This window comes from Pseudomonas chaetocerotis (genome assembly GCF_015712105.2).
Classification (GTDB): Bacteria; Pseudomonadota; Gammaproteobacteria; order Pseudomonadales; family Pseudomonadaceae; genus Aquipseudomonas; species Aquipseudomonas chaetocerotis.
In genome coordinates this window covers 164,034-220,603 of record NZ_JACFYX020000007.1, presented here as the reverse complement: position 1 = coordinate 220,603, position 56,570 = coordinate 164,034, and the positions used below count along the sequence as shown (strand labels likewise).

The window sequence follows — 56,570 nt, the reverse complement described above, 5'->3', positions numbered from 1 at the left end:
ACCCGCGATGCCGATGGAGATGTGGCTGCCGCTGCTGCTGGCGGTGCTGGGATTCTATTGCTTCTTCGGCGCCGTGCTGCTCTATCGCATGCGCCTGGACGTGCTCAAGCGCGAAGCGCGCAGCAGTTGGGTCAAGGCCGAAGTGCAGACGCTGGTGGAGGGCAAGGCATGAGTTTCGCGTCGTTCTCCGAGTTTCTCGCCATGGGTACTCATGGCCCCTACGTCTGGAGCGCCTACGGCATCAGCCTGGCGATCCTGGCGTTGAATGTGGTGCTGCCAATCCTGGCGCGCCGCCGTTACCTGCAAGACGAGGCGCGCCGTTTGCGCCGGGAGAAGTCGAAGTGAATCCGGTTCGCAAGAAACGCCTGTACATCGTTCTGGCCATCCTCTGCGGCGTCAGTATCGCCGTGGCGCTGGCGCTGACCGCGCTGCAGGAGAACATCAACCTGTTCTACACCCCCAGTCAGATCGCCAATGGCGAAGCCCCGGTCGATACTCGCATTCGTGCTGGTGGCCTGGTGGAAGAGGGCTCCGTCAAGCGTTCCGCTGATACCCTGGAAGTCGACTTCGTCGTCACTGATGGCGCCCACGGCGTGACCATTCGCTATCACGGCATTCTCCCGGACCTGTTCCGTGAAGGTCAGGGCATCGTTGCGCTCGGTCGGGTCAATGAAGAGGGCGTGCTGGTGGCGGACGAGGTGCTGGCCAAGCACGACGAGAATTACATGCCGCCTGAAGTCATGCAGGCGCTGGAAAAGAGCGGAATGATGCAGCAGCACAATGATGCCAAAGCCGCTAAGCAGGGCTATCAGCAGGAGAGCGCACAATGATCCCCGAGCTCGGCCATCTGGCGATGATCCTGGCGCTGTGCCTGTGTCTGGTGCAGGCGACACTGCCGCTGATCGGTGCCTGGCGTGGTGACCACCAGTGGATGAGCCTGGCTCAGCCGGCCGCCTGGGGTCAGTTCGCCTTCCTGCTGTTTTCCTTCATCTGCCTGACCTATGCCTTCATGGTCGACGACTTCTCCGTCGCCTACGTGGCGAACAACTCCAACAGCGCGCTGCCCTGGTACTACAAGTTCAGCGCGGTATGGGGCGCGCACGAAGGCTCCTTGCTGCTGTGGGCGCTGATCCTGGCGGGCTGGACCTTCGCCGTAGCGATCTTCTCGCGCCACCTGCCGGAAGAGATGCTCGCCCGTGTGCTTGCGGTGATGGGCATGATCAGCGTCGGGTTTTTGCTGTTTCTGATCGTCACCTCAAACCCCTTCGAGCGCCTGCTGCCGAACGCGCCGGCCGATGGCCGCGACCTCAACCCCTTGCTGCAGGACTTCGGCCTGATTGTGCACCCGCCGATGCTGTACATGGGCTATGTCGGTTTCTCGGTGGCCTTCGCCTTCGCCATTGCCGCCTTGCTCGGCGGCAAGCTGGATGCCGCCTGGGCGCGCTGGTCGCGTCCGTGGACCATCGTCGCCTGGGCCTTCCTCGGCATCGGTATCGCCTTGGGCTCCTGGTGGGCCTACTACGAGCTTGGCTGGGGTGGCTGGTGGTTCTGGGACCCGGTAGAGAACGCGTCTTTCATGCCCTGGTTGGTAGGCACCGCCTTGATTCACTCGTTGGCTGTGACGGAAAAACGTGGGGTGTTCAAGAGCTGGACCGTGCTGCTGGCCATCGCGGCCTTCTCCCTGAGCCTGCTGGGTACCTTCCTGGTGCGTTCCGGCGTACTGACCTCGGTACACGCCTTCGCCACTGATCCGGAGCGCGGCGTGTTCATCCTCGCCTTCCTGCTGGTGGTGGTGGGCGGTTCGCTGGCGCTGTTCGCCGTGCGCGCGCCGGTGGTCAAGAGCCAGGTCGGCTTTGGCCTGTGGTCGCGTGAGACGCTGCTGCTGATCAATAACATCGTGCTGGTGGTCTCGGCTGCGATGATTCTGCTCGGCACGCTCTACCCGCTGGTGCTCGACGCGCTGACCGGGGCCAAGCTGTCGGTCGGCCCGCCTTACTTCAACGCGTTGTTCCTGCCGCTGATGGCACTGCTGATGGCCGTGATCAGTGTCGGCGTGCTGGTGCGCTGGAAGGACACCCCGCTGAAATGGCTGGGTAGCATGCTGACGCCGGTGCTGGTGGCCAGCGTGGTGCTGGCTGTAGTTGCCACCTTCCTGCACGGCGATTTCAACTGGGCCGTTCTGGCCGTTTGCCTGCTGGCCTTCTGGGTGATCCTCGCTGGCGTGCGCGACATTCTCGACAAGACGCGCCACAAGGGCCTGCTAAAAGGCCTGCCGAGCCTGGGCCGCAGCTACTGGGGCATGCAGATGGCGCACTTCGGTTTCGCCGTGTGCGCCCTGGGTGTGGTGCTCACCAGCCTGGGCAGTTACGAGCGCGATCTGCGCATGGCGCCGGGTGACTCCGTGGAACTGGGCGGCTACCGCTTCCAGTTCGACGGCGCCGTGCATCATGAAGGCCCCAACTTCATCTCCGACAAGGGCACGGTGCGCGTATTCGACGGCGAGCGGCAGATCAGTGTGTTGTACCCGGAGAAGCGCCTGTACACCGTGCAGCAGGCGACCATGACCGAGGCGGGCATCGATGCCGGCTTCACCCGCGACCTGTTCGTTGCCCTTGGCGAGCCGCTGGAGCAGGGCGCCTGGGCAGTGCGTGTGCACATCAAGCCCTTCGTCCGCTGGATCTGGCTGGGCGCGTTGCTGATGGGCTTCGGCGGCTTGCTCGCTGCGGCCGACAAGCGCTACCGCATCAAGGTCAGAACCCGCGTGCGCGAAGCCCTGGGCATGCAGGAGGCCAGCGCATGAGACGTCTGCTCCTGCTGTTGCCGCTGCTGGCCTTTCTGGCGATTGCCGTATTCCTCTATCGCGGCCTGTTCCTCGATCCGTCCGAACTGCCTTCGGCGCTGATCGGCAAGCCGTTCCCGGCCTTCAGCCTACCGTCGCTGGATGATCCCGAGCGCACTCTCAGCGAGGCCGACATCAAGGGCCGACCTGCGCTGGTCAACGTCTGGGCCACCTGGTGCCCGGCCTGCCGCCACGAGCATCCGGTGCTGAACAAGCTGGCTGAGGCCGGCGTGGTGATCCATGGGGTCAACTACAAGGACAAGCGTGAGCCGGCGCAGAAATGGCTGCGCGACCTGCACAACCCGTATCAGCTCAACATCGAGGACGCCAAGGGCAGCCTGGGGCTGGACCTGGGTGTGTACGGCGCGCCGGAGACCTTCTTCGTCGATGCCAAGGGCATCATCCGTCACAAGTTCGTCGGCACCATCGACGAGCGCGTCTGGCGCGAGAAGCTGGCGCCCATCTACCAGCAACTGGTCGACGAGGCCCAGCCATGAAGCGTCTGCTGATTTCTGCCGGTCTGGCGCTGGGCCTGCTGGCCAGCGCGCATGCCGCCATCGATACCTTCGAGTTCGCCAACGAGGCCGAGCGTCAGCGCTATCGCGATCTGATCGAAGAGCTGCGTTGCCCGAAGTGCCAGAACCAGAACATTGCCGACTCCGATGCGCCGATCGCCATGGATCTGCGCGGCGAGATCTACCGGATGCTCGAAGAGGGCAAGAGCAACGAGGAAATCATCGATTTCCTGGTCTCGCGCTATGGCGACTTCGTGCTCTACAAGCCGCCGCTGACCAGCCGCACACTGCTGCTCTGGTACGGCCCGGCCGGCCTGCTGGTAATAGGTTTCGCTGTGCTCGGGGTGATCGTCCTGCGCCGCCGTGGTCAGAACAAGGACCGCTCGGCTGCCGGCCTCTCCGTCGATGAGCAGGCGCGCCTCGCCGCGCTGCTCGAACAAGCCTCTCAGGACAAGAAAGACCGATGATCGATTTCTGGTTGCCCGCCGGGCTGCTGTTGCTGACTGCCCTGGCGTTTCTGCTGATTCCGGTACTGCGTATTCGCAAGCTGCAGGCCGAAGAAGACCGCACAGCACTCAACGTCACCCTCTATCAGGAGCGCCTGCAGGAGCTGGAAAACCAACTCCAGGCTGGCGTGCTCGATCAAGCGCAGATGGAGGCCGGTCGCGCCGAGGCAGCGCGCGAGCTGCTGGACGACACCGAAGGCGTGCAGCGCCGCAGCAGCGTGCTTGGCGGCAAGATTCCGCTGATTTCGGCGCTGCTGGTTCCGGTGCTGGGTGTGGCCCTTTATCTGCACTGGGGCGCTGTCGATGAGGTCGTACAGACTCGCCAAATGACCGCTGCGCAGCCGCAAAGCATCGAGGAGATGACCGCGCGTCTGGAGCAGACCGTGCAGCAACAGCCGGAGTCTGCCGAGGCCTGGTACTTCCTCGGTCGTACCTACATGGCGCAGGAGCGTGCCGGCGATGCCGCCAAGGCGTTCGAGCGTGCCGTGGAAATCGCCGGGCGTGCCCCGGAACTACTCGGCCAATGGGCGCAGGCGCTGTACTTCGCCGAAGGTAAGCAGTGGAGCGAGCAGATGCAGGCGCTCACCGACGAAGCGTTGAAGGCCGATCCGCAAGAGGTCACCAGCCTCGGCCTGCTCGGTATCGCCGCCTATGAAAGCCAGCGCTATGCCGATGCTGTGAGTTACTGGGAGCGCCTGGTCGCCGTGCTGCCGGAACAGGACCCTTCGCGTGCGGCGATCGCCGGCGGTATCGAACGCGCTCGTCAGCAGATGGGCGAGGGCGAGCAGCCCAACGCGGCTGCCGAGCCGAGCACCAAGGTGCATGCGCTGGAGGTCAGTGTATCGCTGTCACCTGAAGTGCAGCAGAATGTTCAGCCGGACGATGCCGTATTCGTATTTGCCCGCGCACTCAGTGGCCCGCCGATGCCGCTGGCGGTCAAGCGCCTGAAGGTCTCCGACCTGCCGGTGCAGATCAGCCTTTCCGATGTGGATGCGATGATGCCTGAACTGAAGATTTCCCGATTCGACCAGGTGCAACTGGTGGCGCGTGTATCCCGAGCGGGTAACGCCACCCAGGGCGAATGGACCGGCCAGACCGGCCCGGTGGCCAACACCTCCCGTGACGTTCAGGCGCTGCTGATCGACAGCCGCGACAGGCAGGCCCAGTGAAGCGTTTGGTGCTGGCCTGCGCACTCGGGCTTGGCCTGAGTGGCTGCGTATTGCAGCAACCGAGTGCACCGGTCGGCGAACTGCCGCCGGTGCAGCAGCCCTCGCACCCGCGCTACGCGCCACCGCCTGGGGTGAAGAGCCACTGGAATCCGGGACTGGGCGTCTATGTGGTCGAAGGCGCACGTGATCTGTACTACCGCGAGCGCATCTTCTACCGCTGGGACGGCGCTTGGAGCTGGTCGTCGCAAGCCGGCGGGCCGTGGAAGGCTACCGACAGCTCGGGCATCCCGCCGGGACTGTTTCGCCAGTACCAGAACCGCTGATCGCGTATGGCGGGTGAAACCCGTCAATCGGCCTGGCGGGTTGCACCCGCCCCACAACCGCATATGAAAACGGCGCCCGAACAGGCTGTGTGAAAACTACTGCGCTTGGTCATGCTGCGTTAAAAACAGGCTCAGAATGCTCATTTACAACTCGTAAACTGCGCTTCTTCGCCTGTTTTTGCCTTGCCTGACCTTCGCTCGCTACGTTTTCACTCGGCCTGCGAAGGCGCCGTTCTTGTTGGTGCGAGCCAGGCTCAGTGCGCCCAGATCATGCCTACCAGGAGGTAGCAGATCAGCGTTACCAGCACCACACCGAACAGGTTGAGGACGAAGCCTGCCTTGATCATCGACTGTATCTTCATGTGCCCGGTGCCGAACACGATGGCATTGGGCGGCGTCGCCACCGGCATCATGAAGGCGCAGCTGGCAGCGATGGCAGCTGGAATCGCCAGCAGCTCGGCCGGCATGCCCTGCGCCACGGCCAGCGCCCCCAGCAGCGGCAGGAAGGCAGCAGCGGTGGCCGTGTTGGAGGTGACTTCGGTGAGGAAGATGATCACCAGCACCACCACGCCGATCATCGCGATCACCGGCAGCGCACTCAGTGCGCCAAGGCTCTGTGCGATCCATTCGGCCAGGCCAGTGCTGCGAATCACGCCGGCCAGCGACAGGCCGCCGCCGAACAGCAACAGCACGCCCCAGGGCAGTTTGCTGGCGCTTTCCCAGTTCATCAGAAACACGCGATGTTTGATGTCCACCGGGATCATGAACAGTGCCATCGCCGCTGCGATGGCGATGCTGGTGTCATTGACGCCGGGCACCCAGCCGGAGATCAACGGCTGGAATACCCAGGCCAGTGCGGTGACCACGAAAACCAGCGCCACCAGCTTCTCGCCGCGGCTCAGCGGGCCGAGTTCGGCCAGCTCGCTGCGAATCAGCTGCGTGCTGTCATGCCCGGCCAGGTTGAAGCCGCCACGGGTCAGCCACCACCAGATGAACGCCAGCATGATCACCGCCACCGGCACGCCCAGCAGCATCCACTGGCCGAAGCCGATCTGCACGTCGTAGTTGTCGGCGAGGAAGGCGGCCAGCAAGGCATTCGGCGGTGTGCCGATCAGCGTGGCGATACCGCCGACACTGGCGGCATAGGCAATTGCCAGCAGCAGTGCGGTGGCGAAGCGCTCACGATCGGCTTCGCCGGTGCTCTGCTCGCTGGTGAGCATGCCGATCACCGAAAGGCCGATGGGCAGCATCATGATGGTGGTGGCGGTGTTGCTCACCCACATGCTGAGAAATGCCGTGGCCATCATGAACCCGGCGATCTGCCTGCTCGGCTTGCTGCCCATGGCCAGCAGCGTCATCAGCGCGATGCGCTTGTGCAGGTTCCAGCGCTCCATGGCCAGGCCCAGGACGAAACCACCGAGGAACAGGTAGATGGTCGGGTTGGCGTAGGGCGCGGTCGCGGCGTTGAGGCTGTCGATGCCCAGTGCCGGAATCAGCAGGATCGGCAGCAGCGAAGTGGCCGGGATCGGAATGGCTTCGGTCGACCACCAGGTGGCCATCAGCAGGGTCAGGCCGATGGTGGCCCAGGCGGTGCTGGAGAGGCCGGCTGGCGGCTCGGTGATCAGGCAGACGAGCAGGAGCAAGGGGCCCAGAATCAGGCCAATCCAGGCAGCCTTGGCAGGTGCCGTGGATTCATTGGTGGTAACGGCCATGGCGCGCTTCCTTCAGCTAAAAAGTCGGGCTTTATAGCCCACAGGGCGACTTTATGACCACGGGGTGGTCGATCGGTTTTGCTTCAGTCTGTTTCAGGTGTGCTGTGCGCCTTTGAAGACGGCTCGGCCTGTCTGCTGAACAGCGGTCCACCGCAACGGCTACAGAACGCCGCGCTGTATTCGTGGCGGTTCTTTCGGCAATGCGGGCAGTCATGCTCCATCAGCCCGTCCTGGCGCATGGCGTTGGCCAGCTCGGCGGTGAAGATGCCCGTCGGTACGGCAATGATCGAGTAGCCGGTGATCATCACCATCGTGGCCAGCATCTGGCCGATGGGCGTCTTCGGCGTGATATCGCCAAAGCCAACGGTGGTCAGCGTCACCACCGCCCAGTAGATGCCGGTGGGAATGCTGGTGAAGCCATTGGCCGGGCCTTCGATGACGTACATCAAGGCACCGAACACCGTGACCAGGGTCGAGACGCTGACCAGAAACACCACGATCTTCTGCTTGCTGCCGCGCAGTGCCACCAGCAGGAAGTTGGCCTGGGTCAGGTACTGGCGCAGTTTGAGCACCCGGAAAATACGAATCATGCGGATGACGCGGACGATCATCAGGTACTGCGCATCGGCGAACATCAACGCCAGGACGGCCGGCAGCACCGCCAACAGGTCCACCAGGCCGAAGAAACTGAAGGCATAGCGCATCGGCTTGGGCGAGCTGTAAAGGCGCAGGCCGTACTCGATGGCGAACAGCGCGGTGAAGAACCACTCCAGCGCGCCGAACACATCGGCGTACTGGTTGTGGAAGCGCTCGATGCTGTCGAGCATCACCACCACCAGGCTGGCGAGAATCGCCACCAGCAGCCAGTTGTCGAAACGCTGCGCGGCCGGCGTGCTGGTTTCGAAGATGATGATGTAAAGGCGCTGGCGCCAGCTCTGCCGGTTTTCCATGGCAAGGTCCAAATCAAGCGAAAGGGCACAGCCTAGGCAGGAAGGCGGAGTGAGGGCAAGGCCTTGGCTGTGCTTGCTGCTCTGTTCTTAATTGCCTTCCAACGACGATTCCTCTCGTGGGTCACCGAGAACGAAGGTTTCGCCGGTGATCGCTGTAATCCTTGCGGTGCCCAGATTGAGTAGTTGCCAGTGCCATTCACCGTAACGGGTGCTAAAGGTGCCATGGGCTTGGCAGGGGCCGTAGAGATACCAGTCGTGTTCCTGACGATGGGTGATGAGGAGGGCGTGACGAAGGAAATCGGCGACCATTGCTTCGTTGACCTTGAAGCTCTGGCAGTTTTCTTGCTCCGGGCCGAGTCCATCTTCGATCACCACGATATCGCTGACCGGGCCGATCAGGCTGGGGATTGACTCTGCGCTGGTCGTAGCGGTTGCCAGTAGCAAGCTGAGGCCGAGAATTCGTCTGTCCATGTTCTGCGCGCTTCCTTTTCGAACCGTTGAGCGATTCTAGACCCTCGGGGTGCTGTCCCTGACGGCCTTTTGCCAAGTTTGTGCCCCGGCTCTGATCAGCCAGCAGGCGAGGATGAAGGGCATGGTCAGGGCGGGCAGATCAATGGCGTTGAAGCCCGGCTGCAGCAACAGCGCGAGCAGAATGCCGAGGGCCGGTACCAGTGGGCTGCGGTGTACCTGGGCCAGGGCGATGGCGGCGAGGGTGGCGTTGTAGCCGTAGAGGCCGGCGAGGGCACCATCGCTGGGCCAACCATGGAAAATCGCCAGGGCGAAGCCGCCGCTGGAACCCAGCAGCGCCCACAACGCTGTGCGGCCATCGGCCAGACGCAGGCCGATCAGCAGGCACAGGCCGGCCAATGGCGAGTCGAGGAAGATGACCTGGCCCAGGCCGCGCAGCACGGCGAGCATCAGTTGCAGGAAGTTCAGCTCCGGCGCTTCGGGCGCGCTGGCTGGCGGTGCAGCTGGCAGCTCCAACTGAGCGAGCAGAGCCAGCAACAGCCAACCCAGCAGCACGAAGGGAAAGGTGAAGGCAGGCAGCCAGCCCTGTTTGCGCATACGCCGCATCCAGGGGGCCAGCAGCAGGCTGGACAGGGCTGCACTGGCGGTGATCAGCACGGGCAGCAGCGGTGTCCATGGCAGTTTCAGGCTGAGCAGAAGACCGAGCAGGATGCCGTTGTAGCCGTACAGGCCGATGGTGATGTCGGCAGGCGGGTAGCCGCGGCGTTGCGCGATCAGCATCGAGGTCAGGCCGCCGAGCAGGGCGCCGCCCAGCAGGTCAGGTGCGCCGATGAGGATGGCCAGCAGCACCAGCAGGCCGCAGCCGGGGTGCTGTTGCAGGAAGATCTGGGCGAAGCCGTTGAGCAGGGCGCGCAGGCCTTGTAGGGCAGGGTGTGAGGTTGGTAGTGGAGGCATGATGGATGTGCCAAGAGAGCCCTCTCCCCCAGCCCCTCTCCCGCAAGCGGGAGAGGGGAGCCGTGCGTGTCGCTTGGAGGAGCTACGTAGGGTGCGCCGTGCGCACCGCCAACGGGACGCAAGGTACGCACGGGGACACCCTGCGAATCAATACAACGCGCAGCCCGGATGAAATCCGGGGCGCGGGGTCAGAGCATTCCCCGGATTTCATCCGGGCTACGGAGCTGTGCAGGGCGCGCCGTGCGCACCTTTTTATTCGTGCGTACGGCTTCCGGTGCGCATGGCGCACCCTACAGGAGAGCAGCGCGGCTCAATGCAGCGTTTCGATCCTCAGGCTGTTGGTGCTGCCCGGTTGGCCGAAGGGTTCGCCAGCGGTGATCACCACCGTCTCGCCGCGCTGGGCCATACCCTGGGCCTGGGCGATCTCCAGCGCGGTGCTGGTGACCTCCTCGACCTTGCGCAGGCGCTCGTTGACCACCGAGTAGATGCCCCAGGCCACGGTCAGGCGCCGTGCCGTGGTCAGGCTTGGCGTCAGGCTGAGGATCGGCGCCTTGGGCCGCTCGCGCGAGGCGCGCAGGCTGGAGCTGCCGGATTCCGTGTAGTTGACCAATGCCGCGACTGGCAGAATCGAGCTGATGCGGCGGATGGCGCAACTGATGGCGTCGCTGGCGGTGGCTTCTGCCTGCGGGCGACCGACATCGAGCTGGCTCTGGTAGTCCGGGCCGTTTTCCACCTGGCGGATGATCTTGCTCATCATCTGCACGGTTTCCAGCGGGTAGTCGCCGGAGGCGGTTTCCGCGGACAGCATCACCGCATCGGCGCCTTCGGCCACGGCGTTGGCCACGTCGGTGACCTCGGCGCGGGTCGGCGCCGGGGAGAAGCGCATGGATTCGAGCATCTGCGTGGCGACCACCACCGGGCGGCCCAGTTGGCGGCAGGTGCGCACGATGTCCTTCTGGATGCGCGGCACGTTCTCGGCCGGCACTTCCACGCCCAGGTCACCGCGCGCGACCATGATGGCGTCGCACAGCTTGGCGATTTCTTCCAGGTGGATCACCGCCGAGGGTTTCTCGATCTTGGCCATGAGGAAGGCTTTGCCGCCGATCAGTTCGCGGGCTTCGAGGATATCTTCCGGGCGCTGTACGAACGACAGCGCCACCCAGTCCACGCCCAGCTCCAGGCCGAAGGCCAGGTCGCGGCGATCCTTGTCGGTCAGCGGCGACAGTTGCAGCACCGCCTCGGGCACGTTGACGCCCTTGCGGTCGGACAGCTCACCGCCAGCGATGACGCAGGTGTCTACGGCATCATTCTGCTTGGCGGTCACTTTCAGGCGCAGGCGGCCGTCGTCCAGCAGCAGGCTCATGCCCGGCTGCAGGGCCTCGATGATTTCCGGGTGGGGCAGGTTGACCCGGCTGGCGTCGCCGGGCGTGGCGTCCAGATCCAGGCGCAGGCTCTGGCCGTTGACCAGCTGCACCTTGCCTTCAGCAAAACGGCCGACGCGCAGCTTCGGCCCCTGCAGGTCCATGAGGATGCCGATGGGCTGGTTCAGCTCGCGCTCCACCTCGCGCACCCACTGATAGCGCTGGGCGTGGTCGGCGTGCTCGCCATGGCTGAAGTTGAGGCGGAACAGGTTGACCCCGGCTTCCACCAGTTGGCGGATATGCGCGGCATCGCGGATCGCCGGCCCGAGGGTGGCGAGGATCTTCACTTTCTTGTCGGCGTTCATTGGGTTTTCTCGAGAATCAGAATGGCGCGGAAATCGTTGACGTTGGTACGGGTCGGGCCGGTGACGATCAGCTCGTCGAGGGCGGCGAAGTAGCCATAGCCGTTGTTGTTGTCCAGTTCGTCACGGGCAGACAGGCCCTTGATGCCGGCGCGGGCGTAGCTGTAGGGCGTCATGATGGCGCCGGCATTGTCTTCGGAGCCGTCGATGCCGTCGGTGTCGCCGGCCAGCGCGTAGACGCCGGGCAGGCCCTTGAGGCTCTCGGTAAGGCTCAGGAGGAATTCGGCGTTGCGTCCGCCGCGGCCATTGCCGCGCACGGTGACGGTGGTTTCGCCGCCAGAGAGAATCACGCACGGCGGCTTGATCGGCTGGCCATGCAGTTGCACCTGGCGGGCGATGCCGGCATGCACCTTGGCCACGTCGCGCGACTCACCTTCCAGGTCGCCGAGAATCAGCACCGGGAAACCGGCCGCTTCGGCCCTGGCTGCGGCGGCGTCAAGCGACTGCTGCGGCGTGGCGATGAGCTGGAAGTGGCTGCGGGCGAGCACCGGGTCGCCCGGCTTGACCGTTTCCGAGCGTGGGTCTTCCAGCCAGGCGCGCACGTTGGCCGGAATGTCGATGGCATAGCGGGCCAGAATCGCCAAGGCTTCGGCCGAGGTGGTCGGGTCGCCCACGGTGGGGCCGGAGGCGATCACTGTGGCTTCGTCGCCGGGCACGTCGGAGATGGCGTAGGTGTAGACGGTGGCCGGCCAGCAGGCCTTGGCCAGGCGGCCGCCCTTGATCGCCGAGAGGTGCTTGCGCACGCAGTTCATCTCACCGATGGTGGCGCCGGATTTCAGCAGCGCCTTGTTGATCGCCTGCTTGTCCTTGAGGCTGATGCCTTCTGCCGGCAACGCCAGCAGCGAGGAGCCGCCGCCGGAGAGCAGGAAGATCACCCGGTCGTCCTCGCTGAGGTTCGACACCAGTTCCAGCACGCGGCGGGCGACGCGTTCGCCGGCATCGTCCGGTACCGGGTGGGCGGCTTCCACCACTTCGATCTTCTGGCAGTCGGCGCCGTGCTCGTAGCGGGTCACCACCAGGCCGCTGACTTCGCCTTGCCACTCCTGCTCGATCACCTCGGCCATGGCCGCAGCAGCCTTGCCGGCGCCGATGACGATGACGCGGCCGCTGCGGTCCGCGGGCAGGTGGTCGGCCAGCACCTGGCGCGGATGCGCGGCAGCGATGGCGGTGGCGAACAGGTCGCGCAGCAGGCGTTGCGGGTCGAAGGTCATGGCGGTGTTCTCTTGTTCTGGGGTGACGCTGGATGATCGCTCCCACGCTCCGCGTGGTAACGCCCGGCGAGACGCTCAGGCGTCTGCTGTTGTGTGACGCCGAGCGTCACGGGATGCATGCCCACGCAAAGCGTGGGAACGATCAATGTTCTCTCGGTGGATCGATTCCAGTCCGCAGGCGCCGCGTGGCAGCAGCTGGGGAATGGAATCGACCGACCTGGCAATCGGGCCGTGACACCTCCTGCCAGGAAGGTCGAAAGGGTGGGCCAGAAGCAAAGCCCCTCTCCCTAACCCTCTCCCATAAATGGGAGGGGACTGGTTTGGCGTACGCTGAAAATCCGCATAACGCCGAGCGGCTTGTCTCCCCTCTCCCGCATGCGGGAGAGGGGCCGGGGGAGAGGGCGCTTTGTTACTCGCCGCGGATATTGAAGTTGGCCATGTGCTCCAGGCCCTTGATCAGGGCGGAGTGATCCCAAGCGCTGCCGCCGAGGGCCGCGCAGGTGCTGAACACTTGCTGGGCATTGGCGGTGTTGGGCAGGTTCAGGCCCAGCTCGCGAGCACCGGACAGCGCCAGGTTGAGGTCCTTCTGGTGCAGGCTGATGCGGAAGCCTGGATCGAAGGTGCCTTTGATCATGCGCTCGCCGTGCACTTCGAGAATCTTCGAGCCGGCGAAGCCGCCCATCAGCGCTTCACGCACCTTGGCCGGATCGGCGCCGTTCCTGGCGGCGAACAGCAGGGCTTCGGCCACTGCCTGGATGTTCAGCGCGACGATGATCTGGTTGGCTACCTTGGCAGTCTGGCCGTCGCCATTGCCGCCAACGCGGGTGATGTTCTTGCCCATGGCCTGGAACAGCGGCAGGGCGCGTTCGAAGGCGTTCGGGCAGCCACCGACCATGATCGACAGGGTCGCGGCCTTGGCGCCGACTTCACCGCCGGATACCGGGGCGTCCAGGTAGGCGGCGCCGGTGGCCTTGATCTTCTCGGCGAAGGTCTTGGTCGCGGTGGGGGAGATCGAGCTCATGTCGATCACCACCTTGCCGGCGCCAACGCCTGCAGCGATGCCGTTGTCGCGGAACAGTACGTCTTCGACCTGCGGGGTGTCCGGCACCATGACGATGATGAACTCGGCTTCCTGGGCCACTTCCTTCGGGTTGGCCAGGGCGATGCCGTTGTCGCCAACCAGGTCGGCCGGGGCCTTGTCGAAGTGCTCGGAGAAGAACAGGGTGTGGCCGGCCTTCTGCAGGTTCTGCGCCATGGGTTTGCCCATGATGCCGGTGCCGATGAATCCGATTTTAGCCATGAGAGATTGCTCCTGAAGAGTGGGGCTCAGATTGCGTTATGCGCTTTCATCCAGCCGAGGCCGGCAGCGGTGGTGGTTGCCGGCTTGTATTCACAGCCGATCCAGCCCTGGTAGCCGATGCGATCCAGGTGCTCGAAGAGGAAGCGATAGTTGATCTCGCCAGTGCCCGGTTCGTTGCGGCCCGGGTTGTCGGCCAACTGCACGTGGTTGATGGCGGCCAGGTTGCTTTCAACCGTACGGGCCAGGTCACCTTCCATGATCTGCATGTGGTAGATGTCGTACTGCAGGTACAGGTTGCTGCTGCCGACCTTGTCGCGGATGTCCAGGGCCTGTTTGGTGTTGTTCAGGTAGAAGCCGGGGATGTCGCGGGTGTTGATGGCTTCCATGACCAGGCGAATGCCAGCACCGGCCAGCTTGTCAGCGGCGTAGCGCAGGTTGTCGACGAAGGTCTTCTCGACGGCCGCGCAATCCAGGCCCTGCGGGCGGACGCCGGCCAGGCAGTTGATCTGCTTGTTGCCCAACACCTTGGCGTAGGCGATGGCCTGGTCGACGCCGGCGCGAAACTCCTCGACGCGGTCCGGGTGGCAGGCGATGCCGCGCTCGCCCTTGCCCCAGTCACCGGCGGGCAGGTTGAACAGCACCTGTTCCAGCTGGTTGGCGTCCAGGCGGGCCTTGATCTCTTCTACCGCGAAGTCATAGGGGAAGAGGTATTCCACGCCGCTGAAGCCGGCTTCGGCGGCAGCGGCGAAACGGTCCAGGAAGTCCACTTCGGTGAACAGCATGGACAGGTTGGCTGCAAAACGGGGCATGGTGTGCTCCTTCAATTTGGCTCCCTCTCCCCTCGGGAGAGGGTTGGGGTGAGGGAAACAGTGTCGGAATGAGCGAGGACCGCGTGCCTTGCACAGCCCTCACCCCCGGCCCCTCTCCCAAAGGGAGAGGGGAGTAGGTCGATCAATCCAGCAGCGAGATGGCGGTCGGCGCGTCGACGCCGCGCTCGGCCAGTTCCTCGAACTCGTTGATGGCGTTGATCTCGGTGCCCATGGAGATGTTGGTGACACGCTCCAGGATGATCTCTACCACCACCGGCACACGGTGCTCGGCCATCAGGCGCTTGGCTTCGGCGAAGGCGTTCTGCAGCTCGTTCGGGTCGAACACGCGGATCGCCTTGCAGCCCAGGCCCTCGACCACGGCGACGTGGTCGACGCCGTAACCGTTGAGCTCCGGTGCGTTGATGTTCTCGAACGCCAGCTGCACGCAGTAATCGATGTCGAAGCCGCGCTGCGCCTGACGGATCAGGCCCAGGTAGGAGTTATTCACCAGCACGTGGATGTACGGCAGGTTGAACTGCGCACCGACGGCCAACTCCTCGATCATGAACTGGAAGTCATAGTCACCGGACAGCGCCACGACCTGACGTTGCGGGTCGGCCTTGACCACGCCGAGGGCTGCTGGAATGGTCCAGCCGAGCGGGCCGGCCTGGCCGCAGTTGATCCAGTGACGCGGCTTGTACACGTGCAGGAACTGCGCGCCGGCGATCTGCGACAGGCCGATGGTGCTGACGTAGCAGGTGTCCTTGCCGAAGGCTTCGTTCATCTCTTCGTAGACGCGTTGCGGCTTGGCCGGCACGTTGTCGAAGTGGGTCTTGCGCTGCAGGGTACGCTTGCGCTCACGGCAGGACTCGACCCAGGCGCTGCGATCCTTCAGCTTGCCGGCGGCTTTCCACTCGCGGGCCACTTCCAGGAAGGCGTCCAGCGCGTTGCCGGCGTCGGAGGCGATACCCAGGTCCGGGTTGAACACGCGGCCAATCTGCGTCGGTTCGATGTCGACGTGAATGAACTTGCGGCCTTCGGTGTAGACGTCGACCGAACCGGTATGGCGGTTGGCCCAGCGGTTGCCGATGCCGAATACCAGGTCGGAAGCGAGCAGGGTGGCGTTGCCGTAACGGTGCGAGGTCTGCAGGCCGACCATGCCGACCATCAGCTTGTGATCGTCCGGAATCGCGCCCCAGCCCATCAGCGTCGGCACTACCGGCACACCGGTCAGCTCGGCGAACGCCACCAGCTTGTCCTGCGCATCGGCATTGAAGATGCCGCCACCGGCGACCAGCAGCGGGCGTTCGGCCTCGTTGAGCATGGCGATGGCCTTCTCGGCCTGGACACGGCTGGTGCTCGGCTTGGCCACCGGCAGCGGCTCGTAGGCGTCGATATCGAACTCGATCTCGGCCATCTGCACGTCGAACGGCAGGTCGATCAGCACCGGGCCGGGGCGGCCGCTGCGCATTTCATGGAAGGCACGCTGGAAGGCGCGCGGCACCTGGCCGGGTTCCATCACGGTGGTCGCCCACTTGGTCACCGGGCCGACGATGCTGGTGATGTCGACCGCCTGGAAGTCTTCCTTGTGCATACGCGCACGCGGCGCCTGGCCGGTGATGCACAGAATCGGGATGGAGTCGGCCGAGGCCGAGTACAGGCCGGTGACCATGTCGGTGCCGGCGGGGCCGGAAGTACCGATGCACACGCCGATGTTGCCGGCGTTGGTGCGGGTGTAACCCTCGGCCATGTGCGAAGCGCCTTCGACGTGACGGGCCAGGACGTGATCGATGCCACCGAGTTTCTTCAGTGCGGCATACAGGGGGTTGATGGCAGCGCCGGGGACGCCGAACGCGGTATCGACGCCTTCGCGGCGCATCACCAGTACGGCTGCCTCGATTGCTCTCATTCTGGCCATAATCTTGTGCCTCTTTTGTTATCAGATTGTATACAAAGCGTCTGGCTCGGATTCTATGCAGACCATGACTTCGCGGTCAACAATTTTTCCGGTGCAGTCTGTCGCCTGGGCCAATTTCTTTTGAAACGCCCGTTTGACAGGGTTGGCAGTGCTGGTGAAGATATGTGGTGCATCAACTGTATACAATAAAAAATAATATTGTATGTAGTAGTTGAGTTTTTTGTTTCTGGTGGGATAGTGGGGCGAGCTTTGGATTGTCTGGGGCTGTCGGCGTGCGCAGTGCCGGCTTCGCTTCGGATGTTTCGTTCCCTTCGTCACTTCAGGAGTCACCATCATGAGCAACTTGAACCTGCAAACCGCCAATGCCATCGGTAACCGCGCGCTGGCCGTAGGCCGCGAGATAAAGGCGGCGCCGCTGACCGTCGCGGTACTGGATGCTGGCGGGCATCTGATTTGCCTGCAGCGCGAGGACGGCGCCAGCCTGCTGCGCCCGCAGATCGCCATCGGCAAGGCCTGGGGCGCGCTGGCCCTGGGCAAGGGCTCGCGCCTGATAGCCGCCGACGCGCAGCAGCGTCCGGCGTTCATCGGTGCGGTGAACAATCTGGCGCAGGGCAGCCTGATTCCGGCGCCGGGCGGGGTATTGATTCGTGACGAGCGCGGCGAAGTGATCGGCGCCGTCGGCATCACCGGCGACACCTCGGATATCGACGAGCAGTGTGCGGTGAGCGCGCTGGAGTCGCTGGGGCTGAAGGCGGATGCCGGGGCTTGAGTTGTCGCGGGGCCGTCCAGGCTGCGCGCACCGGTTTGATCGCGGCTGCGCGATGCCCCGGATTGCATCCGGGCTACGGCTGTGGGAGGGCCCTGTAGGGTGGATGTCGCTGTTCACATCCACCAGAGCGGTGAATCGGTAAGGCGTGGCCTTTCCTGTGATCTGCGAAACGACCCTTGAGCTTGGTGCGCGCGGCGCAGGCGGCCCCGCGACACCCTACGGGATCGGCGTCTGCCGTTGATTCGCCGTGCGTAGGGTGGATGTCGCTTTTTACATCCACCAGTCCGTAGGGTGCGCTGTGCGCACCAAGGCTTCCCGAACGTCCGCGCCGTAAACTCGGTGCGCATGGCGCACCCTGCGGGTTCGGCATATGCCGCGGATTCGCGTTAGGCGCTGGTCACCAGCTCGGAAGCCATCGACGGCATCGGGCTGACGTCGCAGCCTTTGAGCACCAGGCGAATGATGGTCTGTGCGGCGGCTTCGTAGTCGGCATCGTCCAGGCTGGCCTTGCCGGTGACGGTGGAGATCTGCCAGTCGAAGTCGGCATAGGTCTGGGTCGCTGCCCAGATGCTGAACAGCAGGTGATGCGGGTCGACTTTCGCCATCAGGGCCTGATCGATCCAGCGCTGGATACAGGCGATGTTGTGCTTGGCCTGGGCATTGAGCTGTTCGGTCTGTTCAGGCGACAGGTGTGGCGCACCGTGCATGATCTCGCTGGCGAACACCTTGGAGGCATGCGGCAGTTCGCGGGAGATGCGGATCTTCGAGCGGATGTAGGCGGTCAGCACTTCGCTTGGATGGCCCGGCTGGTTGAAGGGGGCAGAGGCGGCCAGCAGCGGCTCGATGATGCTTTCCAGGACCTCGCGGTAGAGGTTTTCCTTGGACTTGAAGTAGTAGTAGACATTGGGCTTGGGCAGGCCTGCCTTGGCCGCAATGTCACTGGTCTTGGTGGCGGCGAAGCCTTTGTCAGCGAACTCTTCGCTGGCTGCGCGCAGGATGAGCTCTTTGTTACGCTCGCGGATGCTGGTCATAAGGCCCTGTGGTTTGCTCTGCCGCCGGGCGGCGGTCGGGCATGGTAGCACCGGCTTTGCGCGAGGCTCAAGGCAGTGGCCACGGGCTGCCTAGCGCTTAACTGACTCGGCAGTCAAATTTTTGTATACAGGAAATCGCTTTTCTGTTTTTATCGCGCACAGCGTTATCCATGACAAAAAGTCTCGGCGCGTGACGCTGCAGGAGACCCACCGTGAATACCCATCAGCTCGTCGATCCCTTCGGTCGGCGCATCACCTACCTGCGTTTGTCGGTGACCGATCGCTGCGATTTTCGCTGCACCTACTGCATGAGCGAAGACATGCAGTTCGCGCCGCGTGCGCAGATTCTCAGCCTGGAGGAGCTTTACGCCGTGGCCGATGCCTTCATCGGGCTGGGCGTGCGGCGTATTCGCATCACCGGCGGCGAGCCGCTGGTACGCAAGAACCTGCTGAGCCTGTTGCAGCGCCTGGGTGAGCGTGACGAGCTCGATGACCTGGCGATCACCACCAATGGCTCGCAATTGGCGGAGATGGCCGCGCCTTTGCGCGCGGCGGGCGTGCGGCGCCTGAACATCAGCCTGGATTCCCTGCAGCGCGAGCGCTTCGCAGCGTTCACCCGACGCGACAAGCTCGACCAGGTGCTGGCCGGCATCGAGGCGGCGCGTGCGGCCGGCTTCGAGCGGATCAAGCTCAACAGCGTGGTGCAGAGCGGGCGCAATGATGACGAGGTGCTGGATCTGGTCGGGTTCGCCATCGAGCGCGGCCTGGATATCAGTTTCATCGAGGAAATGCCGCTGGGCAGCGTGGTCAGCCACAGTCGTGAGCAGACCTTCTGCTCCAGCGATGAGGTGCGCCAGCGCATCGAACAGCGCCATGCGCTGGTGCGCAGCAGCAAGGTCACTGGCGGACCGTCGCGCTACTGGCAGGTGGTCGGCACGCAGACCCAGGTGGGGTTCATCTCGCCGCACAGCCACAATTTCTGCGGTGACTGCAACCGTGTCCGGGTCACCGCCGAAGGCAAGCTGGTGCTCTGTCTCGGCCACGACAACGCGCTGGACCTCAAGCGCCTGCTGCGCGCGCATCCGGGCGACGGCGAGCGCCTGCGTCAGGCGCTGATCGAGGCGCTGCGGCTCAAACCCGAGCGGCATCACTTCGCCACCGACGAGCAGGTGCAGGTGGTGCGCTTCATGAGTATGACCGGCGGCTGAGCCCGTCTGATCGGATTCCCAAAACAACAATAAGGAGGCTCTCAATGCAGCCCGTACGACTGTGCCTGTTTTCCACCATTGTGCTGACACCCGCGGTCCTGGCGCAGACCTACGTGGTCGGCGTCGAGGACCTGCCATTCGCTCCGCACTACAGCCTCGATGCCGAGGGGCATTACCGTGGCTTCGCCCGCGAGGTGCTGGACGCCTTCGCGGCCGATAGCGGTATCAGCCTGAGCTACGAGGCGCTGCCGGTGGATCAGTTGCTGCCTGCCCTGCAGCGTGGCGAGATCGATCTCAAGTATCCTGACAGCTCGCACTGGGCCGGCGCGCAGAAAGCAGGCATGACCTTGCACTACAGCCAGGCCGTGGTCGATTACGTCGACGGCGTGCTGGTGGCGCCGCAGCGCCAGGGGCAGGCGCTGGAGAGCATCCGTCGTCTGGCCATGGTGCAGGGCTGGACACCGCGCGGATACGAACAGCCTATCGCCAGTGGGCAGATTCAGCTGAGCTACAGCGATGATCTGCGCCAGATGATTCGCCAGGCGCTGAAGCAGGACACCGATGGTGCCTACTTCAACGTGGTGGTGGCCACCCATTATCTGGACAACATTCGCGCGCGTCCGGGTGCTTTGGTGTTTGATCCCAAGTTGCCGCATACCCGTGGCAGCTTTCACCTGTCGAGCCTGCATCACCCGCAGCTGATCGCTCGTTTCGATCGCTTTCTTGCCGAGCACTCGGCTCAGGTTGCCGCGCTCAAGGCGAGTTATCGCGTCGAGGCCAACCTGAATAGCGACTACATCGGCCTGGAGCAGTGGAAGGTGGACTTTCTCGAGCGGCAGAAAGAAAAAGCCGGCGCACGGGTGCCGGCTTCGTCCCGTCCGTGATCGCTCAGATGCTGGCGTCGGCGCGTTTCAGCGCCTGCGCCTGACCGCGCATCAGGCCGTAGTGCAGTAGCGCGCCGAGCAGGGCGCCGAGCAGCCAGGAATAGCCCGACAGCTGGCTCAGAACGGGCGCCCATACCGAAGCGACGGAAAACACCGAGGCGATGGCAAAGGCGACCAGCGCCTTGCGGTTCCAGCCGCCGTCGAAGTAGTAGGCCGAGCCGACCTCGGCGCTGAACAGCTGCTGCATATCGAGCTTGCGTCGGCGCACCAGGTAGTAGTCGACGACGATGATGCCGTACAGCGGCGCCAGCACGGCGCCCAGGGTATCGACGAAGGCGGCGATGCCGACGCTGCTGATGAAGGCTACCCACAGCGCGCCGATGAAGAAGGCGATGCCCGCAGTGATGAAACCACCGGTGCGAGCGCTGATGTGCGCCGGTGCAAGGTTGGCCAGGTCATACGCCGGTGGAATGAAGTTGGCCACCAGGTTGATACCCACGGTCGCGGCGAAGAAGGTCAGTGCGGCGATAATGGTCAGGGTCAGGTTATCTACGCGGGCGACGATATCGGTCGGGTTGGTCAGCGTTTCGCCGAACACCACCACGGTACCTGCAGTGATCACCAGAGCGATAAGCGAGAAGATCGCCAGGCTCACTGGCAGGCCGAGGAAGTTGCCGATGGTCATCTGCTTTTCGCTTTTGACGAAGCGGGCGAAGTCGCCATAGTTGATCACCACGGCCGCGAAGTAGGCGACCATGGTGCCGACCACGGCGAAGAACGCAGCCACCGGGCCGGCCTTGTACTCGCCCGTACCGCTGAAGATGTTGCCCAGTTCACTGAGCAGGCTTGGGCCGGCCTGATACCAGATCAGGCCCATCAGCGCGATCATCACCACATAGACCAGTGGCCCGGCCCAGTTCAGGAAGCGGGTGATCCAGCTCATGCCGCAGACGAACAGGCCGACCTGGAACAGGCAAACGATCACGTAGGACAACCAGCCGATGGCGGTCAGGCCCATGTATACGGCAGGGTCTTGCGGCTGCAGCAGCGAGTTGAGCAGCAGTGCCACGGCGGTGGAGGCGAAGTAGGTCTGCACGCCGTACCAGAAGATGGCGACGATGCCACGCACCAGCGCAGGGAAGTTGGCGCCGCGCACGCCCATGCTGGCGCGGGCGAATACCGGGAAGGGGATGCCGTATTTGACGCTGGGTTTGCCGGTCAGCTGCACCAGGCCCATGACGATACAGCCGGCGAGGACGATACCGGCCAGCACCGCCCAGCCATTGAGCCCGTAGGAGATGAACAGCGTGGCTGCCAGGGTATAGCCGAACAGGCTTTGAATGTCGTTCGACCAGACGTTGAAGATCTCGAACCAGCCCCAGGTGCGCTTCTCGGGAGCCAGTGGAGCGAGGTCCTCGTTGTATAACGACGGATCGATGTTCTTGATGCGAAAGTCTTCGGTGTTGGACATGGACAGCTCCCAGTATTGTTCTTGCGCCGCGGCGATCTGTGAGGAGATTTGTCTGCAGGTTTCGTTCCGATTTTGTATTCGCGTCATGACTGAATCGATGTATACAGCCATTTCGACAGTGCTTCGGTAGGAACCTGATTGTCTTGTACACAGAAAATGCATTGCTGAATATGGCTTTTGGATAAATTGCACACAAAAAATAGAAATATTGTGATCAAAAACTTGACCTTGCGGTCAGTTGTGTGATTGCAGGGCGTTGATTGGAAGGCGTCTGGGGTGCGCCCGATTGTGCACCGACGTGGTGCCGGGTTTGTCTGCTGGCGACGGGTTGGTGCGGTAATTCAGGCTGCGTCGGCAAAGGCGGTGCGCGCGGCGCACCCTACGGGTGGTAGCCGCCTGCGTAGGGTGCGCCGTGCGCACCAGCCATTTTCCGCTCAAAGAAAAAGGGGGAAGGGCGCGAGCGCCCATCCCCCTTTTTACCCGGCCGCCGTCCCTACCCGACGTCGGCCAAGTGCGTTGCGGCAGTGATCAGAAGTGATACTTGACCAGTGCCTGCACGGCGGTCTGGTCGAAACGATCATCCGAACCATCCACCGGTTTCACGCCGTACTTGGCGCGCCACATGTTGATCTCGGTGCCCACGTAGAGCTGGCGCTCCTTGCTGAACAGAGCCTTGCCCGCATCCCACTTGACCTGGATCGAGGAGCCGACCGAGGTCTGGGTGCCGGCATCGCGCGACGGCGAGCGCCAGTCGAGGAAACCGTCGACTACGAAGTCCTGATCGCCCAGGCTGAACGGGTAAGCCGCGCTGACGGTCAGCTGGGTGGCGTAGCCGTTGCTGTCACTGTCGGCGAAGAAGGTGTGGTTGTTGATCTTCACCTGATACAGGTTGGTCTTGAAGTAGGTGAAGCCGGGCACTTCCCAGTCCAGGCCGATACCGTACAGGTAGTTCTCCGGACCTGGTCCGCCTTCGCCTTTCTCGTAGGTGAAGGCGGCGAACACGTCCTTGATCGGGCCGGCGGCCAGCTTCTGCCCGGTCAGCCAGCTCAGGCTCACGCGCGGGGAGAACTCCATGTAGTAGAAGGAATCCTTGTCATGCTGGCGGAAGCTGCCGTTGTCGAAACTGCCGCGCGATTGCACGTTGTCGGTGCGGATGTAGTCGAGGAAGTAGAAGACGTCGCCCCAGACCCAGCCACTGGCGTGCTCGAATGTGAAGGTGGTCTGGGTACGCTGTTCTTCGCCATTGAAGTTCATGCGCTGGAAGTTCTCGCCGTACAGGTACGACAGGCTGTTGTCCTGCCAGTAGAGCAAGTCGCTGGCGAGTACCTGCTGGCCGGAGAACAGTCCGGCCGACAGAGCGAGGCAGTGGGGCAGATGCTTGAGTTTCATGGGTTTTCCTTATTGTTGGAGTGCAAGCGTGCGTCTCCCGGCGGCGTGCCGTCGGGAGTTGGGTCTAAGCCAGGGGTCAGCTTGGTCGGGCGGCCGGGTCGAGGTCGCGGCTGAGAGTCTTGAGGCTGCTGTCGTCGATGGCTGCATCATCCGGGCGGTTCTGCAGCACGGTGTGCAGGTGCGCCTCGGGGTCGTAGTCGTCTTCCTCGACTTCGTGATTCTCGTCGGGCAGGAAGATGTTCAGCACGATGGCGCTGAAGGCGCCGATGGTGATGGGCGAGCCGAAGATGTTCTTCAAGACGTCCGGCATGTGCGAGAGCACGTCCGGTACGCCGGCTACACCCAGGCCAAGGCCCAGGGAAATGGCCACGATCAGCACGTTGCGGCGGTGCAGGCCGGCTTCGCTGAGAATCTTGATACCGGCCACCGCGACGGTGCCGAACATGATCAGCGTGGCGCCACCGAGCACCGGCTTGGGCATCAACTGCAATACCGCGCCCACCACCGGGAACAGGCCCAGCAGTACCAGGATGCTGGCGATGTAGAAACCCACATGGCGGCTGGCCACGCCGGTGAGCTGGATCACCCCGTTGTTCTGGCTGAAGGTGGTCATCGGCAAGCTGTTGAACATGGCGGCGACCGCCGAGTTGCAGCCGTCGGCCAGTACCCCGGATTTGATCCGGCGCATGTACAGCGGCCCTTTGACCGGCTGCTTGGAGATGATCGAGTTGGCGGTCAGGTCGCCTGCCGTTTCCAGCGGGGTGATCAGGAAGATCACGGCGATCGGTACGAAGGCGATCCAGTCGAAGCCGAAGCCGTACTTGAACGGTTGCGGCACGCTGATCAGCGGCACCTCGGCCATGTTGGCGAAGTCCACCCGACCGGTGAACCAGGCGACCGCGAAGCCCAGGGTCAGGCCGATGATCACTGCAGAAAGACGCAGCACCTGCGAGGATGCGCGGTTGAGCACGACGATGGTGCCCAGCACCAGACCGCCGAGGGCCAGGTGGTGCAAGGCGCCGAGATCTGGCGCGCCATAGCCGCCGGCCAGATCGGTCATGCCCACCTTGATCAACGACAGCCCCATCAGGCAAATGATGGTGCCGGTGACCACTGGGGTGATCACCTTGCGCAGCTTGTTGATGAACTGACTGAAGGCAATCTCGACGAACGCGGCGCAAAAGCAGATGCCGAACAGCGTGGCGAGTATCTCCTCCTCGCTGGCGCCGCGCCCCTTGACGATGAAGCCGGCGCTGAGAATCACGCTGAGAAAACCGAAGCTGGTGCCCTGCAGGCACAACAGGCCGGAACCGATAGGGCCGATACGTTTGGCCTGGACGAAGGTGCCGAGGCCGGAGACGAACAGCGCCATGCTCACCAGATAAGGTACATGGGCGCCGAGGCCCAGAGCACTGCCGACGATCAGGGTAGGGGTGATGATGCCGACGAAGCTGGCCAGCACATGCTGTAGCGCCGCGAAGATGGCTGGGGCGAAAGCTGGCGTGTCGTCCAGCTGATAGATCAGGTCGCTGTTGCCGACGGGCGTAGCTGGAGCTTGGGTGTTGCTGTCTGTGGTCATGTCATAGCCTGCCAGTTGTTTTTATATGGTCATGGGCTTACACGAGGCTTCACGGCACCTCTGCTCTGCTCGAAAGAAAGCTGTCCAATCGGTCAGAATGGGCCGACTATAGCAACTTGTGGACATGGTTAAAAACAATTTATTTTAAGATTGTGCACAAAAAATGAACCGCCGGTCAGCTCGCGCTGCCGGCGGTTCATGGGTGTAAAAAGATGCCGCGCCCAGTGACGGGCGCGACATGTGTGGCAATCAGTTGATCTGAGCGCCTTTGGCGATCCAGCTGCCAATCAGGTCGCGTTCGTCCTGAGTCATCTGAGTGATGTTGCCTAGCGGCATGATCTGCGTGGCCACGGTCTGCGCGTGGATCTTCGCTGCCTGCGCCTTGATCTGCTCGGGTGTGTCGAGCATGAAGCCGGCTGGTGCGGTGCTGAACATCGGGCTGGTGGGGCTGGATGAATGGCACACGGTGCAACGCTCATGGATCACGCTTTCGACTTGGGCGAAATCGGTGCTGGCGGCAGGTGTCGCGCTGTCAGCGGCAGTGGGTGAGGCCTCGCTTGTATCGGCTTTGGCCTGGGTTTCCTCTACAGCAGGCGTGCTGGTTGTGGAGGGGTTACCGGGGCGGCCGGTAGCAGGAACGGGAGCGTACTTGATCGCCGGCGCTTGGGCCGTTGTCGGTGCGCTGACCAATTGCGTTTGCGGGCCGGTGACGTAAGCCAGGCAGATCATGCCCAGCGCTGCGGCCGGCAGGGTCCAGACGTACTTGCTGCTGTCATGGCGGGTGTTGAAGTAGTGGCGCACCAGCACGGCCAGAATCGCGATACCGGCCAGGATCAGCCAGTTGTACTGACTGCCGTAGGTGCTCGGGAAGTGGTTGCTGATCATGATGAACAGCACCGGCAGGGTGAAGTAGTTGTTGTGGCGCGAGCGCAGCAGGCCCTTGGCCGGCAGCAGCGGATCGGGCGTCGTGTTGTTTTCGATGGCCTTAACCAGCGCGCGCTGGGCCGGCATGATGGTGAAGAACACGTTGCCGACCATGATGGTGCCGATGATCGCACCAACGTGGATGTACGCCGCGCGTCCGCTGAAGATCTGGCTGAAGCCGTAGGCTGCAGCGATGATCAGCACGAACAGCACGGCGCCGAGCAGGGCCGGGCGTTTACCCAGCGGCGAATCGCATAGGAAGTGGTAAATCACATAGCTGAGCGCCATCGAGCCGAGGCCGACGGCGATGGCCGCCGCCGGTGCCAGATCAACGCCCGGCTTGACCAGGTAAAGGCTGGGGTTGAGGTAGTACACCACCAGCAGCAGGGCGACGCCCGACAGCCAGGTGAAGTAGGCCTCCCATTTGAACCAGTGCAGGTTCTCCGGCATTTTCGGCGGAGCCAGCTTGTACTTTTCCAGGTGGTAGATGCCGCCGCCGTGAATCGCCCAGAGGTCGCCCGACAGGCCCTCGCGAGGATTGCTACGGTTGAGGTTGTTCTCCAGCCAGACGAAATAGAACGATGCGCCGATCCAGGCGATACCGGTGATCATATGGATCCAGCGGATGCCCAGGTTTAGCCATTCGGTGAAATGTGCTTCCACGATCTGTACCTCTTTCCCGGGATAGGCACGCCAGCCCCGGGCTTCTCTTATTGGTGGGGGTTGAGGAGGAGAAGCTCGTCCTCATTGAAGAAATGCTCATCGCAGTTGTTGCCGGAACCACTGCGATCAACCACCAGGAAGTCATCCCGCTTTTCGATCGTCAGCACCGGGTGGTGCCAGACGCCGCGATGGTAATTGATGCCCTGCCTGCCATTGCTGAGGAAGGCACGGACGGACCCTGATACAGGTACATCGCCAATTGGCGCGACCACGATCAGAAAGGGGTTGCCGAGCAGCGGAATGAAAGCCTGGCTGCCCAGCGGATGGCGTTCCAGCATGCGGATGATCAACGGCATCTCCAGCGACTCGGCGCTGAAGATGCTGATGATGGCCTGATCCTCCGGCTGAGCGGTCTCCACGCTGGCCAGCTTGTGATAGCGGCGGGTGGAACCGTTGTTGATCATGAAGAAGTCGCTGCCGTCGGTTTCGATCACGTCACCGAAGGGGGCGAAGGCTTCTTTGCTCAGGGGCTCGATGGTCAGGCTACGCATGGCTGTTCTACTTGTTCTGTTCGTGTGGAGAGGCTGCAGCGCTTACAGCTGCTGCAGGCGGAAGAGGGCGATCTTGTTGATCTCGGCGAGGGCGGTCTGGAATTCCTGCTCCGGGGTGTTGTGAATGCGCTCCTCGAAGGCGGCCAGGATCTGGTGGCGGTTGCTGCCCTTGACGGCCTTGATGAAGGGGAAGCCGAACTTGGCCTTGTAGGCGTCGTTGAGCTCGGTGAAGCGGGCGAACTCCTCGGCGGTGCATTCGTGGATGCCGGCACCGGACTGTTCGGCTGTGCTGGAGGCGGTCAGTTCGCCGCGAACGGCGGCTTTACCGGCCAGGTCCGGGTGCGCGTTGATCAGTGCCAACTGCGCCTCATGGCTGGTAGACAGGAGAATGTCGGCCATGCGCTGCTGCAGGCTATCGATATCGTCGACGCTCTCGTCGAGACCAAGGTCGTAAGCTTTCTCGGCGACCCAGGGCGAGTGCTCGTAGATGTCGGCGAAGGCGGCAACGAATGCGTCGCGGCTCAGCTGGGAAGGGGTCAGGGTCTGGAAACGGCTCATGGGCAGCTCTCTCATTCGGTCGCACGGAAGGGATGGGTGACGTGCCAGTGCTTGGCGATGTCGACGCGGCGGGCGCACCAGACCTTGTCATGGCTCTTCACGTAGTCGATGAAGCGCGCCAGCGAGGCCATGCGCGCCGGGCGGCCGAGCAGACGGCAGTGCATGCCGATCGACAGCATCTTCGGTGCGCCGGCTTCCCCCTCGGCGTAGAGCACGTCGAAGGCATCCTTGAGGTATTCGAAGAAGTCGTCGCCCTTGTTGAAGCCCTGTACCTGGGTGAAGCGCATGTCGTTGGTGTCCAGGGTGTAGGGGATCACCAGGTGCGGCTTTTCTGGGGTGCTGGCCGGGTCCCAGTAGGGCAGGTCGTCGTCGTAGGTATCGGAGTCGTAGAGGAAGCCGCCTTCCTCGCGCACGATGCGCCGGGTGTTCGGGCCCAGGCGGCCGGTGTACCAGCCCAGCGGGCGTTCACCGGTCAGTTCGGTGAGGATACGGATGGCCTCGAACATGTGCTCCCGCTCGGTGGCTTCGTCCATATTCTGATAGTCGATCCAGCGATAGCCGTGGCTGCAGATCTCGTGACCGGCGGCGACCATCTCGCGGATCACCTCGGGGTGACGCTGGGCGGCCATGGCCACGGCGAAGATGGTCAGCGGAATGTCGTGCTTCTTGAACAGGTTGAGCAGGCGCCAGACACCGGTGCGGCTGCCATACTCGTAGAGCGACTCCATGCACAGGTTGCGCTGACCCTGCAACGGCTGGGCGGAGACCATCTCGGAGAGGAAGGCCTCGGACTCCTTGTCGCCGTGCAGGATATTGCGCTCGCCGCCTTCTTCATAATTGAGCACGAAAGACAGGGCGATGCGGGCGTCGCCCGGCCAGTGCGGGTGGGGTGGGGTTGCGCCGTAGCCGATCAAATCGCGTGGGTAATCAGCGTTCACTGCAATCTTCCTATCTGGAACGTTGCGGTCACTGCGTGCCGGGTAATCGACGGCTACGCGACCGGGATGGGTAATTGTATACAAAGTTAGTTGCCGTTTGTAAATCGACTTTTCATCATTTTCTTCTCTGCGCGCCAAGGCAAAAAAATTGCGTAAGCGGTCAGCAATGCGCGCTGGTTGTACCGTGGTTGCTGGCTGGCGATGTCGTGGGTAGTGAGCTGGTTTGGTGCGCGCATGGCATCTGTATGGGTTTTATTGTGTACAATTTATGCGTAAAGTGTTTTATATTCGATCTGCGTGCTATCCTGCCACTGCGTCGGAGCACTGCGACGAGCCGATTTCAACAGAGTAGAGGAGGTGTGGTGTTCGTAGGGCGCGAGTCGCTGCGGGCATCCGAGACCCATGGGACGTTTGACTACACATGTACTGGACGCCGCGCACGGCTGCCCAGGGAGTGACATCAAGGTCGAGCTGTACCGCGTCGAAGGCGCGCAGCTGGAACTGATCAACAGCGTTACCACCAACCACGACGGCCGTTGCGATGCGCCGGTGCTGCAGGGTGACGACTACCGCACGGGCGTTTACCAGTTGCATTTCCACGCCGGCGACTACTACCGCGCCCGTGGCGTGAAGCTGCCGGACACGGCATTTCTCGATGTCGTGGTCCTGCGTTTCGGCATCGATGCCGGCCAGGAGCACTACCACGTGCCGCTGCTGATTTCCCCTTACAGCTACTCCACCTATCGCGGTAGCTGATTGACTGGCGGGCCAGACGCCTGCCAGACGAATGCTTGTCACCCTCAGACTCGTTTGAGTCCTTACGCCCGCTCACACTGCGGGCTTTTTTTTTACTCGCGCGTAGGGTGCGCCGCGCGCATCGAATTCGAGGCGCTCCAGCAGGCCGAATATTGGCCCGGTGCGCGTGGTGTTCAGGCGGTATCCGTTGCGTAGCCCGGATGCTATCCGGGGCGGCCCATACACTGCACATCCGCTGGCATCGATGGACCAAACGCAAAACCCCGGCACAGGGCCGGGGCTTCGATCAGCGCGTGGTATTGGTCGTCAGAGGAAGGCGAACTTGGCGATGAAGATCACGCACAGCGCATACAGGCTCAGCGACACCTTGTCACTCTGACCTGTCAGCAGTTTCAGTGTGGCGTAGGTGAGAAAACCCAGGGCGATGCCGTTGGCGATGGAGAAGGTCAGCGGCATCATCACCACGGTCACGATGGCTGGGATGGTGTCGGTGTGGTCCTTCCAATCGATGTGCGCCATGCCGCTCATCATCAGCATCGCCACGTAGATCAGCGCGCCCGCGGTTGCGTAGGCCGGAATCATGCCTGCCAGCGGGGCGAAGAACATCGCCGCGAGGAACAGGAGGCCGACGGTGATGGCGGTCAGGCCGGTACGGCCACCAGCGGCTACGCCTGCAGCGCTTTCCACGTAGCTGGTCACCGGCGGGCAGCCGACCATGGCGCCCACAACGCTCGAGGTGGAGTCGGCTTTCAGGGCCTTGGACAGGTTCTGGATCTTGCCATCTTCATCCACCAGGTTGGCGCGATGGGCCACGCCCATCAGCGTGCCGGCGGTGTCGAACATGTTCACGAAGAGGAACGCCAGAATCACGCTGATCATCGCCACGTTGAACGCGCCGGCGATGTCCATGGCCAGGAAGGTCGGGGCCAGGCTCGGCGGCATCGACACCAGGCCGCCGTATTCCACCAGGCCCAGGGCCCAGCCGATTGCGGTCACGCCGAGCATGCTGAAGAGAATGGCGCCAAAGACGTTGCGGTGGCTGAGCACGGCGATCATCAGAAAGCACACGGCAGCCAGCAGCGCCGAAGGGTTACTGAACGAACCCATGGTCAGCAGGGTGGCCGGGCTGTCGACGACGATGCCAGCAGTCTTCAGGCCAATCAGACCGAGGAACAGGCCGACCCCGGCACCCATGGCGAAGCGCAGGCTCATCGGAATGCTGTTGAGCAGCCATTCGCGAATCTTCGACAGGCTCATGATCATGAACAGCACGCCGGAGATGAATACTGCGCCCAGTGCGATCTCCCAGCTGTAGCCCATTTCACCCACGACGGTGTAGGTAAAGAAGGCGTTCAGGCCCATGCCGGGTGCCAGGCCGACCGGCCAGTTGGCGTACAGCCCCATCAGGAAACAGCCCAGGGCCGCGCCGATGCAGGTGGCGACGAATGCTGCGCCGTGATCGATGCCAGCGGTTGCCATGATGTTGGGGTTGACGAAGATGATGTAGGCCATGGTGACGAAGGTCGTCAGGCCGGCCAGCAGTTCGGTCTTGAGGGTGGTGCGATGCTCGGTCAGTTTGAAGAAGCGGTCGAGCAGGCCACCTCTTGCCAGTTGATTCGCGTGTTGTTCTTGTTTGACGCTTTCCACAGCGGGTACTCCTCATCTCTCTTGTTGTGTACCGCCCAGAGCGTTGCGCAAGAACAATGCTCTCTGAGGCAGGCGGTGTTTCGGCGGTGCTTCCTGGCTAAGTTGTTGACCGAGCGGTCAAGAAGTCACTCAGGCGCGATTATGCTGTTGTATACAAAAAATGCAATTAATGTTTTTAGTGTTGCATTGATCGCACCAATTGGCCGTGCTGAGGTGGGTGCGTAGAGATTTGGCGACAATCTTCTCGATCTTTAGAGTGAAGTTCTTTTAAAACAAAGAGATATCTTTATGGCCGGCTGAAGGCCTTCTATCGCCTGAGCATCGATTCGTCAGCCGTTGAAGGTCCTTAGCCATTAATGGACTGAGGAGTCGGCTATATATAAGGAAAGAATTTGTCGTTCTGTGCTCAGCCTCAGGCGATGAGATACCGATGCTCAGCTATGACGTCATACAACGAAGGGTGTAGTGGCTGGTTGACTTGTGTACAATTGCCTGAATTTTTTTCTGATGTTTTTTCGCTCGGAGCTTGTCAGCTACCGGGTAGAACACAGTAGAGTCGCAGTGTCGCCGACTCTCATTGACGCGAGCCAGAATGAACGATCAATTGCAGCCTCTCAAGAAGCAGCCGCGCGTGGGCAAAAGCAGCCGCAGCGGGACTCAGGACGATGTCGTATATGCCCATATCTTCGATGCCATTCTCGAGCAGCGTCTGGCGCCCGGCACCAAGCTGAGCGAAGAGGCGCTGGGTGAGATCTTCGGCGTCAGTCGCACCATCATCCGTCGCGCTCTTTCGCGTCTGGCTCATGAGGGCGTGGTGCTGCTGCGCCCGAACCGTGGCGCGGTAGTGGCCAGCCCGAGCGTCGAAGAAGCGCGGCAGATCTTCTACGCGCGCCGCCTGGTCGAGCGCGCCATCACCGAGCTGGCCGTCGAGCACGCGACCGCCGAGCAACTGGCCGAGCTACGGCAGATGGTCAAGGACGAGCAGGACAGTTTCTCACGCGGCGATCGAGGTGCAGGTATTCGCCTGTCCGGCGAGTTTCACCTGAAGCTGGCCGAGGCCGCGCGTAATGCGCCGCTGGTGAGTTTCCAGCGCAGCCTGGTGTCGCAGACCTCGCTGATCATCGCCCAGTACGAAAGCGGCAGCCGTTCGCATTGCTCCTATGACGAGCACAATCAACTGATCGACGCCATCGAGGCGCGCGATGCCGAGCGTGCGGTGCACCTGATGATGCATCATATGGATCATATCGACAGCAAGCTGAACCTGGACGAGGAAAGCGCTTCGGACGATCTGCACGCGGTGTTCTCGCACTTGCTGCAGACCAAGAAGAAGCCCGGCCGCAGCGCTGCCAACCGCTGATTCGTTGCGTGTAACAAGAAAGCCCCGATGCTCGCGCATCGGGGCTTTTTCGTATTCAGCGCGGCAGGTTGCGCCGTGCGCACCATGGCCACGTGAAATTGGCCGGCGTGCTCGATCTGGCAACGATTGATGTTCAGGGTGGATTACGCGGCGTACCGCTCTTATCTGCGCCTGCAAGATTGGCGTTCAGCGCCGCGAACCCACCCGTCAATCCGTCGGGTGGATCACGCTTTATCGATCCATCGCTTTGGTAAATGTAAAAAAACGACATCCACCCTACGCCACCCTGTCAGCCGCAATTCCCATGCGGCCCTTGGTGCGCGCGGCGCACCCTACGTTAGCCCGTGGATCGAGCGGCACACCCTACGCTTAGCGCTGGTGCACCGATGCACCAGCGGCAAAGGTCTCTTTCACGGCGCGGTCATCACCGAGCATGGTCAGGGCGAACAGGCGTTCTTCCAGGCTCTTGGCTTGTTGCATGCGGTAGCTGATCAGCGGCGTGGCGTTGTAGTCCAGCACCACGAAGTCGGCGTCCTTGCCGGGTAGGAAGTTGCCCAGCTTGTCGTCCAGGTACAGCGCATTGGCGCCGCCCAGGGTGGCCAGGTACAGCGACTTGAACGGGTCGAGTTTCTTGCCCTGCAACTGCATCACCTTGTACGCCTCGTTCAGCGATTGCAGCTGGCTGAAGCTGGTGCCGGCGCCGACATCGGTACCCAGGCCGACGCGCACACCATGGGCTTCCAGCTTGTTCAGGTCGAACAGGCCGCTGCCCAGGAACAGGTTGGAAGTGGGACAGAAGGCGACCGCAGAGCCGGTCTCGGCCAGGCGTCTGCACTCGTCGTCGCACAGGTGCACGCCATGAGCGAACACCGCGCGCGGGCCGATCAGCTTGTGGTGGTCGTAGACATCGAGATAGCCCTTGCGCTCTGGGAACAGCGCCTTGACCCACTCGATCTCCTTGCGGTTCTCGGACAGGTGGGTGTGCATGTACAGGTCCGGATACTCACCCAGCAGCTTGCCGGCCAGCTCCAGTTGCTCCGGCGTACTGGTCGGCGCGAAGCGCGGGGTGACCGCGTAGTGCAAGCGGCCCTTGCCGTGCCAGCGCTCGATCAATGCCTTGCTCTCGGCGTAGCCGGATGCGGCGGTGTCGGTCAGGTAGTCCGGGGCGTTGCGATCCATCAGCACCTTGCCGGCGATCATGCGCAGGTTGAGCTTGCTGGCCTGCTCGAAAAAGGCATCCACCGACTGCGGATGCACGCTGCCAAATACCAGGGCGGTGGTGGTGCCATTGCGCAGCAGTTCCTTGAGGAAGATCGCTGCCACGTCGCTGGCGTGCGCCTTGTCTTCGAACTGCTGCTCTGTGGGGAAGGTGTAGGTGTTGAGCCAGTCCAGCAACTGTTCGCCGTAGGAGGCGATCATGCCGGTCTGCGGGTAGTGGATGTGGGTGTCGATGAATCCGGGGGTGATCAGCGCGTCACGGTACTCGGTGATTTCGACGCCGGCCAGCTTCGGCAACAGCTCGGCAGCAGCGCCGACCTGGGTGATCTTGCCACTTTCGATCAGCAGGATGCCGTCCTCGAAATATTCGTAGGATTGCTCGACACCGACCACGGCCGGGTCGGCGAGGCTGTGCAGGATGGCAGCGCGGTAGGCTTTGATATGGGTGGTCATCTATTACGTCTCGATTGGCGGCTGCACTGCGTAGGGTGCGCTGTGCGCACCACGGACAATGCGGTGTTGTTGGTGCGCACGGCGCACCCTACTGGGCGCGCCGCGAATTAGGCAGAGTCAGGACCGGCGCGAGGCCGGCAGCAGTTTGGCGACGCTGGATTCGCCTTTCTTCACGTCCTGGCCGAAGCTTGCGTTATAGGTGGCGATCACCTCGCCGGCGATGGACACGGCAATCTCCACCGGCAGCTTGCCTTTCACTTCGGCCAGGCCCATGGGGCAGCGCATACGTGCCATCAGCGTTTCCTCGAAGCCACGTTCGCGCAGGCGATGCTCGAACTTGACGCGTTTGGTCTTCGAGCCGATCAGGCCGTAGTAGGCGAAGTCGCCGCGCTTGAGGATCGCCGCGGTCAGCTCCAGGTCGAGCTGATGGTTGTGAGTCATGACGATGTAGTAGCTGCCGGGCGGCATGTTCTCCACCTCGTCGACCACTTCGTCATTGACGATCTTTTCCACGCCGGCGGTGATGTGCTCGGGAAATTCGTTCTCCCGCGAGTCGATCCAGCGCACCTTGCACGGCAGGCTGGCGAGCAGCGGCACCAGCGCTCGGCCGACATGACCGGCACCGAACACGGCGATCTGCGCCTGGGGCTGGCCCATGGGCTCGAACAGCAGCACGGTGGCGCCACCGCAGCACTGGCCGAGGCTGGCACCAAGGGAGAAGCGCTCCAGGCGCGTGTCCTGGCTGCGCGTTGCAAGCATCTCGCGCGCCATCTCCATGGCCTTGTATTCCAGATGACCGCCGCCGATGGTTTCGAAGATGCGCTCGGCGGTGACCACCATCTTCGAGCCGGCATTACGTGGCGTCGAGCCACGTTCCTCGATGATGGTCACCAGTACGCAGGCTTCACCTTGTTGTTGCAGGTCGGCGAGGGCGCTGATCCAGCTCATTTGCTCAGCCTCCAGGAAGGCGTGGTCTGGCCCGGGCGCGGCAGGCGCCAGTTGCTCGGCGACGGGTCGAGAATCGGTACCGGTGCCGGGCGAGCAGGGCGGTTATTCGGTTCGGTGTGTTTTGTCATTGTTGTACACCTGCTTTGTTCGTTGTTCACGCCTCTGGTGGACAACGCTTCGCGGTTGTCCACCCTACGACGGTGGATGTCGCGCAGCACATCCACCAGTTCGGTGGCGCGTGCTACGCCGGCTCGACCTCGGCAGCGCTGGCAACCTTGGCTGCAGCCTTCAACTTGCGCATCTGCTCCACGCCCCAGAGCACGCGCTCGGGGGTGGCCGGGGCGTCGATCTGCGGTTGCACCTTGTAGTCGCCCAGGCTGGCCACGGCGTCCTTCAGGGCGCACCAGGCAGCGATGCCGAGCATGAACGGCGGCTCGCCGACGGCCTTGGAGTGGAACACGGTGTCTTCCGGGTTCTTGCGGTTCTCCACCAGCTTCACGCGCAGGTCGATGGGCATGTCGGCGATGGCCGGGATCTTGTAGCTGGCCGGGCCGTTGGTCATCAGCTTGCCCTTGGCGTTCCACACCAGTTCTTCCATGGTCAGCCAGCCCATGCCCTGGACGAAGGCGCCCTCGACCTGGCCAATGTCGATGGCCGGGTTCAGCGAATCGCCGACATCATGCAGGATGTCGCCGCGCAGCATGCGGTATTCGCCGGTCAGGGTGTCGACCAGCACCTCCACGCAGGCCACGCCGTAGGCGTAGTAGTAGAAGGGGCGGCCGGCGGCCTTGTCGCGGTCGTAGTAGATTTTCGGCGTGCGGTAGAAGCCGGTCGAAGACAGCGAGACCTGACCGAAGTAGGCCTTCTGGATCATCTCCTCGAAGGACAGGAAGTGATCGCGCACGCGCACCTGGCCGTTGCGGAATTCGATGTCTTCCGGGGTGACCTTGTACTCGCGCACCAGGAAGTCGACCAGGCGTTGCTTGATGGTTTCGGCTGCGTTCTTCGCCGCCATGCCGTTGAGGTCGGCGCCGCTGGAGGCCGCGGTGGGTGAGGTGTTGGGCACCTTGTCGGTGTTGGTGGCGGTGATCTGGATGCGTTCGATATCGACCTGGAACACCTCGGCCACGACCTGTGCGACCTTGGTGTTGAGGCCCTGGCCCATCTCGGTGCCGCCGTGGTTCAGATGGATCGAACCGTCGGTGTAAATGTGGATCAGCGCGCCGGCCTGGTTGAGGAAGGTGGCGGTGAAGCTGATGCCGAATTTCACCGGGGTCATGGCCAGGCCTTTCTTCAATACCGGGCTCTTGGCGTTGAAGGCGCGAATTTCTTCACGACGCCTGGCGTACTCGCAGCTCTCCTCCAGCTCGGCGGTCATTTCGTGAATGACGTTGTGCTCGACGGTCTGGTGGTAGTGGGTGACGTTGCGCTCGGTCTTGCCGTAGTAGTTGAGCTTGCGCACTTCCAGCGGATCCTTGCCCAGGCTGCGGGCCACGGCGTCCATCACTTCCTCGATGGCGACCATGCCCTGCGGACCGCCGAAACCGCGGTAGGCGGTGTTCGAGGCAGTGTTGGTCTTGCAGCGATGGCCATTGATGGTGGCGTTGCCGAGGAAGTAGGCGTTGTCCGAGTGGAACATGGCGCGGTCGACGATGGAGCCGGACAGGTCTGGCGAGTAGCCGCAGTTACCGGCCAGGTCCATCTCGATGCCGTGCAGCAGGCCGTCGTCATCGAAGCCGACGTCGTACTCGACGTAGAAGGGGTGACGCTTGCCGGTCATGCTCATGTCTTCGACGCGCGGCAGGCGCATCTTGGTCGGCCGGCCGGTGAGGTGCGCAATCACTGCGCACAGGCACGCCGGGCCAGCAGCCTGGGTTTCCTTGCCGCCGAAACCGCCGCCCATGCGGCGCATGTCGATGACGATCTTGTTCATCGGCACGCCGAGCACTTCGGCTACCAGTTTCTGTACCTCGGTGGGGTTTTGCGTCGAGGTGTAGACCAGCATGCCGCCATCTTCGGTGGGCATGACCGAGGAAATCTGGGTTTCCAGGTAGAAGTGCTCCTGGCCGCCGATATGCAGGGTGCCCTGCAGGCGACGCGGGGCGCTCGCCAACTTGCTGGTCGAATCGCCGATGCGGTGGGTGTGGCTGGCCAGCACGAAATGCTTCTTGCGCAGGGCCTCGACCACGTCGAGCACCGGTTCCAGGTCCTCGTATTCGACGATCGCGGCCATGGCCGCCTTGCGTGCGGTTTCCAGGCTGTCGGCAGCGACTGCCAGCACCACCTGGCCAACGTACTCGACCTTGCCGTCAGCCAGCAATGGATCACCGGCGACCACCGGGCCGATGTCCAACTGGCCGGGTACATCGTCCTTGGTAATGGCGATGGCCACGCCCGGAAATTCGTAGCAGGGGCGGGTGTCGATACGCACGATACGCGCATGGGCGCGATCCGACTGGCGTACGTAGACGTGCAACTGGTTGGGGAATTCCAGGCGGTCGTCGACATAGACCGCTTCGCCGGACACATGCTTGTCCGCGCTCTCGTGCTTGACGCTCTTGCCGACGCCGCTGGTCATGCCGGCGCGGAACAGGGCGGCCAGCTCTTCCTGGGATTTGTGTTCGATATGATTGGACATCTTCGCCTCCAAAACTTCGCATGCCGCCGGGCGGGCCGGCGGCGTATCAATTCACTGCGCCCTCAGGCGTAAGCGGTAACCCGGGTTTCGACCTCGGGCGACTGCTGCTCCAGGAAGAACTTGCGCAGCAGGTTCTGGGCAGTGAGCAGGCGGTATTCCTTGCTGGCGCGGAAGTCCGACAGCGGGGTGAAGTCCTCACCCAGTGCGTCGCAGGCACGCTCGATCACTCCCGGATACCAGGCCGAGCCGACCAGGGCCGCTTCGCAGGCGCTGGCGCGTTTGGGGATGGCGGCCATACCGCCGAAGGCGATGCGTGCTGCGGTGACCACACCATCTTCGATGCTCAGGTTGAAGGCGGCGCAGACGGCGGAGATGTCGTCGTCCAGGCGCTTGGACACCTTGTAGGCGCGGAACGCCTGATTCGCCCGGGCACGCGGCACGATGATCTTCTCGATGAATTCGGCTTCCTGGCGCGCGGTCACCTTGTAGTCCAGGAAGTAGTCCTGCAGCGGCAGGATGCGCCGGGTATTGCCCTGGCGCAGGGCGATCTGCGCGCCAAGGGCGATCAGCAGCGGCGGGGCGTCGCCGATGGGCGAGGCGTTGCCGATGTTGCCGCCCAGGGTGCCCTGGTTGCGGATCTGCAGCGAGGCGAAGCGATGCAGCAGCTCGCCGAAGTCCGGGTATTCGCGCGACAGCGCTTCGTAGCAGTCGGACAGCGCCGCAGCAGCACCGATTTCGATGGCGCTGTCGGTCACTTCGATGCGCTTCATGTCTTCGATATGGCCGACGTAGATCATCACCGGCAGTTCACGGTGGAACTGGGTGACTTCCAGGGCCAGGTCGGTACCACCGGCGAGCAGGCGGGCTTCGGGGTTGGCAGCATAGAGGTCGGCCAGGTCGGCCACCGTCAGCGGCACCAGGCAGCGCTTGTCTCCACTGTTGAGCTCGGCGGTTTCACGCGGGGCGATGGCCTTGAGCTGGGCCACGGTGTTGCTTTCGAAGGCATCGAACTGATCCGGCTGCTTCTGGCAGCAGGCCTGCTCGGCGGCATCGATGATCGGGCGATAGCCGGTGCAGCGGCACAGGTTGCCGGCCAGGGCTTCGAGGGTCTGGCCCTTGTCGTAGCCCGTGGAGTTCTTCTGCAGGGCGAACAGCGACATGATGAAGCCGGGGGTGCAGAAGCCGCACTGCGAGCCATGGCAGTCGACCATCGCCTGCTGCACGCTGTGCAACTTGCCCTGGTGCTTGAGGTCTTCGACGGTGATCAGTTGCTTGCCGTGCAGGCTGGAAACGAAGGTCAGGCAGGAGTTGAGGGTGCGATAACGAACGCGGTCGCCATCGAGCTCGCCCACCACCACGGTGCAGGCACCGCAGTCGCCGGAGGCACAGCCTTCCTTGGTTCCGGTTTTGCCGACGTGTTCACGCAGGTAGTTGAGCACGGTGACGTTGGGGTCCAGGGCATGCTCGGTGCGCAGCTCCCGGTTGAGTAAAAACTGGATCAAGGACGACCTCCAGGCACTTTATTGTTATGAATCGGTGGCTCGCCGGGTAATGCGCACGCATTGCAGGGCCCGGGTGTGAGTGACCATGGGGGCAATCTAGAGTTTTCTGACTTTTGGGTCAACAAATATTTGACCTCGTGGTCAGCTGTTTGTCGTGCGTTTCAGTTATCAGCGCGGGGGCCGGATTCATGCTCTGAGCGTAGCGGTTTTCGTGCCAGCTAGGGCTCTGCTGCGGGGTTTCCGTAGGGTGTCCGGGGCCGTCTAGGCCGTGCGCACAAATGTTCGGCGGCGAATGGTTGGTGCGCCGCGCGCACCAATAACCACAGGCAAACATGGCACAGCACTGGTGCGCAGGGCCTGGGTGGGCCCGCACACCTACAAAAGCAAAACCCCGGGAGCTTGCACTGCCGGGGTTGCTGGAGCAGGAGGTTTACGTCAGCTGCGACTCACTCAGCTGGTGCTCTTCGCCGGCGTAGTAGGCACGCACCCTGGGGTCCATCACGGCCCGCCACAGCGGTGGGAGCACCGCGAGCACGATCATCCCGGCATAGCCATTGGGCAACTGCGGGCTGTCATCGAAATGGCGCAGCACCTGGTAGCGGCGCTTGGCGTAGGCGTGGTGGTCGGAGTGGCGCTGCAGGTGGAAGAGAAACAGGTTGGTCAGCAGGAAGTTGCTGTTCCAGGAATGGTGCGCATTGGTGCGCTCGTAGCGGCCGTTGTCCAGTTTGCGCCGGTGCAGGCCGTAGTGTTCGACGTAGTTGACGATCTCCAGCAGGGTGAAGGCGATGAACGCCTGGCCGAGAAAGAACAGGGCGCCCAGCCAGCCGAAGGCGAGGGTGAAGCCGAGCAGCATGAGTGCGCTGATGGCGTACCACCCGATCAGCTCGTTGCGCCAATGCAGTGCCTGCAGGCCGCGCCGCTTGAGACGCTCGGCCTCCAGCTTCCAGGCGTTGAGAAAGTTGTGCTTGTAGGCGTGGGGCAAAAAGGCATACAGGCTCTGGCCGAATCTTGAGGAGGAGGCATCCTCGGGCGTGGAGACGTGAACGTGGTGGCCGCGCACATGTTCCACCTTGAAGCCGGCGTAGCACACCGTTGCCAGTAGCAGACCTCCGGCATTCTGCTCCAGGAGTGCGTCCTTGTGGATCAGTTCGTGCGACACGGTGATGCCGATGGCGCCCATCACCGTGCCGACCGACAGCACCCAGCCGAGCTTGCCGACCCAGCTCCAGCCTTCGTAAGTGGCGAATATCCAGCCGCTCCACACCAGCATCGCCAGCAGCAGCGGCACCGTGGCCAGGCTCAGCAGGCGGTAGTAGCCCTGAGCTTCCAGTGCCGGCACTTCGTCGCGCTCATCCGGGTTGGCCGGATCGCGGCCGACGACGAAGTCCAGCAGGGGAATCACGCCGAACACCACGCTGATCACCAGCCATGGCCAGGCGTCTGCATGGGCGCTGCCCTGTGACCAGTGATAGCTAAGCGGGATGCCCAGTACCGGGATCAGCCAGATCCAGTAGCCGACCTTTTTCAGGGCGAGCATCCAGTGTGAAGGCAGGCGTTCGAACATCGAGTTCTCCGGGTCGTTGCTGTCGAGGGGCTTATCTAGGATTGTAGGACAATCCATTTTCATGGACAGACGCCCACGACCAACCTTTAGAACGGAAAGTGCCCTGCGGGGACGCTTGGCGGGGTAACACCCTGTGTTACACTCGTCGCCAGATTTTTTGCTCCCGCCCAGCCGTGACGGGGCTCCCAGACTCGACCGCCTGCCCCTGGATCGACGCAAATAAGGAATGTCATGACATTCAAGGCCCCGGACAGCCTCGCCGAGCAAATTGCCCATTACCTGGCCGAACGCATCATTCGCGGTGAGCTCAAGGAGCGTGAGCGCATCCAGGAGCAGAAAGTCACCCAGGCCCTCAACGTCAGTCGCGGTTCGGTGCGCGAAGCGCTGCTGATTCTCGAACGTCGCCACCTGATCGTGATCCTGCCGCGTCGTGGTGCACAGGTCAGCGAACTGACTCCGCATCACGTCACCAGCCTCTACGCGCTGACCATCGAGCTCTACATCATGCTGGCGCGTGCGGTGATCGAGCGCTGGAAGGTGGAAACCGACCTGGCGCCCTTCGTCGATATCCAGCAGCGTCTGCTGGCCAGTCTGGAGCGCGGCGATATCGGCGCCTTCGTCGAGAGCAGCTTCGATGTGATGCGCGCGGCCTTTCCCTTCGCCGACAATCCCTATCTGCAGGAAACCCTGGAGAATCTGCTGCCCGCCATCAGTCGCACCTATCACCTGGCGCTGGAACGGCGCAAAGGCGAGATGGGCCAGTTCATGGGCACCTTCGCCAGTCTGCTGCAGGCGATCATCGTTCGCGACAACGCGCGCGCCCGCGAGGTGCTGCAGGCGTATGGTCAGCACAATTGCCAGCTGGTGCTGGCGACCCTGGCCGAGCGCTAAGCCCCGATGCGCCTGAAAAGCATCAAGCTGGCCGGCTTCAAATCCTTCGTCGATCCGACGACGGTGAGTTTCCCCAGCAACATGGCGGCGGTGGTCGGGCCCAATGGTTGCGGCAAGTCCAACATCATCGACGCCGTGCGCTGGGTGATGGGCGAAAGCTCGGCGAAGAACCTGCGTGGCGAGTCGATGACCGACGTCATCTTCAACGGCTCCAACACGCGCAAGCCGGTGACCCAGGCTTCCATCGAGCTGATCTTCGACAACAGCGACAATTCGCTGGTAGGCGAATACGCTGCCTTCGCCGAGATTTCCATTCGCCGTCGGGTGACCCGAGACGGCCAGAACACCTATTTCCTCAACGGCACCAAATGCCGGCGCCGCGATATCACAGACATCTTCCTCGGCACCGGTCTTGGCCCGCGCAGCTACTCGATCATCGAGCAGGGCATGATCAGCAAGCTGATCGAGGCCAAGCCCGAGGAACTGCGCAACTTCATCGAGGAAGCCGCTGGCATCTCCAAATACAAGGAGCGCCGCCGCGAGACCGAAAACCGCATCCGTCGTACCCAGGAAAACCTGGAGCGCCTGAGCGACTTGCGTGAAGAACTGGAACGCCAGCTCGAGCGTCTGCATCGCCAGGCCCAGGCGGCGGAGAAATATCAGGAATACAAGGCCGAGGAGCGTCAGCTCAAGGCGCAATTGCTGGCCCTGCGTTGGCAGAGCCTGAACCAGCAGGTCGGCAGCCGCGAGCAGGTGATCGGCGACCAGGAAGTGGCCTTCGAGGCCCTGGTGGCCGAGCAGCGCAGCGCCGATGCCAGTATCGAACGCCTGCGCGATGGCCATCATGAACTGAGTGAGCGGTTCAACCTGGTGCAGGGCCGCTTCTATTCCGTGGGTGGCGATATCGCCCGCGTCGAGCAGAGCATCCAGCACGGCCAGCAGCGTCTGCGCCAGTTGCAGGATGACCTGCGCGACGCGGAAAAGGCGCGTCTGGAAACCGAGTCGCACCTCGGTCATGACCGCACTCTGCTGGCCACCCTGGGCGAAGAGTTGGAGATGCTCCTGCCCGAGCAGGAGATGACCGCCGCCGCCGCCGAGGAGTCCGCCGCCAGCCTGGAAGAGGCCGAGGCCGCCATGCACGGCTGGCAGGAGCAGTGGGACGGCTTCAACCAGCGCAGTGCCGAACCGCGTCGCCAGGCCGAGGTGCAGCAGTCGCGCATCGCCCAACTGGAACAGAGCCTGGAGCGCCTGGCTGAACGACAGCGCCGTCTGGGCGAAGAACTGCAGCAGTTGGCGGCCGACCCCGAAGACGCCGCCATTCTCGAACTGAACGAACAGCTGGCTGCTGGAGAGCTGGAGCACGAAGCCCTGCAGCTGGCCGAAGAGCAGCAGGCCGAGCGTCTGCAACAACTGCGCGAGGAACTGCAGCAGGCCGGCCAGGCCCAGCAGCAGGCCCAAGGCGAGCTGCAACGGCTGAACGGTCGCCTGGCTTCGCTGGAAGCGCTGCAACAGGCAGCGCTCGATCCAGGGCAGGGCGCGGGTGATTGGCTACGTGAACAGAACCTGCTGCAGCGCCCGCGCCTGGCCGAAGGGCTGCGCGTGGAGGCTGGCTGGGAGCTGGCGGTGGAAACCGTGCTCGGCGCCGACCTGCAGGCGGTGCTGCTGGATGATTTTGCCGGGCTGGATTTCTCGGCTCTGGAGCAGGGCGAGCTGCGCCTGGCCAGTCCCGCCAGGGGCGGCGCGCGCCGCGTCGGCAGCCTGCTGGACAAGGTCGAGTCGAGCCACGACCTGTCACCCTGGCTGGCCGGCGTGCGCCCGGTGGAATCCCTGGAGCAGGCGCTGGCGGCTCGCTCGCAATTGGCCGAGGGCGAAAGCCTGATCAGTCGCGAAGGCTACTGGGTCGGCCGGCATTTCCTGCGCGTGCGTCGCGCCGCCGAGGCCGACAGCGGCGTGCTGGCGCGCGGTCAGGAGCTGGAACGCCTGCAGCTGGAGCGCGACGAGCGTGAGGCGGCCCTGGCGCAACTGGATGAACGCCTGCTGGCGCTGCGCGAAGAGCAGCGTCGCCAGGAGGAACAGCGTGAGCAGCAGCGCCGCCAGGGGCAGGAGCTGGCGCGCCAGCTGAGTGAGCTGAAGGCGCGGCTGTCCGCCAGCCAGGCCAAGGCCGAGCAACTGGGCCTGCGCCGTCGCCGTCTGCACGACGAGCTGCAGGAAGCGGCTGAGCAGCGCGAGATCGAGCAGGAACAGCTGGGCGAGTCACGGCTGCAACTGCAGGATGCACTGGACGCCATGGCGCTGGATAACGAGCAGCGCGAAAGCCTGCTGGCCAGCCGCGACAGTCTGCGCGAGCGTCTCGATCGTGTGCGCCAGGATGCGCGTCAGCACAAGGATCACGCGCATCAACTGGCGGTGCGCGTCGGTTCGCTCAAGGCCCAGCACGACTCCACCCGCCAGGCGCTGGAACGCCTGGAAATGCAGGCCGAGCGCTTGCATGAGCGGCGCGAGCAACTGTCGCTGAACCTTGAGGAGGGCGAGGCGCCGCTGGAAGAACTGCGCATCAAGCTCGAAGAGCTGCTCGAGCGGCGCATGGCGGTGGACGACGAACTGCGTCAGGCGCGTTTGGCGCTGGAAGATGCCGATCGCGAACTGCGCGATGCCGAGAAGCGCCGCACCCAGGCCGAGCAGCAGGCACAACTGCTGCGCAGCCAGTTGGAGCAGCAGCGCATGGACTGGCAGTCGCTCAACGTGCGGCGCAAGGCGTTGGCCGATCAGCTCGCCGAGGACAACTACGACCTGCACGGGGTGATCGCCACGCTGCCGGCCGAGGCCACGGAAAGCGCCTGGGAAGAGGAGCTGGAGCGCATGGCCGCACGTATCGCGCGGCTCGGGCCTATCAACCTGGCGGCCATCGACGAGTATCAGCAGCAGTCCGAGCGCAAGCGCTATCTGGATGCGCAGGATGCGGATCTGGTCGAGGCACTGGAAACCCTGGAAAACGTCATTCGCAAGATCGACAAGGAAACGCGCAATCGTTTCAAGGACACCTTCGATCAGATCAATGGCGGTTTGCAGGCACTCTTTCCAAAAGTTTTCGGTGGCGGCAACGCTTATTTGGAACTCACCGGCGAAGATTTACTCGATACCGGTGTAACCATCATGGCGCGGCCCCCGGGCAAGAAGAACAGCACCATTCATTTGCTCTCCGGTGGAGAGAAAGCGCTGACCGCTCTGGCATTGGTGTTTTCCATCTTCCAGCTCAATCCGGCGCCGTTCTGCATGTTGGACGAAGTGGATGCCCCGCTGGACGACGCCAACGTCGGGCGCTATGCGCGGCTGGTCAAGGAGATGTCGGCAACGGTGCAGTTCATCTACATCACCCACAACAAGATCGCCATGGAAATGGCCGATCAGTTGATGGGGGTTACCATGCACGAGCCGGGTTGCTCGCGTCTGGTAGCGGTGGATGTCGAGGAGGCGCTGGCGATGGTGGAGGCGTAATGGCAGTGCGCCGCGAGATTAACTGAGTACGGGCAAAACCTTATGTGGCTGCCTGTGTAAAGTTGCCTTTCGTCGTGCTAGCTTATTGCCCACTTTTGTTACACGCGGAAAACGTCAGGTAGAACATGAAGTTGGCACCGCGTTTTATAGTCGAGTTGTGATCCGTTTGATTGGATCTTTTTTTCACCAGAATTTTTAAGGGTCAGGTATTTCATGGAATTCGGTCTGCGCGAGTGGCTGATCGTTATTGGCATCATCGTTATCGCTGGCATCCTGTTCGACGGCTGGCGCCGTATGCGCGGAGGCAAGGGCAAGCTCAAGTTCAGACTTGACCGCAGCTTCGCGAATATGTCGGACGACGACAGTGATCCGGATCTGCTCAGTACACCGCGTGTGGTGCAACGCGACCACGAGCCGCAACTGGATGAAGACGACCTGCCCTCGATGACTGCCAAGGACCTGCCGCGTCGTCCTCGCAACGAGCCTCAGCAGGGCGACCTCAATCTGGCCGTCGATGAGCCGGTACCGACCTTGCTCAACCCGGTCGATGACCAGCCCGTCGAACCCAAGAAAGCCACCAGGCCGGCTGTCGATGCTGCACCGGTGGAAGAGGTGCTGGTGATCAACGTGGTCGCCCGCGACGACTTTGGTTTCAAGGGCCCGGCGCTGCTGCAGAACATTCTCGAAAGCGGTCTGCGTTTCGGCGAGATGGACATCTTCCACCGTCACGAGAGCATGGCAGGCAACGGCGAGGTGCTGTTCTCCATGGCCAATGCGCTCAAGCCAGGCACTTTCGATCTGGACGACATCGAAGGCTTCAGCACCCGTGCGGTGAGCTTCTTCCTCAGTCTGCCCGGCCCGCGTCATCCGAAGCAGGCCTTCGACGTGATGGTCGCTGCGGCGCGCAAGCTGGCCCATGAACTGGGCGGTGAGCTGAAGGACGACCAGCGCAGCGTGATGACTGCGCAAACCATCGAACACTACCGCCAGCGCATCGTCGAATTCGAGCGCCGGCAACTGACCCAGAAACGCTGAAACACCAGTGCATTGCAAAAGAGCAGCCGAGGCTGCTCTTTTCGTTTGAGAGACCGAGCATGACCGACGCTGCCCAACGTATTTCCGAACTGCGCAATGAACTGGACGCGCACAACTACCGTTACTACGTGCTGGACGAGCCGAGCGTGCCGGACGCCGAGTACGACCGCCTGTTCCGCGAACTGCAGGCGCTGGAGGCGGAGCATCCGGAGCTGGTGACCCCGGAGTCGCCGACCCAGCGCGTCGGCGGTGAAGCGCTCAGCGCCTTTGGCGAGGTGCGCCATGAAGTGCCGATGCTCAGCCTCGGCAATGCCTTCGAAGAAGACGACTTGCGCGCCTTCGACCGCAGCGTGCAGAACGGCCTAGGTGTACAGGGCGGCGATCTGTTTGGCGGTGGTGCCGAGGTCGAGTACAGCTGCGAACCCAAGCTCGATGGTCTCGCCGTCAGCCTGCGTTACGAAAACGGCCAACTGGTGCGCGGCGCCACGCGCGGTGATGGCAGTACCGGCGAGGACATCACCAGCAACGTACGCACCATCCGCAACGTGCCGCTCAAGCTGCAGGGCGAGGGTTGGCCGCAGGTGCTGGAAGTACGTGGCGAAGTGTTCATGCCCAAGGCCGGCTTCGAGGAGTTGAATGCGCGCCAGGCCGAGAGCGGCGGCAAGACCTTCGCCAACCCGCGCAACGCCGCCGCCGGCAGTCTGCGTCAGCTCGACCCGAAGATCACTGCCAGCCGTCCGCTGGAGTTCTGCTGCTACGGCGTCGGCCAGGTCAGCGGCGAGCTGCCAGGCACTCAGGTGGCCATGCTGCAGCAGCTCAAGGCCTGGGGCGTGCCGATCAGTCGCGAGCTGAAACTGGCCAAAGGCGTGGAAGCCTGCCTGGACTACTACCGTGATATCGGCGAGCGGCGCATGAGCCTGGCCTATGACATCGATGGCGTGGTGTTCAAGGTCAACACTATCGAAGATCAGCAGCAGCTGGGTTTTCGTGCGCGCACCCCGCACTGGGCCATCGCCCACAAGTTCCCGGCGCAGGAAGAACTCACTGAGCTGCTCGACGTGGAATTTCAGGTCGGCCGTACCGGCGCGGTCACGCCCGTGGCGCGGCTGAATCCAGTCAAAGTGGCGGGCGTTATGGTGGCTAATGCCACCCTGCACAACATGGACGAAGTGGCGCGCCTGGGTGTGATGATCGGCGATACGGTGATCATCCGCCGCGCCGGTGACGTGATCCCGCAGGTAATGGCGGTGGTGCCCGAGCGTCGTCCGGATAATGCGCGCCCCGTGCACATCCCCGAGCAATGCCCGGTGTGCGGCTCGGCCGTGGAGCGCACGCAACTGGTCAAGCGCAGCAAGGGCAAGGAGTCGCTCAGTGATGGTTCGGTGTACCGCTGTGTCGGTCGCCTGAGCTGCCAGGCGCAGCTCAAGCAGGCGATCATTCACTTCGTCTCGCGCCGCGCCATGGACATCGAAGGCCTCGGCGACAAGACCATCGAGCAGTTGGTGGATGAGAAGCTGATCGCCTCACCGGCCGACCTGTACAAGCTGCAGTACGAACAGATCATCGGCCTTGAAGGCTTCGCCGAGGTGTCCAGCAACAAGCTGCTTGCGGCCATTGCCGATAGCCGCAAGCCTACGCTGGCGCGCTTTATCTACGCGCTCGGTATCCCCGATGTGGGCGAGGAAACCGCCAAGGTGCTGGCGCGCTCCCTGGCCTCGCTGGCGCGCGTACGTCAGGCGCTGCCCCAGGTGCTCACCTACTTGCCGGACATCGGTCTGGAGGTGGCGCATGAGATCCACAGCTTCTTCGAGGACGCGCATAACCAGCAGGTGATCAGCGCCTTGCTCGGCGAGTGCGGCCTCGAGTTGCAGGAAGAGGGCGAACTGAGCGCCGAGTTCTCGGCCGTTGCCACCCTCGGCGGCATGCTCGACAAGCTGAACATTCCGAGTGTCGGTCCCGGTGCCGCGCAGAAATTGGCTGAGCGTTTCGGCAGCCTCGAAGGCGTGCTCGGCGGCGATTGGCTAGACATGCGCCAGACGCTGCCGGAGAAGCAGGCCAAGGCTGTGCGGGAGTTCTTCGACAATGCTGAAAATGCCCAGCTGGCTCGCGCCATCGAGCAGCAGTTGCGTGATTTTGGCATGCACTGGGACAGCGAGAAAAAGGTCGCCGAAGGCCTGCCGCTGGCCGGCCAGACCTGGGTGCTGACCGGTACCCTGGAGGTGATGAGTCGCGACGTGGCCAAGGAGAAATTGGAAAGCCTGGGCGCCAAGGTGGCCGGCTCGGTATCAGCCAAAACCCATTGCGTCGTCGCAGGGCCGGGCGCTGGCTCGAAGCTGGCCAAGGCCAGTGAGCTCGGGGTGAAGGTATTGGACGAAGCGCAGTTCCTCGACCAGCTCAAGGCCTACGGTATCGAACCCTAGGGCGCTGTTCGCGGTCAGAGACTCGCTCCTGCACAGAGAGGCGAAGATACGCCGATCCTGTAGGAGCGGCTTCAGCCGTGAAATGACCGGTGCAGGGTAGCTCCGAGGCTCCCGGATTGCATCCGGCTACGAATTGAGCGACGTGGCCCGGTGCGCCATGCGCACCGCAGCCCCTCCGATCCTCAACCGGCGAAGCGCTGATCCAGATAGGCGATGATCGCCTTGGATTCATACAGCCAGGTGCTCTGACCGTTTTCTTCGATGCGCAGGCACGGCACCTTGATGCGGCCGCCGTGCTGTTCCAGCGCCTGCCGGTGTTCGGCATCGTTCTTGGCGTCGCGCAACTGCACCGGCAGGTTGAGGCGATGCAGGCTGCGCCGCACCTTGACGCAGAACGGGCAGGCGTGGAACTGGTACAGCGCCAGGTCGGCGGTGGCGCGCTCGACTTCGGCTTGCGCCTCGGGGCTGCGCTTGAGTTTGCGCGGGCGGCTGATCCAGTCGACGAATATGACGAGCTGGCCCAGGCCGATACGAAGGGCTTTGAGCAACATGTTTTTGACTCCTGAGCGGGCATGCCGCGGGCGGCAGCCCAGATGATGAGGGTCTTGGTGGTCTTGCTCGCCCTCATCCGGCGCTTCGCGCCACCTTCTCCCGGAGGGAGAAGGGCATCAAGGAGGGCGTCGCTGTGCGACTTTTACGCTAAAAGGGCGACGGCCGTTCAGCGAAGTGAGCGGCCGTCATCTTGGGGGTGGCTCAGCGAACCAGATTGAGAAATTCGCCGCGTGTCGCCGGGTTGCTGCGGAACTCGCCGAGCATCACCGAGGTGACCATGGAGGAATTCTGCTTCTCCACGCCGCGCATCATCATGCACATGTGCTGCGCTTCGATGACCACTGCCACGCCCAGTGCACCGGTGACCTGCTCGACCGCTTCGGCGATCTGCCGACTGAGGTTTTCCTGGATCTGCAGACGCCGCGCGTACATGTCGACGATACGCGCCACCTTGGATAGGCCGAGCACCTTGCCGTTGGGAATGTAGGCGACGTGAGCCTTGCCGATGAACGGCAGCAGGTGATGCTCGCACAGCGAGTACAACTCGATGTTCTTGACCAGCACCATTTCGCTGTTGTCGGAGCTGAACAGTGCGCCGTTGGTGACTTCTTCCAGCGTCTGCTGGTAGCCACGGCAGAGGTACTGCATGGCTTTGGCGGCGCGCTTGGGCGTGTCCAGCAGACCTTCGCGGGTAACGTCCTCGCCAAGCTGGCCGAGGATCGCGGTGTACTGTTGTTCCAGGGACATGGAAAATCCTGTTGGGTATCGAATGGGCGCAGGGTAGGGCGCCGACAAGGACCTGACAAGAGTGCCAGGCGCCAATACGGTTTCTTATTACTCGTCGCGACCATCCATCATGGTGCGCTTGAGGATGATGTACACCGCGCCGGTGCCGCCGTGTTTGGCCAGGCAGGAGCTGAAACCCAGCACCTGCGGGTGCTGGCGCAGCCAGGTGTTTACATGGCTCTTGATCATCGGCTTGCGTCCGTCCATGCGCACTGCCTTGCCGTGGGTGACGCGCACGCAGCGAATCTCCAGCTTGGTGGCTTCGGCGAGAAACTCCCACAGCGTATCGCGGGCCTTCTCGACGCTCATGCCGTGCAGGTCGAGGCTGCCGTCGAAGGGAATCTGGCCCAGCTTGAGCTTGCGCATCTGACCGTCCTGCACGCCGTTGCCGGCCCAGTACAGCGGGTCTTCGGCGCCGACGTCGATGACGAACTGGTCAGACAGCCCGTCCACCTTGGTCTCGCCCTGGCTGATGGTTGCAGCCTGGCGCAGGGAGCTGAACCGTTTACTGTCAGCTTTGGGTTTGCCGGTGTCGGCGCGGTCGTGCTTGATCGGCTTGACGCCGCGCAGCTCGGCCTGGAACAGGGAAAAGTCGTCGTCTTGCATCGGTGGCTCCGCGAAACAGGCGAGCATTTTACCCAAATGGCAGGCGCTGTAAGCGTAGAAAGACGAATTTGTAGGAGCCCGCTTGCAGGCGATCATCAATAATTCGATTGGCGAAGAGCATCGCTGGCACGCCAGCTCCTACTGTTGTGGGCGCTGTGTTTTTGGGCGATTCAGTCGCGCTTTTTCATCAGTGATGGCGACAGGCTCAGGTCGCTGGGGCGACGCAGGCGTCTGCGGCAGCGACGCCAGAAGGCGACGCCGGCCCACAACAGGAACAGGCCGAGCAGCAGCAGAACGATGGCCTCGCCGGTGGAGTCGTTAAGCGTACCCAGCACGGGCGCGCGACCTGCCAGTGAAGCGACGCCCGCCATCGACAAGAGAATGCCGAAAGTGGCGAGCAGGGCGCCCAGGCCGGCTCCGATACGCAGGCGCCAGTGTCTCGGCTGGCGTGGGCGCAAGCGGCGTGCATCGAAATCGTCGGACAGCTTCATTCCGATTTCCTTTGGCTTATCGCCGGTATGACCGACTGGTCGCGTCCGGGTTCCGCAGCATTGGCGATAACTGCAACAGGCTTCACACCAGCGATTTGGCGTGCGGCACCAGGGTGGCGAAGTTGTCGCCCAGTGCGATCATCTCGATGCGATGTACCTCGGCGGCGGCTATCACGCTGCCATCCGGTGCGGGCAGGTCGCGGGTGGCGCAGGCGGCATCGACCAGGGTACAGCGATATCCATAGTCCTTGGCGGCGCGCACGGTGGTACTGACGCTGGAATGGGTCATGAAACCGCAGACGATCAGGTCGAGATGGCCCAGCGCCTGCAGGCGATCATGCAACTCGGTGCCGGCAAAAGCGTTGGGCAGGCGTTTCTCCACGACGATCTCGCCAGCCAGTGGGGCCGCTTCCGGCAGGTGACGACCGCGCGGACCGCTGGGGTCGAGCAGGCCGCCGGGAATGCCAAGGTGTTTGACGTGAACGATGTCAGCACCGGCACTGCGCGCTGCTGCCAGCAGGCTGGCGATCTCTGCCAGCGCGGAGTCCAGGCCCGGCAGCGCCAGTACGCCGCTGCGGTATTCTTCCTGGGCATCGATGATCAGCAGGGTCGCATTGTTCAGGCTGGCCGGCGCGTGGCCACGACCGGTGAGCTGGAACATGGTTTGCGGATGGGACATCTCGGGCTCCTGGCTGATGGTGATGATGTGCCATTGTCCGCTTGCCAGAGCGCTCTGTGAACCTCTATCTGCGCCAAGGCTTGCCCGGTGCATTTTGCCGGAGCAGAATCGGAACTGTCCTGAAGGACTCAGGGTCGTATGCAAAAGGAGTTGCCATGTCTCTTTTGTCGCAGTTTTCCCCGCATTTCTGGCTTTTGTTCTCCATCGCCGTGGCCATCGCGGTTCTGCGCGAGCTGCGCCGTCCTGATGACGATGCCTTGCGCAAGAAGCACGAGCGGCTATGAGCACTCGATAACCCGCAATTCATGCGCTCGCTACCTGCACTGGGCTAAACTTCCGCACTTTTCACCCGGAGGCCGCCCGTGACCGCTCTCACTACCCGTTTACGCACCCTGCGCGATTACATCCGTTGGGCCGTCAGCCGTTTTCAGGCCGAGCAACTGTTCTTCGGTCATGGCACCGACAACGCCTGGGATGAAGCGCGCCAACTGGTGCTCGGTGCACTGCACCTGCCTTGGGAAATTTCCGACACCTACCTCGATTGCCGCCTGGAAGACGACGAGCACGCCCACCTGCAGACGCTGCTCAAGCGCCGTATCGAAGAGCGTGTACCCACCGCGTACCTGCTCGGTGAGGCATGGTTCTGCGGTTTGCCTTTCGTCGTCGATGAGCGTGTGCTGGTGCCGCGTTCGCCGATCGCCGAGCTGATCGACCGTCACTTCGCCCCCTGGCTGCCGACCGAGCCGGCGCGCATTCTCGACCTGTGCACCGGCTCCGGCTGCATTGGCATCGCCTGCGCCTACGAATTCCCTGAAGCGGAAGTGGTGCTGGGCGACCTTTCGTTCGATGCGCTGGAGGTGGCCAACCTCAACATCGAGCGCCATGGCCTGGAGGAGCGTGTCTACTGTGTGCAGGGCGATGGTTTCGCTGGGTTGCCGGGGCAGCGTTTCGACCTGATCGTCTCCAACCCGCCGTATGTCGACGCCGAGGATTTTGCCGACATGCCCGCCGAGTACCAGCACGAGCCGGCGATGGGCCTGGCCTGCGGCAATGATGGTCTGGATCTGGTGCGACGCATGCTGGCCGAGGCGGCCGATCACCTCACCGAGCGTGGCGTGCTGATCGTCGAGGTGGGCAACAGTCAGGTGCATGTCGAGGCGTTGTACCCGGATGTGGACTTCACCTGGCTTGACTTCCAGCGCGGCGGACACGGTGTGTTCCTGCTGGCGGCCAAGCAGTGCCGCGAGCATCAGGAACTGTTTCGTTCGCGCATCGAAGGCTGACCCGCCGGTGCGCACGGCGCACCCTACGAGCATTGCGGCTGACTTAGTGCCGTAGGGTGCGCCGCGCGCACCAGGGGCCGCTAGCGTGTTGCGATCCAGATCAGCAACCCGGCCTGAAACAGGCTGAATGCCACCAGGCAGGTGATGGTGAAGCGCAGGCCGCTGTCTTCGCGTTTGAGGCGCTCGAGCCGATCTTCCAGCTTGCGCAGTTTGACGTCCTGCTCCTGCAGCGTCTGGTCGGCCTGCTGCAACATCGCGGCAGCATCCAGCAACTCGATGATCTGCACCTTCTCGGCATGCCAGTCGCCATGCAGCGAGCTGACTCGCGGTGCGCTGTAGAAAGGCTTGAGTTGCAACGGGTCGCTGTACTCGATGGTGAAACCCTGCGCCTTCAGCGCGTGGTCACGGCGGGCGCGGGCGGCGTCATTGAAGTTGTCCTTGGTCGGCAGGGCGGCGCCCTCGACTTGATAGTGCGCGTACTGTTTGCGTGCCCAGGCAATGCCCTGGGCCATGAGAAAGCGCCCCAGACCACGATTGCCCGGCTCTACGCTAAGGCCCTTGTCGGGGCCGAAGCGAACCTCCTTGCGCTGATGGTCGGCCCAGACCTCCAGCAGGTTGTTGTGGCGATGCAGGCGCTGGCCGGGCACCTGGATGGTCAGGCGCAGCAGGCTCGTGTCTTTGGCGTGACGCTCCACCCGGCCAAGCTGGACGAAGCGCAGTGGCCTCGGACCGGTTTCCCGGTCGACGGGTAGCGGCGCCAGACGCAGCAGGCTGAATTGCTCGGCTGGAAGGTCCGCCCAGGGATGTGGCGCGGCAGGCGTTTCGCTTGTCGCCGCTTCGGCATCTGGCGCTTGTGCCTGCGGGGCTGGGTTTTCGCTCATGGGCGTCCTGTGTGCTGTTCGGTGGCCGTCGATGCGTTATCGGCCATTTTCCTCGGCACTGGAGCGAATGAAGGACAGGATCTTCTCACCCAGCGCACGGGCCAAGGGTAGCTGTGGATCGTCGTAGGACGCCAGCTGTTCGTTCCAGGGCGCCGGGGTGATGCGCAGGACATGGTTCATGCCGGCGATCATCACCAGTTCGGCATCGGGCTTGGCCTGCTTGAGCACTTCGGCGTTGTCCGGGCTGACCTGGGCGTCGTGAGTGCCTTGCACGATCAGTGCGGGAATCTGCAGCGCGGCGAAGTTTTCCGCCGGGTCCTGGCGCAGCAGGCTGATCAGGTAGGGCTGTACGCTGGGGCGATAGATCGCTTGCAGTTCCCTGGGCACCTTGGGCTGCAGCTTGCCGCGAATCAGGTTGGCGAGGATGTGCCGGCTCTCGGCCAGAAGCGGCGGCGGCAGGCGCATGGCCAGCTGCATGTCCAGTACCTGGCCAATGGGGTAGGCGGGGCCGGCGATGGACACCAGGGCATCGGCCTGGCTGCCAGGCGCGGCCAGGCTGGCGATCAGTGCGCCTTCGCTGTGGCCGATGAGAATCAATCGATCAAAACGCGGATCATCCCTGAGCAATCCGGCCCAACCTTCAGCATCGGCCACATAGCGCTCGACGCTGAGGTCCTTTTCCTCCGGCGTGGCGGTGCGGCTGGCGGCCACGCCGCGCTTGTCGTAGCGCAGGCTGGCGATGCCGTTGCGTGCCAGCACCTGGGCCAGCTTCTTCAGCGCATCGTTATGCCCGCCTTGAGGGTTGTTGCCGTCGCGGTCGGTGGGGCCTGAACCGGCGATCAGCAGCGCCACCGGCACCGGCTTGTCGCTCTGCGGCACCAGCAGGCTGCCGTACAGGGTGCCCTGGTCGGTGTCGAGGCTGACGGGTAGTTGCCGGGTGGTGCTGGCCTGGGCCAGGCCGGTGATCAGGGTGAGGGACAAGAGCAGGGCTCGCAACATGATGAGGGCAGGGTAGTGGCAGGTTGGTGTTGGACGCTGGCAGCGGGGCAAGGTTCGGGCACTTCTAAAAACTAGCTGCGTTGTCATCACTGCGTTAGAAAACAGGCTCAAATGCTCATTTACAGCCCGTAAACTCCGCTTTTCGCCTGTTTTCTGCGGGGCCGCCATCGGTATTGTGCTGACTGCCTCGCTTACGTTTTTAGAAATGCCCGTTCGGGGTGAACTGCACGTTATCGGCAGGTATACTCGCCCACCTTGTGAATCGGGCCTGCGCAGCGCCGGGCCTGAGCTGAATTTCGCGGAGCGTCTTCCCATGTCCGGCAATACCTACGGCAAGCTGTTCACCGTCACCACCGCTGGCGAAAGCCATGGCCCGGCGCTGGTCGCCATCGTCGACGGTTGCCCGCCCGGTGTCGAGATCTCCCTGGAAGACCTGCAGCGCGACCTCGATCGCCGCAAGCCGGGCACCAGCCGCCACACCACACAGCGCCAGGAAGACGATGAGGTGGAAATCCTGTCGGGCGTGTTCGAGGGCAAGACCACCGGCTGCTCCATCGGTCTGCTGATCCGCAACACCGACCAGAAGTCCAAGGACTACTCGGCGATCAAGGATCTGTTCCGCCCGGCCCACGCCGACTATACCTACCACCACAAATACGGCATCCGCGACTACCGTGGCGGCGGCCGCAGCTCGGCACGTGAGACCGCCATGCGCGTGGCGGCCGGAGCCATCGCCAAGAAGTTCCTGGCCACCCAGGGCATCATCATCCGCGGCTACATGAGCCAGCTCGGCCCTATCGAAATCCCGTTCAAGACTTGGGACAGCGTCGAACAGAACGCCTTCTTCAGTCCCGACCCGGACAAGGTGCCGGAACTGGAGGCCTACATGGATCAGCTGCGCCGCGACCAGGATTCGGTCGGCGCGAAGATCACCGTGGTTGCCGAAGGGGTGATGCCGGGCCTCGGCGAGCCGATCTTCGACCGCCTCGACGCCGAACTGGCCCATGCACTGATGAGCATCAACGCGGTCAAGGGCGTGGAGATCGGCGCTGGTTTCGCCAGTGTCGCCCAGCGTGGCACCGAGCACCGCGACGAGCTGACCCCGGAAGGTTTTCTCTCCAACAACGCTGGCGGCATTCTCGGCGGCATTTCCAGCGGCCAGCCGATCATCGCCCACCTGGCGCTCAAGCCGACCTCCAGCATCACCACGCCGGGGCGTTCCATCGACGTCGATGGCAACCCGGTGGATGTGATCACCAAGGGCCGTCATGACCCTTGCGTGGGCATCCGTGCCACGCCGATCGCCGAGGCGATGATGGCCATCGTGCTGATGGATCACCTGCTGCGTCACCGCGCGCAGAACGCCGACGTGCGCGTCACCACACCGGTGCTGCCTCAACTGTGATTCGGGCGGCGGCATGAGCGCGGCCCTGCCGTACTGGCGGCTTTCCGGTTTCTACTTCTTCTACTTCGCCCTGCTCGGGGGGACGGCGCCGTTCCTGGCGCTGTACTTCGACCACCTGGGCTTTTCCCCGGCGCGGATCGGCGAGTTGATCGCCATTCCCATGCTGATGCGCTGCCTGGCACCGAACCTGTGGGGTTGGCTGGGTGACCACACCGGTCAGCGCCTGTTGATCGTGCGTTTCGGCGCGCTGTGCACCCTGGTCTGCTTCGCCGGCATCTTCTTCAGTCAAAGCTACGCCTGGCTGGCGCTGATCATGGCCACTCACGCCTTCTTCTGGCATGCGGTGCTGCCGCAGTTCGAGGTGATCACTCTGGCCCATTTGCGCGAGCAGGCGGCGCGCTACAGCCAGATTCGCCTGTGGGGCAGCATCGGCTTCATCGTCGCTGTGGTCGGCCTCGGTTTGCTGTTCGAGTGGCTGAGCCTGGACGCGTATCCGGCGGCGCTGCTGGTGATCATCGCCGGTATCGTCGTCAGCAGTT

At 63.1% G+C, this 56,570-nt stretch carries 52 protein-coding genes (2 of these 52 cut by a window edge); 21 read left to right on the top strand and 31 right to left on the bottom strand.

The window, feature by feature from the left end; all coding sequences use genetic code 11:
* The 8 genes in view from H3221_RS14490 to H3221_RS14455 are tightly spaced (each overlapping or abutting the next) and all read left to right on the top strand, a layout consistent with a single transcriptional unit that may run on beyond the window.
* Positions 1-172, top strand: partial view of a heme ABC transporter permease gene (locus H3221_RS14490; RefSeq protein ID WP_196476377.1) — the 3' portion only. Its footprint begins 584 nt before the window's first position; the window shows 172 of its 756 coding nt (coding positions 585-756); its start codon lies beyond the left edge, outside the window; the stop codon is at positions 170-172.
* Positions 169-345 carry a heme exporter protein CcmD gene (ccmD, locus tag H3221_RS14485; protein ID WP_021489619.1) on the top strand — a complete coding sequence of 59 codons (177 nt, stop codon included), beginning with the start codon at positions 169-171 and terminating at the stop codon, positions 343-345. Before H3221_RS14490 ends, ccmD begins: the two co-directional genes overlap by 4 nt.
* Entirely contained in the window at positions 342-830 is a 489-nt protein-coding gene (ccmE, locus tag H3221_RS14480; protein WP_196476376.1) for a cytochrome c maturation protein CcmE, read from the top strand. The genes ccmD and ccmE overlap by 4 nt, the downstream gene beginning before the upstream one ends.
* The gene (locus H3221_RS14475; RefSeq protein WP_196476375.1) at positions 827-2,800 is read left to right on the top strand and encodes a heme lyase CcmF/NrfE family subunit; all 1,974 of its coding nucleotides are present in this window, start codon (positions 827-829) and stop codon (positions 2,798-2,800) included. The genes ccmE and H3221_RS14475 overlap by 4 nt, the downstream gene beginning before the upstream one ends.
* A complete protein-coding gene (locus tag H3221_RS14470) occupies positions 2,797-3,336 on the top strand; it encodes a DsbE family thiol:disulfide interchange protein (protein WP_093050903.1) in 540 nt (179 codons plus the stop codon). Before H3221_RS14475 ends, H3221_RS14470 begins: the two co-directional genes overlap by 4 nt.
* Complete coding sequence (locus H3221_RS14465; protein ID WP_196476374.1) at positions 3,333-3,821, top strand: cytochrome c-type biogenesis protein; 489 nt, start codon at positions 3,333-3,335, stop codon at positions 3,819-3,821. Before H3221_RS14470 ends, H3221_RS14465 begins: the two co-directional genes overlap by 4 nt.
* Positions 3,818-5,029: a c-type cytochrome biogenesis protein CcmI gene (gene ccmI / locus H3221_RS14460; RefSeq protein WP_196476373.1), complete on the top strand. Its 1,212-nt coding sequence runs from the start codon at positions 3,818-3,820 to the stop codon at positions 5,027-5,029. The genes H3221_RS14465 and ccmI overlap by 4 nt, the downstream gene beginning before the upstream one ends.
* Positions 5,026-5,352 (top strand): hypothetical protein, encoded by a 327-nt coding sequence (locus H3221_RS14455; RefSeq protein WP_196476372.1) that lies wholly within the window; start codon positions 5,026-5,028, stop codon positions 5,350-5,352. Before ccmI ends, H3221_RS14455 begins: the two co-directional genes overlap by 4 nt.
* 254 nt (positions 5,353-5,606) lie before the next feature.
* Here H3221_RS14455 and H3221_RS14450 read toward each other — a convergent pair whose 3' ends face one another.
* The 9 genes from H3221_RS14450 to gcl all read right to left on the bottom strand — a co-directional run bounded on the left by H3221_RS14450 (position 5,607) and on the right by gcl (position 16,457).
* On the bottom strand, positions 5,607-7,064 hold the full coding sequence (locus tag H3221_RS14450; protein ID WP_196476371.1) for an SLC13 family permease: 1,458 nt from the start codon (positions 7,062-7,064) through the stop codon (positions 5,607-5,609).
* 83 nt (positions 7,065-7,147) lie between these two features.
* Positions 7,148-8,014 (bottom strand): ion transporter, encoded by an 867-nt coding sequence (locus tag H3221_RS14445; protein WP_196476370.1) that lies wholly within the window; start codon positions 8,012-8,014, stop codon positions 7,148-7,150.
* Positions 8,015-8,101: 87 nt separating this feature from the next.
* Positions 8,102-8,485: a hypothetical protein gene (locus H3221_RS14440; protein WP_196476369.1), complete on the bottom strand. Its 384-nt coding sequence runs from the start codon at positions 8,483-8,485 to the stop codon at positions 8,102-8,104.
* 36 nt (positions 8,486-8,521) lie between these two features.
* Entirely contained in the window at positions 8,522-9,436 is a 915-nt protein-coding gene (locus tag H3221_RS14435) for an urea transporter (protein WP_196476368.1), read from the bottom strand.
* A 310-nt stretch (positions 9,437-9,746) separates the two neighbouring features.
* The gene (pyk, locus tag H3221_RS14430; protein WP_196476367.1) at positions 9,747-11,162 is read right to left on the bottom strand and encodes a pyruvate kinase; all 1,416 of its coding nucleotides are present in this window, start codon (positions 11,160-11,162) and stop codon (positions 9,747-9,749) included.
* Complete coding sequence (locus tag H3221_RS14425; protein ID WP_196476366.1) at positions 11,159-12,430, bottom strand: glycerate kinase type-2 family protein; 1,272 nt, start codon at positions 12,428-12,430, stop codon at positions 11,159-11,161. Before H3221_RS14425 ends, pyk begins: the two co-directional genes overlap by 4 nt.
* 409 nt (positions 12,431-12,839) lie before the next feature.
* Positions 12,840-13,730, bottom strand: coding sequence for a 2-hydroxy-3-oxopropionate reductase (locus H3221_RS14420; protein WP_196476365.1), 891 nt, complete (start codon positions 13,728-13,730; stop codon positions 12,840-12,842).
* A 26-nt stretch (positions 13,731-13,756) separates the two neighbouring features.
* The gene (gene hyi / locus H3221_RS14415; RefSeq protein WP_196476364.1) at positions 13,757-14,539 is read right to left on the bottom strand and encodes a hydroxypyruvate isomerase; all 783 of its coding nucleotides are present in this window, start codon (positions 14,537-14,539) and stop codon (positions 13,757-13,759) included.
* Between the two features lie 142 nt (positions 14,540-14,681).
* Positions 14,682-16,457 (bottom strand): glyoxylate carboligase, encoded by a 1,776-nt coding sequence (gcl, locus tag H3221_RS14410; protein ID WP_196476363.1) that lies wholly within the window; start codon positions 16,455-16,457, stop codon positions 14,682-14,684.
* Positions 16,458-16,791: 334 nt separating this feature from the next.
* On the opposite strand from gcl, the gene H3221_RS14405 reads away from it, so the two are divergent.
* The gene (locus H3221_RS14405; protein WP_160017661.1) at positions 16,792-17,226 is read left to right on the top strand and encodes a GlcG/HbpS family heme-binding protein; all 435 of its coding nucleotides are present in this window, start codon (positions 16,792-16,794) and stop codon (positions 17,224-17,226) included.
* A gap of 386 nt (positions 17,227-17,612) precedes the next feature.
* Here H3221_RS14405 and H3221_RS14400 read toward each other — a convergent pair whose 3' ends face one another.
* Complete coding sequence (locus tag H3221_RS14400; RefSeq protein WP_196475098.1) at positions 17,613-18,257, bottom strand: TetR/AcrR family transcriptional regulator; 645 nt, start codon at positions 18,255-18,257, stop codon at positions 17,613-17,615.
* A gap of 212 nt (positions 18,258-18,469) precedes the next feature.
* On the opposite strand from H3221_RS14400, the gene moaA reads away from it, so the two are divergent.
* Positions 18,470-19,465 (top strand): GTP 3',8-cyclase MoaA, encoded by a 996-nt coding sequence (gene moaA / locus H3221_RS14395; RefSeq protein WP_196475097.1) that lies wholly within the window; start codon positions 18,470-18,472, stop codon positions 19,463-19,465.
* A gap of 44 nt (positions 19,466-19,509) precedes the next feature.
* Complete coding sequence (locus H3221_RS14390) at positions 19,510-20,349, top strand: substrate-binding periplasmic protein (protein ID WP_196475096.1); 840 nt, start codon at positions 19,510-19,512, stop codon at positions 20,347-20,349.
* Between the two features lie 4 nt (positions 20,350-20,353).
* Here H3221_RS14390 and H3221_RS14385 read toward each other — a convergent pair whose 3' ends face one another.
* The 7 genes from H3221_RS14385 to puuE all read right to left on the bottom strand — a co-directional run bounded on the left by H3221_RS14385 (position 20,354) and on the right by puuE (position 28,422).
* A complete protein-coding gene (locus H3221_RS14385; protein WP_196475095.1) occupies positions 20,354-21,820 on the bottom strand; it encodes an NCS1 family nucleobase:cation symporter-1 in 1,467 nt (488 codons plus the stop codon).
* A 528-nt stretch (positions 21,821-22,348) separates the two neighbouring features.
* Complete coding sequence (locus H3221_RS14380; protein ID WP_196475094.1) at positions 22,349-23,209, bottom strand: outer membrane protein OmpK; 861 nt, start codon at positions 23,207-23,209, stop codon at positions 22,349-22,351.
* 76 nt (positions 23,210-23,285) lie between these two features.
* Positions 23,286-24,788, bottom strand: coding sequence for a nucleobase:cation symporter-2 family protein (locus tag H3221_RS14375; protein WP_196475093.1), 1,503 nt, complete (start codon positions 24,786-24,788; stop codon positions 23,286-23,288).
* Positions 24,789-25,037: 249 nt separating this feature from the next.
* The gene (locus H3221_RS14370; protein WP_196475092.1) at positions 25,038-26,375 is read right to left on the bottom strand and encodes a urate hydroxylase PuuD; all 1,338 of its coding nucleotides are present in this window, start codon (positions 26,373-26,375) and stop codon (positions 25,038-25,040) included.
* Between the two features lie 47 nt (positions 26,376-26,422).
* Positions 26,423-26,926, bottom strand: a complete 504-nt coding sequence (locus tag H3221_RS14365) for an ureidoglycolate lyase (RefSeq protein WP_196475091.1) — start codon at positions 26,924-26,926, stop codon at positions 26,423-26,425.
* A gap of 42 nt (positions 26,927-26,968) precedes the next feature.
* Complete coding sequence (gene uraD, locus H3221_RS14360) at positions 26,969-27,484, bottom strand: 2-oxo-4-hydroxy-4-carboxy-5-ureidoimidazoline decarboxylase (RefSeq protein WP_196475090.1); 516 nt, start codon at positions 27,482-27,484, stop codon at positions 26,969-26,971.
* A gap of 11 nt (positions 27,485-27,495) precedes the next feature.
* Entirely contained in the window at positions 27,496-28,422 is a 927-nt protein-coding gene (puuE, locus tag H3221_RS14355) for an allantoinase PuuE (protein ID WP_196475089.1), read from the bottom strand.
* A 402-nt stretch (positions 28,423-28,824) separates the two neighbouring features.
* Here puuE and uraH point away from each other — a divergent pair, with 402 nt between their 5' ends.
* Positions 28,825-29,178 carry a hydroxyisourate hydrolase gene (uraH, locus tag H3221_RS14350; RefSeq protein ID WP_003460854.1) on the top strand — a complete coding sequence of 118 codons (354 nt, stop codon included), beginning with the start codon at positions 28,825-28,827 and terminating at the stop codon, positions 29,176-29,178.
* Between the two features lie 306 nt (positions 29,179-29,484).
* On the opposite strand, the gene H3221_RS14345 is transcribed toward uraH, so the two are convergent.
* Positions 29,485-30,825 carry an NCS2 family permease gene (locus tag H3221_RS14345; RefSeq protein WP_196475088.1) on the bottom strand — a complete coding sequence of 447 codons (1,341 nt, stop codon included), beginning with the start codon at positions 30,823-30,825 and terminating at the stop codon, positions 29,485-29,487.
* A gap of 592 nt (positions 30,826-31,417) precedes the next feature.
* On the opposite strand from H3221_RS14345, the gene H3221_RS14340 reads away from it, so the two are divergent.
* Positions 31,418-32,185: a GntR family transcriptional regulator gene (locus tag H3221_RS14340; protein ID WP_024307768.1), complete on the top strand. Its 768-nt coding sequence runs from the start codon at positions 31,418-31,420 to the stop codon at positions 32,183-32,185.
* Between the two features lie 369 nt (positions 32,186-32,554).
* On the opposite strand, the gene guaD is transcribed toward H3221_RS14340, so the two are convergent.
* From guaD to H3221_RS14315, 6 genes are all read right to left on the bottom strand, one after another.
* The gene (gene guaD / locus H3221_RS14335) at positions 32,555-33,856 is read right to left on the bottom strand and encodes a guanine deaminase (RefSeq protein ID WP_196475087.1); all 1,302 of its coding nucleotides are present in this window, start codon (positions 33,854-33,856) and stop codon (positions 32,555-32,557) included.
* 117 nt (positions 33,857-33,973) lie between these two features.
* Positions 33,974-34,804, bottom strand: a complete 831-nt coding sequence (gene xdhC, locus H3221_RS14330) for a xanthine dehydrogenase accessory protein XdhC (RefSeq protein WP_196475086.1) — start codon at positions 34,802-34,804, stop codon at positions 33,974-33,976.
* Positions 34,801-34,932, bottom strand: a complete 132-nt coding sequence (locus H3221_RS25630) for a hypothetical protein (protein WP_263482781.1) — start codon at positions 34,930-34,932, stop codon at positions 34,801-34,803. The genes xdhC and H3221_RS25630 overlap by 4 nt, the downstream gene beginning before the upstream one ends.
* 113 nt (positions 34,933-35,045) lie before the next feature.
* Positions 35,046-37,442, bottom strand: coding sequence for a xanthine dehydrogenase molybdopterin binding subunit (xdhB, locus tag H3221_RS14325; protein WP_196475085.1), 2,397 nt, complete (start codon positions 37,440-37,442; stop codon positions 35,046-35,048).
* A gap of 62 nt (positions 37,443-37,504) precedes the next feature.
* Entirely contained in the window at positions 37,505-38,944 is a 1,440-nt protein-coding gene (gene xdhA / locus H3221_RS14320; RefSeq protein WP_196475084.1) for a xanthine dehydrogenase small subunit, read from the bottom strand.
* A 430-nt stretch (positions 38,945-39,374) separates the two neighbouring features.
* Positions 39,375-40,508: an alkane 1-monooxygenase gene (locus H3221_RS14315; RefSeq protein WP_196475083.1), complete on the bottom strand. Its 1,134-nt coding sequence runs from the start codon at positions 40,506-40,508 to the stop codon at positions 39,375-39,377.
* A gap of 231 nt (positions 40,509-40,739) precedes the next feature.
* Here H3221_RS14315 and H3221_RS14310 point away from each other — a divergent pair, with 231 nt between their 5' ends.
* The 4 genes from H3221_RS14310 to ligA all read left to right on the top strand — a co-directional run bounded on the left by H3221_RS14310 (position 40,740) and on the right by ligA (position 48,349).
* The gene (locus tag H3221_RS14310) at positions 40,740-41,399 is read left to right on the top strand and encodes a GntR family transcriptional regulator (protein WP_192981673.1); all 660 of its coding nucleotides are present in this window, start codon (positions 40,740-40,742) and stop codon (positions 41,397-41,399) included.
* Between the two features lie 6 nt (positions 41,400-41,405).
* On the top strand, positions 41,406-44,894 hold the full coding sequence (gene smc / locus H3221_RS14305) for a chromosome segregation protein SMC (protein WP_196475082.1): 3,489 nt from the start codon (positions 41,406-41,408) through the stop codon (positions 44,892-44,894).
* Between the two features lie 213 nt (positions 44,895-45,107).
* Complete coding sequence (gene zipA / locus H3221_RS14300) at positions 45,108-45,929, top strand: cell division protein ZipA (protein WP_160017678.1); 822 nt, start codon at positions 45,108-45,110, stop codon at positions 45,927-45,929.
* 59 nt (positions 45,930-45,988) lie between these two features.
* Positions 45,989-48,349, top strand: a complete 2,361-nt coding sequence (gene ligA / locus H3221_RS14295) for an NAD-dependent DNA ligase LigA (protein ID WP_196475081.1) — start codon at positions 45,989-45,991, stop codon at positions 48,347-48,349.
* 182 nt (positions 48,350-48,531) lie between these two features.
* Here the strand turns inward: ligA and H3221_RS14290 are convergent, their stop codons facing one another.
* The 5 genes from H3221_RS14290 to H3221_RS14270 form a co-directional block, all read right to left on the bottom strand.
* Positions 48,532-48,900: a glutaredoxin family protein gene (locus tag H3221_RS14290; protein WP_192981662.1), complete on the bottom strand. Its 369-nt coding sequence runs from the start codon at positions 48,898-48,900 to the stop codon at positions 48,532-48,534.
* A gap of 202 nt (positions 48,901-49,102) precedes the next feature.
* A complete protein-coding gene (gene folE / locus H3221_RS14285; RefSeq protein ID WP_075748315.1) occupies positions 49,103-49,648 on the bottom strand; it encodes a GTP cyclohydrolase I FolE in 546 nt (181 codons plus the stop codon).
* 87 nt (positions 49,649-49,735) lie between these two features.
* Positions 49,736-50,293, bottom strand: coding sequence for a Smr/MutS family protein (locus tag H3221_RS14280; protein WP_160017681.1), 558 nt, complete (start codon positions 50,291-50,293; stop codon positions 49,736-49,738).
* A gap of 170 nt (positions 50,294-50,463) precedes the next feature.
* A complete protein-coding gene (locus tag H3221_RS14275) occupies positions 50,464-50,784 on the bottom strand; it encodes a hypothetical protein (protein WP_160017682.1) in 321 nt (106 codons plus the stop codon).
* Between the two features lie 82 nt (positions 50,785-50,866).
* Complete coding sequence (locus tag H3221_RS14270; protein WP_196475080.1) at positions 50,867-51,463, bottom strand: cysteine hydrolase family protein; 597 nt, start codon at positions 51,461-51,463, stop codon at positions 50,867-50,869.
* 155 nt (positions 51,464-51,618) lie between these two features.
* On the opposite strand from H3221_RS14270, the gene H3221_RS25625 reads away from it, so the two are divergent.
* A complete protein-coding gene (locus H3221_RS25625; protein ID WP_256667044.1) occupies positions 51,619-51,747 on the top strand; it encodes a hypothetical protein in 129 nt (42 codons plus the stop codon).
* Positions 51,748-51,825: 78 nt separating this feature from the next.
* Entirely contained in the window at positions 51,826-52,746 is a 921-nt protein-coding gene (prmB, locus tag H3221_RS14265) for a 50S ribosomal protein L3 N(5)-glutamine methyltransferase (RefSeq protein ID WP_196475079.1), read from the top strand.
* 80 nt (positions 52,747-52,826) lie between these two features.
* On the opposite strand, the gene H3221_RS14260 is transcribed toward prmB, so the two are convergent.
* Both H3221_RS14260 and H3221_RS14255 read right to left on the bottom strand, forming a co-directional pair.
* Positions 52,827-53,627, bottom strand: coding sequence for a hypothetical protein (locus tag H3221_RS14260; RefSeq protein WP_160017684.1), 801 nt, complete (start codon positions 53,625-53,627; stop codon positions 52,827-52,829).
* Between the two features lie 36 nt (positions 53,628-53,663).
* On the bottom strand, positions 53,664-54,626 hold the full coding sequence (locus H3221_RS14255) for an alpha/beta hydrolase (protein ID WP_196475078.1): 963 nt from the start codon (positions 54,624-54,626) through the stop codon (positions 53,664-53,666).
* A 313-nt stretch (positions 54,627-54,939) separates the two neighbouring features.
* Between H3221_RS14255 and aroC the strand changes: the two genes are divergently transcribed.
* Positions 54,940-56,031: a chorismate synthase gene (gene aroC, locus H3221_RS14250; RefSeq protein ID WP_196475077.1), complete on the top strand. Its 1,092-nt coding sequence runs from the start codon at positions 54,940-54,942 to the stop codon at positions 56,029-56,031.
* A 13-nt stretch (positions 56,032-56,044) separates the two neighbouring features.
* A protein-coding gene (locus H3221_RS14245; RefSeq protein ID WP_196475076.1) for an MFS transporter crosses the window boundary here: on the top strand, positions 56,045-56,570 show its start. It continues 626 nt past the right edge of the window; 526 of the gene's 1,152 nt are visible here — the first part of the coding sequence; it begins with the start codon at positions 56,045-56,047; its stop codon lies off the right edge, out of view.

What these genes read in the sequence shown, in the direction of transcription:
- smc (WP_196475082.1), top strand. Translation starts at nt 41,406, where the DNA reads ATGCGCCTGAAAAGCATCAAGCTGGCCGGCTTCAAATCCTTCGTCGAT.
- H3221_RS14375 (WP_196475093.1), bottom strand. Translation starts at nt 24,788, where the DNA reads ATGACCACAGACAGCAACACCCAAGCTCCAGCTACGCCCGTCGGCAAC.
- xdhC (WP_196475086.1), bottom strand. Translation starts at nt 34,804, where the DNA reads ATGAGCTGGATCAGCGCCCTCGCCGACCTGCAACAACAAGGTGAAGCC.
- H3221_RS14340 (WP_024307768.1), top strand. Translation starts at nt 31,418, where the DNA reads ATGAACGATCAATTGCAGCCTCTCAAGAAGCAGCCGCGCGTGGGCAAA.
- uraH (WP_003460854.1), top strand. Translation starts at nt 28,825, where the DNA reads ATGGGACGTTTGACTACACATGTACTGGACGCCGCGCACGGCTGCCCA.
- H3221_RS14435 (WP_196476368.1), bottom strand. Translation starts at nt 9,436, where the DNA reads ATGCCTCCACTACCAACCTCACACCCTGCCCTACAAGGCCTGCGCGCC.
- uraD (WP_196475090.1), bottom strand. Translation starts at nt 27,484, where the DNA reads ATGAGCCGTTTCCAGACCCTGACCCCTTCCCAGCTGAGCCGCGACGCA.
- zipA (WP_160017678.1), top strand. Translation starts at nt 45,108, where the DNA reads ATGGAATTCGGTCTGCGCGAGTGGCTGATCGTTATTGGCATCATCGTT.
- ccmD (WP_021489619.1), top strand. Translation starts at nt 169, where the DNA reads ATGAGTTTCGCGTCGTTCTCCGAGTTTCTCGCCATGGGTACTCATGGC.
- H3221_RS14255 (WP_196475078.1), bottom strand. Translation starts at nt 54,626, where the DNA reads ATGTTGCGAGCCCTGCTCTTGTCCCTCACCCTGATCACCGGCCTGGCC.
- H3221_RS14400 (WP_196475098.1), bottom strand. Translation starts at nt 18,257, where the DNA reads ATGACCAGCATCCGCGAGCGTAACAAAGAGCTCATCCTGCGCGCAGCC.
- guaD (WP_196475087.1), bottom strand. Translation starts at nt 33,856, where the DNA reads ATGACCACCCATATCAAAGCCTACCGCGCTGCCATCCTGCACAGCCTC.
- H3221_RS14270 (WP_196475080.1), bottom strand. Translation starts at nt 51,463, where the DNA reads ATGTCCCATCCGCAAACCATGTTCCAGCTCACCGGTCGTGGCCACGCG.
- H3221_RS14280 (WP_160017681.1), bottom strand. Translation starts at nt 50,293, where the DNA reads ATGCAAGACGACGACTTTTCCCTGTTCCAGGCCGAGCTGCGCGGCGTC.
- H3221_RS14315 (WP_196475083.1), bottom strand. Translation starts at nt 40,508, where the DNA reads ATGTTCGAACGCCTGCCTTCACACTGGATGCTCGCCCTGAAAAAGGTC.
- H3221_RS14385 (WP_196475095.1), bottom strand. Translation starts at nt 21,820, where the DNA reads ATGTCCAACACCGAAGACTTTCGCATCAAGAACATCGATCCGTCGTTA.
- H3221_RS25630 (WP_263482781.1), bottom strand. Translation starts at nt 34,932, where the DNA reads ATGACAAAACACACCGAACCGAATAACCGCCCTGCTCGCCCGGCACCG.
- aroC (WP_196475077.1), top strand. Translation starts at nt 54,940, where the DNA reads ATGTCCGGCAATACCTACGGCAAGCTGTTCACCGTCACCACCGCTGGC.
- hyi (WP_196476364.1), bottom strand. Translation starts at nt 14,539, where the DNA reads ATGCCCCGTTTTGCAGCCAACCTGTCCATGCTGTTCACCGAAGTGGAC.
- H3221_RS14290 (WP_192981662.1), bottom strand. Translation starts at nt 48,900, where the DNA reads ATGTTGCTCAAAGCCCTTCGTATCGGCCTGGGCCAGCTCGTCATATTC.
- H3221_RS14465 (WP_196476374.1), top strand. Translation starts at nt 3,333, where the DNA reads ATGAAGCGTCTGCTGATTTCTGCCGGTCTGGCGCTGGGCCTGCTGGCC.
- H3221_RS14380 (WP_196475094.1), bottom strand. Translation starts at nt 23,209, where the DNA reads ATGAAACTCAAGCATCTGCCCCACTGCCTCGCTCTGTCGGCCGGACTG.
- H3221_RS14470 (WP_093050903.1), top strand. Translation starts at nt 2,797, where the DNA reads ATGAGACGTCTGCTCCTGCTGTTGCCGCTGCTGGCCTTTCTGGCGATT.
- H3221_RS14425 (WP_196476366.1), bottom strand. Translation starts at nt 12,430, where the DNA reads ATGACCTTCGACCCGCAACGCCTGCTGCGCGACCTGTTCGCCACCGCC.
- H3221_RS14310 (WP_192981673.1), top strand. Translation starts at nt 40,740, where the DNA reads ATGACATTCAAGGCCCCGGACAGCCTCGCCGAGCAAATTGCCCATTAC.
- H3221_RS14450 (WP_196476371.1), bottom strand. Translation starts at nt 7,064, where the DNA reads ATGGCCGTTACCACCAATGAATCCACGGCACCTGCCAAGGCTGCCTGG.
- gcl (WP_196476363.1), bottom strand. Translation starts at nt 16,457, where the DNA reads ATGGCCAGAATGAGAGCAATCGAGGCAGCCGTACTGGTGATGCGCCGC.
- H3221_RS14475 (WP_196476375.1), top strand. Translation starts at nt 827, where the DNA reads ATGATCCCCGAGCTCGGCCATCTGGCGATGATCCTGGCGCTGTGCCTG.
- H3221_RS14260 (WP_160017684.1), bottom strand. Translation starts at nt 53,627, where the DNA reads ATGAGCGAAAACCCAGCCCCGCAGGCACAAGCGCCAGATGCCGAAGCG.
- H3221_RS25625 (WP_256667044.1), top strand. Translation starts at nt 51,619, where the DNA reads ATGTCTCTTTTGTCGCAGTTTTCCCCGCATTTCTGGCTTTTGTTCTCC.
- H3221_RS14420 (WP_196476365.1), bottom strand. Translation starts at nt 13,730, where the DNA reads ATGGCTAAAATCGGATTCATCGGCACCGGCATCATGGGCAAACCCATG.
- H3221_RS14390 (WP_196475096.1), top strand. Translation starts at nt 19,510, where the DNA reads ATGCAGCCCGTACGACTGTGCCTGTTTTCCACCATTGTGCTGACACCC.
- H3221_RS14445 (WP_196476370.1), bottom strand. Translation starts at nt 8,014, where the DNA reads ATGGAAAACCGGCAGAGCTGGCGCCAGCGCCTTTACATCATCATCTTC.
- folE (WP_075748315.1), bottom strand. Translation starts at nt 49,648, where the DNA reads ATGTCCCTGGAACAACAGTACACCGCGATCCTCGGCCAGCTTGGCGAG.
- H3221_RS14365 (WP_196475091.1), bottom strand. Translation starts at nt 26,926, where the DNA reads ATGCGTAGCCTGACCATCGAGCCCCTGAGCAAAGAAGCCTTCGCCCCC.
- xdhB (WP_196475085.1), bottom strand. Translation starts at nt 37,442, where the DNA reads ATGTCCAATCATATCGAACACAAATCCCAGGAAGAGCTGGCCGCCCTG.
- H3221_RS14405 (WP_160017661.1), top strand. Translation starts at nt 16,792, where the DNA reads ATGAGCAACTTGAACCTGCAAACCGCCAATGCCATCGGTAACCGCGCG.
- pyk (WP_196476367.1), bottom strand. Translation starts at nt 11,162, where the DNA reads ATGAACGCCGACAAGAAAGTGAAGATCCTCGCCACCCTCGGGCCGGCG.
- H3221_RS14440 (WP_196476369.1), bottom strand. Translation starts at nt 8,485, where the DNA reads ATGGACAGACGAATTCTCGGCCTCAGCTTGCTACTGGCAACCGCTACG.
- ccmI (WP_196476373.1), top strand. Translation starts at nt 3,818, where the DNA reads ATGATCGATTTCTGGTTGCCCGCCGGGCTGCTGTTGCTGACTGCCCTG.
- ligA (WP_196475081.1), top strand. Translation starts at nt 45,989, where the DNA reads ATGACCGACGCTGCCCAACGTATTTCCGAACTGCGCAATGAACTGGAC.
- H3221_RS14275 (WP_160017682.1), bottom strand. Translation starts at nt 50,784, where the DNA reads ATGAAGCTGTCCGACGATTTCGATGCACGCCGCTTGCGCCCACGCCAG.